The organism is Nocardia flavorosea (assembly GCF_015477805.1).
GTDB classification, from domain to species: Bacteria; Actinomycetota; Actinomycetes; order Mycobacteriales; family Mycobacteriaceae; genus Nocardia; species Nocardia flavorosea_A.
In genome coordinates, this window is the sequence record NZ_JADLQL010000001.1 from 1206719 (window position 1) to 1263182 (window position 56464).

General features: G+C 67.4%; 60 protein-coding genes and 1 pseudogene (2 of these 61 cut by a window edge). 29 read left to right on the forward strand and 32 right to left on the reverse strand.

What is annotated here, in order from left to right; genetic code table 11:
* The 4 genes from IU448_RS05350 to metH all read right to left on the reverse strand — a co-directional run.
* A protein-coding gene (locus tag IU448_RS05350; protein WP_195054334.1) for an arpA protein crosses the window boundary here: on the reverse strand, positions 1 to 51 show its 5' portion. It extends 810 nt beyond the left edge of the window; only the first 51 of its 861 coding nucleotides appear in the window; its start codon is at positions 49 to 51; its stop codon lies off the left edge, out of view.
* 725 nt (positions 52 to 776) lie between these two features.
* Positions 777 to 1481 (reverse strand): HAD family hydrolase, encoded by a 705-nt coding sequence (locus tag IU448_RS05355; RefSeq protein ID WP_416382956.1) that lies wholly within the window; start codon positions 1479 to 1481, stop codon positions 777 to 779.
* A gap of 111 nt (positions 1482 to 1592) precedes the next feature.
* Entirely contained in the window at positions 1593 to 3197 is a 1605-nt protein-coding gene (locus IU448_RS05360) for a serine/threonine-protein kinase (RefSeq protein WP_195054335.1), read from the reverse strand.
* A 319-nt stretch (positions 3198 to 3516) separates the two neighbouring features.
* Entirely contained in the window at positions 3517 to 7113 is a 3597-nt protein-coding gene (gene metH / locus IU448_RS05365; protein ID WP_195054336.1) for a methionine synthase, read from the reverse strand.
* A gap of 318 nt (positions 7114 to 7431) precedes the next feature.
* Between metH and IU448_RS05370 the strand changes: the two genes are divergently transcribed.
* A complete protein-coding gene (locus IU448_RS05370) occupies positions 7432 to 8319 on the forward strand; it encodes a PAC2 family protein (RefSeq protein WP_195054337.1) in 888 nt (295 codons plus the stop codon).
* A gap of 30 nt (positions 8320 to 8349) precedes the next feature.
* On the opposite strand, the gene IU448_RS05375 is transcribed toward IU448_RS05370, so the two are convergent.
* Positions 8350 to 8655, reverse strand: a complete 306-nt coding sequence (locus IU448_RS05375) for a hypothetical protein (protein WP_033242355.1) — start codon at positions 8653 to 8655, stop codon at positions 8350 to 8352.
* 212 nt (positions 8656 to 8867) lie between these two features.
* On the opposite strand from IU448_RS05375, the gene IU448_RS05380 reads away from it, so the two are divergent.
* Positions 8868 to 10100, forward strand: a complete 1233-nt coding sequence (locus IU448_RS05380; protein ID WP_324188512.1) for an XRE family transcriptional regulator — start codon at positions 8868 to 8870, stop codon at positions 10098 to 10100.
* Between the two features lie 267 nt (positions 10101 to 10367).
* On the opposite strand, the gene IU448_RS05385 is transcribed toward IU448_RS05380, so the two are convergent.
* The gene (locus IU448_RS05385) at positions 10368 to 10889 is read right to left on the reverse strand and encodes a M15 family metallopeptidase (RefSeq protein ID WP_195054338.1); all 522 of its coding nucleotides are present in this window, start codon (positions 10887 to 10889) and stop codon (positions 10368 to 10370) included.
* Positions 10890 to 11120: 231 nt separating this feature from the next.
* Between IU448_RS05385 and IU448_RS29680 the strand changes: the two are divergent.
* The 3 genes and pseudogenes from IU448_RS29680 to IU448_RS05395 form a co-directional block, all read left to right on the forward strand.
* Positions 11121 to 11345: pseudogene (locus IU448_RS29680) on the forward strand (Scr1 family TA system antitoxin-like transcriptional regulator); the annotation flags it as partial.
* A 29-nt stretch (positions 11346 to 11374) separates the two neighbouring features.
* Positions 11375 to 11584 carry a DUF397 domain-containing protein gene (locus IU448_RS05390; protein ID WP_195054339.1) on the forward strand — a complete coding sequence of 70 codons (210 nt, stop codon included), beginning with the start codon at positions 11375 to 11377 and terminating at the stop codon, positions 11582 to 11584.
* A 64-nt stretch (positions 11585 to 11648) separates the two neighbouring features.
* Positions 11649 to 12269, forward strand: a complete 621-nt coding sequence (locus IU448_RS05395; RefSeq protein WP_195054340.1) for a hypothetical protein — start codon at positions 11649 to 11651, stop codon at positions 12267 to 12269.
* A 114-nt stretch (positions 12270 to 12383) separates the two neighbouring features.
* Here the strand turns inward: IU448_RS05395 and IU448_RS05400 are convergent, their stop codons facing one another.
* Entirely contained in the window at positions 12384 to 13130 is a 747-nt protein-coding gene (locus IU448_RS05400; protein WP_195054341.1) for a 3-oxoacyl-ACP reductase family protein, read from the reverse strand.
* A 105-nt stretch (positions 13131 to 13235) separates the two neighbouring features.
* On the opposite strand from IU448_RS05400, the gene IU448_RS05405 reads away from it, so the two are divergent.
* The 4 genes from IU448_RS05405 to IU448_RS05420 all read left to right on the forward strand — a co-directional run bounded on the left by IU448_RS05405 (position 13236) and on the right by IU448_RS05420 (position 16664).
* On the forward strand, positions 13236 to 13829 hold the full coding sequence (locus tag IU448_RS05405) for a TetR/AcrR family transcriptional regulator (protein WP_195054342.1): 594 nt from the start codon (positions 13236 to 13238) through the stop codon (positions 13827 to 13829).
* 224 nt (positions 13830 to 14053) lie between these two features.
* Complete coding sequence (locus tag IU448_RS05410; RefSeq protein ID WP_195054343.1) at positions 14054 to 14998, forward strand: hypothetical protein; 945 nt, start codon at positions 14054 to 14056, stop codon at positions 14996 to 14998.
* A gap of 84 nt (positions 14999 to 15082) precedes the next feature.
* Complete coding sequence (locus IU448_RS05415; RefSeq protein ID WP_195054344.1) at positions 15083 to 15994, forward strand: NAD-dependent epimerase/dehydratase family protein; 912 nt, start codon at positions 15083 to 15085, stop codon at positions 15992 to 15994.
* A 292-nt stretch (positions 15995 to 16286) separates the two neighbouring features.
* The gene (locus IU448_RS05420; RefSeq protein WP_195054345.1) at positions 16287 to 16664 is read left to right on the forward strand and encodes a VOC family protein; all 378 of its coding nucleotides are present in this window, start codon (positions 16287 to 16289) and stop codon (positions 16662 to 16664) included.
* Positions 16665 to 17057: 393 nt separating this feature from the next.
* On the opposite strand, the gene IU448_RS05425 is transcribed toward IU448_RS05420, so the two are convergent.
* Entirely contained in the window at positions 17058 to 17417 is a 360-nt protein-coding gene (locus IU448_RS05425) for an Rv2640c family ArsR-like transcriptional regulator (RefSeq protein WP_195054346.1), read from the reverse strand.
* 96 nt (positions 17418 to 17513) lie between these two features.
* Here IU448_RS05425 and IU448_RS05430 point away from each other — a divergent pair, with 96 nt between their 5' ends.
* The 4 genes from IU448_RS05430 (at position 17514) to IU448_RS05445 (ending at position 19550) form a co-directional block, all read left to right on the forward strand.
* A complete protein-coding gene (locus IU448_RS05430; RefSeq protein ID WP_195055047.1) occupies positions 17514 to 18032 on the forward strand; it encodes an ArsI/CadI family heavy metal resistance metalloenzyme in 519 nt (172 codons plus the stop codon).
* 113 nt (positions 18033 to 18145) lie between these two features.
* On the forward strand, positions 18146 to 18334 hold the full coding sequence (locus tag IU448_RS05435; RefSeq protein WP_228812028.1) for a hypothetical protein: 189 nt from the start codon (positions 18146 to 18148) through the stop codon (positions 18332 to 18334).
* Positions 18331 to 19413, forward strand: a complete 1083-nt coding sequence (locus tag IU448_RS05440; protein WP_195054347.1) for a flavin-containing monooxygenase — start codon at positions 18331 to 18333, stop codon at positions 19411 to 19413. The genes IU448_RS05435 and IU448_RS05440 overlap by 4 nt, the downstream gene beginning before the upstream one ends.
* Positions 19410 to 19550, forward strand: coding sequence for a hypothetical protein (locus tag IU448_RS05445; RefSeq protein ID WP_195055145.1), 141 nt, complete (start codon positions 19410 to 19412; stop codon positions 19548 to 19550). Before IU448_RS05440 ends, IU448_RS05445 begins: the two co-directional genes overlap by 4 nt.
* A 225-nt stretch (positions 19551 to 19775) precedes the next feature.
* Here the strand turns inward: IU448_RS05445 and IU448_RS05450 are convergent, their stop codons facing one another.
* The 5 genes from IU448_RS05450 to IU448_RS05470 form a co-directional block, all read right to left on the reverse strand.
* Positions 19776 to 21032 carry a KasA/KasB family beta-ketoacyl-ACP synthase gene (locus tag IU448_RS05450; protein ID WP_195054348.1) on the reverse strand — a complete coding sequence of 419 codons (1257 nt, stop codon included), beginning with the start codon at positions 21030 to 21032 and terminating at the stop codon, positions 19776 to 19778.
* A 127-nt stretch (positions 21033 to 21159) separates the two neighbouring features.
* Positions 21160 to 21975, reverse strand: coding sequence for a MerR family transcriptional regulator (locus IU448_RS05455; protein WP_195054349.1), 816 nt, complete (start codon positions 21973 to 21975; stop codon positions 21160 to 21162).
* Entirely contained in the window at positions 21969 to 22976 is a 1008-nt protein-coding gene (locus IU448_RS05460; protein ID WP_195054350.1) for a M56 family metallopeptidase, read from the reverse strand. The genes IU448_RS05455 and IU448_RS05460 overlap by 7 nt, the downstream gene beginning before the upstream one ends.
* Positions 22973 to 23362 carry a BlaI/MecI/CopY family transcriptional regulator gene (locus tag IU448_RS05465; protein ID WP_195054351.1) on the reverse strand — a complete coding sequence of 130 codons (390 nt, stop codon included), beginning with the start codon at positions 23360 to 23362 and terminating at the stop codon, positions 22973 to 22975. Before IU448_RS05465 ends, IU448_RS05460 begins: the two co-directional genes overlap by 4 nt.
* 7 nt (positions 23363 to 23369) lie before the next feature.
* Entirely contained in the window at positions 23370 to 23915 is a 546-nt protein-coding gene (locus tag IU448_RS05470) for a hypothetical protein (protein WP_324188513.1), read from the reverse strand.
* Positions 23916 to 24001: 86 nt separating this feature from the next.
* Here IU448_RS05470 and IU448_RS05475 point away from each other — a divergent pair, with 86 nt between their 5' ends.
* The 4 genes from IU448_RS05475 to kstD all read left to right on the forward strand — a co-directional run bounded on the left by IU448_RS05475 (position 24002) and on the right by kstD (position 27966).
* Positions 24002 to 24751 carry a DsbA family protein gene (locus IU448_RS05475; protein ID WP_195054352.1) on the forward strand — a complete coding sequence of 250 codons (750 nt, stop codon included), beginning with the start codon at positions 24002 to 24004 and terminating at the stop codon, positions 24749 to 24751.
* Positions 24751 to 25575, forward strand: a complete 825-nt coding sequence (locus IU448_RS05480; protein ID WP_195054353.1) for a cytochrome c biogenesis CcdA family protein — start codon at positions 24751 to 24753, stop codon at positions 25573 to 25575. The genes IU448_RS05475 and IU448_RS05480 overlap by 1 nt, the downstream gene beginning before the upstream one ends.
* A gap of 71 nt (positions 25576 to 25646) precedes the next feature.
* Positions 25647 to 26240 (forward strand): TetR/AcrR family transcriptional regulator, encoded by a 594-nt coding sequence (locus tag IU448_RS05485; protein WP_195054354.1) that lies wholly within the window; start codon positions 25647 to 25649, stop codon positions 26238 to 26240.
* Positions 26241 to 26277: 37 nt separating this feature from the next.
* The gene (gene kstD / locus IU448_RS05490) at positions 26278 to 27966 is read left to right on the forward strand and encodes a 3-oxosteroid 1-dehydrogenase (protein ID WP_195054355.1); all 1689 of its coding nucleotides are present in this window, start codon (positions 26278 to 26280) and stop codon (positions 27964 to 27966) included.
* A 34-nt stretch (positions 27967 to 28000) separates the two neighbouring features.
* Here kstD and IU448_RS05495 read toward each other — a convergent pair whose 3' ends face one another.
* Entirely contained in the window at positions 28001 to 28882 is an 882-nt protein-coding gene (locus IU448_RS05495; protein WP_195054356.1) for an ATP-grasp domain-containing protein, read from the reverse strand.
* Between the two features lie 139 nt (positions 28883 to 29021).
* Between IU448_RS05495 and IU448_RS05500 the strand changes: the two genes are divergently transcribed.
* Positions 29022 to 29354, forward strand: coding sequence for a DUF1330 domain-containing protein (locus IU448_RS05500; protein WP_195054357.1), 333 nt, complete (start codon positions 29022 to 29024; stop codon positions 29352 to 29354).
* A 157-nt stretch (positions 29355 to 29511) separates the two neighbouring features.
* Here the strand turns inward: IU448_RS05500 and IU448_RS05505 are convergent, their stop codons facing one another.
* From IU448_RS05505 to IU448_RS05515, 3 genes are all read right to left on the reverse strand, one after another.
* Positions 29512 to 29847 (reverse strand): YnfA family protein, encoded by a 336-nt coding sequence (locus IU448_RS05505; protein WP_195054358.1) that lies wholly within the window; start codon positions 29845 to 29847, stop codon positions 29512 to 29514.
* A 161-nt stretch (positions 29848 to 30008) separates the two neighbouring features.
* Complete coding sequence (locus IU448_RS05510) at positions 30009 to 30374, reverse strand: hypothetical protein (RefSeq protein ID WP_228812030.1); 366 nt, start codon at positions 30372 to 30374, stop codon at positions 30009 to 30011.
* Between the two features lie 164 nt (positions 30375 to 30538).
* Positions 30539 to 31051 (reverse strand): nitroreductase/quinone reductase family protein, encoded by a 513-nt coding sequence (locus tag IU448_RS05515; protein ID WP_195054359.1) that lies wholly within the window; start codon positions 31049 to 31051, stop codon positions 30539 to 30541.
* Positions 31052 to 31413: 362 nt separating this feature from the next.
* Between IU448_RS05515 and IU448_RS05520 the strand changes: the two genes are divergently transcribed.
* From IU448_RS05520 to IU448_RS05530, 3 genes are all read left to right on the forward strand, one after another.
* Positions 31414 to 33573, forward strand: coding sequence for an MMPL family transporter (locus tag IU448_RS05520; protein WP_195054360.1), 2160 nt, complete (start codon positions 31414 to 31416; stop codon positions 33571 to 33573).
* Positions 33574 to 33650: 77 nt separating this feature from the next.
* Positions 33651 to 33920, forward strand: a complete 270-nt coding sequence (locus IU448_RS05525; RefSeq protein WP_195054361.1) for a metal-sensitive transcriptional regulator — start codon at positions 33651 to 33653, stop codon at positions 33918 to 33920.
* A gap of 43 nt (positions 33921 to 33963) precedes the next feature.
* A complete protein-coding gene (locus IU448_RS05530; RefSeq protein ID WP_195054362.1) occupies positions 33964 to 34365 on the forward strand; it encodes a DUF302 domain-containing protein in 402 nt (133 codons plus the stop codon).
* Between the two features lie 9 nt (positions 34366 to 34374).
* Here the strand turns inward: IU448_RS05530 and IU448_RS05535 are convergent, their stop codons facing one another.
* The 3 genes from IU448_RS05535 to IU448_RS05545 form a co-directional block, all read right to left on the reverse strand.
* Positions 34375 to 35493: a hypothetical protein gene (locus IU448_RS05535; RefSeq protein WP_195054363.1), complete on the reverse strand. Its 1119-nt coding sequence runs from the start codon at positions 35491 to 35493 to the stop codon at positions 34375 to 34377.
* Entirely contained in the window at positions 35490 to 36344 is an 855-nt protein-coding gene (locus tag IU448_RS05540; protein ID WP_195054364.1) for an SDR family oxidoreductase, read from the reverse strand. Before IU448_RS05540 ends, IU448_RS05535 begins: the two co-directional genes overlap by 4 nt.
* Before the next feature lie 104 nt (positions 36345 to 36448).
* Complete coding sequence (locus tag IU448_RS05545; protein WP_195054365.1) at positions 36449 to 37090, reverse strand: TetR/AcrR family transcriptional regulator; 642 nt, start codon at positions 37088 to 37090, stop codon at positions 36449 to 36451.
* 99 nt (positions 37091 to 37189) lie between these two features.
* On the opposite strand from IU448_RS05545, the gene IU448_RS05550 reads away from it, so the two are divergent.
* The gene (locus IU448_RS05550) at positions 37190 to 38194 is read left to right on the forward strand and encodes an alpha/beta hydrolase (protein ID WP_195054366.1); all 1005 of its coding nucleotides are present in this window, start codon (positions 37190 to 37192) and stop codon (positions 38192 to 38194) included.
* Between the two features lie 36 nt (positions 38195 to 38230).
* Here IU448_RS05550 and IU448_RS05555 read toward each other — a convergent pair whose 3' ends face one another.
* The 3 genes from IU448_RS05555 to IU448_RS05565 form a co-directional block, all read right to left on the reverse strand.
* Positions 38231 to 39271 carry a MerR family transcriptional regulator gene (locus IU448_RS05555; protein ID WP_195054367.1) on the reverse strand — a complete coding sequence of 347 codons (1041 nt, stop codon included), beginning with the start codon at positions 39269 to 39271 and terminating at the stop codon, positions 38231 to 38233.
* Entirely contained in the window at positions 39265 to 39951 is a 687-nt protein-coding gene (locus tag IU448_RS05560; RefSeq protein WP_416382957.1) for a HEAT repeat domain-containing protein, read from the reverse strand. The genes IU448_RS05555 and IU448_RS05560 overlap by 7 nt, the downstream gene beginning before the upstream one ends.
* A gap of 671 nt (positions 39952 to 40622) precedes the next feature.
* Positions 40623 to 41504, reverse strand: coding sequence for an alpha/beta fold hydrolase (locus IU448_RS05565; RefSeq protein WP_195054368.1), 882 nt, complete (start codon positions 41502 to 41504; stop codon positions 40623 to 40625).
* Positions 41505 to 41757: 253 nt separating this feature from the next.
* Here IU448_RS05565 and IU448_RS05570 point away from each other — a divergent pair, with 253 nt between their 5' ends.
* Positions 41758 to 42657 (forward strand): alpha/beta hydrolase, encoded by a 900-nt coding sequence (locus tag IU448_RS05570; RefSeq protein WP_195054369.1) that lies wholly within the window; start codon positions 41758 to 41760, stop codon positions 42655 to 42657.
* 374 nt (positions 42658 to 43031) lie between these two features.
* Here the strand turns inward: IU448_RS05570 and IU448_RS05575 are convergent, their stop codons facing one another.
* The 9 genes from IU448_RS05575 to mftE form a co-directional block, all read right to left on the reverse strand.
* On the reverse strand, positions 43032 to 44531 hold the full coding sequence (locus IU448_RS05575) for an ABC transporter ATP-binding protein (protein ID WP_195054370.1): 1500 nt from the start codon (positions 44529 to 44531) through the stop codon (positions 43032 to 43034).
* Positions 44528 to 45352, reverse strand: coding sequence for an ABC transporter permease subunit (locus IU448_RS05580; RefSeq protein ID WP_195054371.1), 825 nt, complete (start codon positions 45350 to 45352; stop codon positions 44528 to 44530). The genes IU448_RS05575 and IU448_RS05580 overlap by 4 nt, the downstream gene beginning before the upstream one ends.
* Entirely contained in the window at positions 45349 to 46278 is a 930-nt protein-coding gene (locus IU448_RS05585) for an ABC transporter permease (protein ID WP_195054372.1), read from the reverse strand. Before IU448_RS05585 ends, IU448_RS05580 begins: the two co-directional genes overlap by 4 nt.
* Positions 46275 to 47807 carry an ABC transporter substrate-binding protein gene (locus tag IU448_RS05590; RefSeq protein ID WP_195054373.1) on the reverse strand — a complete coding sequence of 511 codons (1533 nt, stop codon included), beginning with the start codon at positions 47805 to 47807 and terminating at the stop codon, positions 46275 to 46277. Before IU448_RS05590 ends, IU448_RS05585 begins: the two co-directional genes overlap by 4 nt.
* A gap of 494 nt (positions 47808 to 48301) precedes the next feature.
* Positions 48302 to 48574, reverse strand: a complete 273-nt coding sequence (locus tag IU448_RS05595; RefSeq protein WP_195054374.1) for a hypothetical protein — start codon at positions 48572 to 48574, stop codon at positions 48302 to 48304.
* A gap of 25 nt (positions 48575 to 48599) precedes the next feature.
* The gene (locus tag IU448_RS05600; RefSeq protein WP_195054375.1) at positions 48600 to 50276 is read right to left on the reverse strand and encodes a fumarate hydratase; all 1677 of its coding nucleotides are present in this window, start codon (positions 50274 to 50276) and stop codon (positions 48600 to 48602) included.
* 161 nt (positions 50277 to 50437) lie between these two features.
* Entirely contained in the window at positions 50438 to 50923 is a 486-nt protein-coding gene (locus tag IU448_RS05605; RefSeq protein ID WP_228812031.1) for an NUDIX domain-containing protein, read from the reverse strand.
* An 83-nt stretch (positions 50924 to 51006) separates the two neighbouring features.
* On the reverse strand, positions 51007 to 52224 hold the full coding sequence (mftD, locus tag IU448_RS05610; RefSeq protein WP_195054376.1) for a pre-mycofactocin synthase MftD: 1218 nt from the start codon (positions 52222 to 52224) through the stop codon (positions 51007 to 51009).
* Positions 52221 to 52922 carry a mycofactocin biosynthesis peptidyl-dipeptidase MftE gene (gene mftE / locus IU448_RS05615; RefSeq protein WP_195054377.1) on the reverse strand — a complete coding sequence of 234 codons (702 nt, stop codon included), beginning with the start codon at positions 52920 to 52922 and terminating at the stop codon, positions 52221 to 52223. Before mftE ends, mftD begins: the two co-directional genes overlap by 4 nt.
* Before the next feature lie 97 nt (positions 52923 to 53019).
* On the opposite strand from mftE, the gene mftR reads away from it, so the two are divergent.
* The 6 genes from mftR to IU448_RS05645 form a co-directional block, all read left to right on the forward strand.
* The gene (gene mftR / locus IU448_RS05620; RefSeq protein WP_280458440.1) at positions 53020 to 53637 is read left to right on the forward strand and encodes a mycofactocin system transcriptional regulator; all 618 of its coding nucleotides are present in this window, start codon (positions 53020 to 53022) and stop codon (positions 53635 to 53637) included.
* Between the two features lie 116 nt (positions 53638 to 53753).
* Complete coding sequence (locus IU448_RS05625) at positions 53754 to 54656, forward strand: STAS domain-containing protein (RefSeq protein WP_033241695.1); 903 nt, start codon at positions 53754 to 53756, stop codon at positions 54654 to 54656.
* Between the two features lie 10 nt (positions 54657 to 54666).
* On the forward strand, positions 54667 to 55059 hold the full coding sequence (locus tag IU448_RS05630) for an STAS domain-containing protein (RefSeq protein ID WP_033241694.1): 393 nt from the start codon (positions 54667 to 54669) through the stop codon (positions 55057 to 55059).
* Positions 55049 to 55462, forward strand: coding sequence for an anti-sigma regulatory factor (locus IU448_RS05635; protein ID WP_033241693.1), 414 nt, complete (start codon positions 55049 to 55051; stop codon positions 55460 to 55462). The genes IU448_RS05630 and IU448_RS05635 overlap by 11 nt, the downstream gene beginning before the upstream one ends.
* Positions 55455 to 56102, forward strand: a complete 648-nt coding sequence (locus IU448_RS05640; protein ID WP_195054379.1) for a SpoIIE family protein phosphatase — start codon at positions 55455 to 55457, stop codon at positions 56100 to 56102. The genes IU448_RS05635 and IU448_RS05640 overlap by 8 nt, the downstream gene beginning before the upstream one ends.
* 16 nt (positions 56103 to 56118) lie before the next feature.
* Positions 56119 to 56464, forward strand: the 5' end (the start) of a protein-coding gene (locus IU448_RS05645) for a SpoIIE family protein phosphatase (RefSeq protein ID WP_195054380.1). 1994 nt of this gene lie beyond the right edge of the window; only the first 346 of its 2340 coding nucleotides appear in the window; its start codon is at positions 56119 to 56121; the stop codon falls past the right edge of the window.

Below are 56464 nucleotides of genomic sequence, written 5' to 3' on the forward strand. Positions count from 1 at the left end.
CGGGTAGCGGGATGTATCGACGATCTCGTCCAAGGTCACCGTGGCGGCCATAGCGATATTGTTGCCGCCCAACGGCCGACACGCCCGGAGATTCCGGGAGATCACTGGTGAGACCGGTCACGGACCATCCGGTTTTATTGATCGGCAACAGCATTCGGCATGGAATATTGTCTCTTCACACCGTTTACCGGTGCACTGTGACGCCCCGGAGCCGACGTCGCCCGAGCCGGTCGAGTGCATCCTGAAAGGCCGGGACCGCGGCTGCGGCGTACCGGTTGCCATCCGTTCCCGCCCGCGTCCGCGCCGCGGCACACCCCGCGGTCACAACGACCCGGCCGTCCGGCCCGGGGCTCCGCGCGGCGTTAGTGAGCCCGATGCGACAAGCTGTCGCCGCATATACGGTTCCACTTCCGCGACGACCCAGCTCGCTCCGGACGTCAGCGGCATTGCCGGGGTGCTGCCGCTGCTCGTCGCACCCGGACACCGTAGCCGCCGTATCCGGCACTACTGCTCGACATCCCATCGGACGACTCGTGCGGACCGTCGGTTTCCGGTGACGAAGCGGAGTCGGCCGGGGTTACGTGCGGGTTGTGCTGCCCACCTCGGCGAGGCCTTCATCGGCAACGGTGTTTGCGGAGGTCGGCATGCATACACCGCGCGGCCGGTCGGCCTCCGGCCCGCACGAACCGGCAGCCATCGGTTCGACGCCCGAACGGCAGCCGGAGCCGAGACCGCGGATCACGGCAGTTGTCCGTGCCGGGTGTCCGGGTGCGGAATCAGCACATCCGCGATTCGGCGTACTGACGCCGGGTCCGCAAACAGAGCTCGAGATCGTCGCGGGACAACCCGATCAAGGTGTCGCGGTGCGTCCGGGCGGGGTCGGGTGGCACCGGGATCTCACAGGGCACCACTATGACCCCGCAACCGGCTGCCGTAGCGGCGGCCACACCGGTGACCGAATCCTCCACGGCCACACAGTCGCGGACATCCAGCCCGAGTAGCTGCGCCGCCCGGAGGTAGCCGGCCGGGTCGGGTTTACCGTGCGGCACCTCGTCCCCGCAGACCGAAACATCGAACCGGTGGCGGCCCAGCGTTTCCAGGGCGAGTTCGGTGAGGGACCGCTTGGTGTTGGTGACCAGCGCGCAGGGCAGACCGGCCGCCCGGACCATCTCGAGCGCCTCCACGGCGCCCGGACGCCACGGAATCGGACCGGTCATGAGTTCGGTGACCCGCTGCTCCAGGAACGCGCCCGCCGCCTCGACTGCCTCGGGATGCGGGTCGACCCCCAGTTCGGTGAACATGATCCGCAGCGCGTCGGCCCCGGACGCCCCGATGAGCGCGTGCCGGACCTCCCGGGTCATTTCCCGGCCGAGTTCCCGCGCCAGCTCACGGACACCGATATCCCACAGTTTCTCCGAATCGAGCAAGGTGCCGTCCATATCCCACAGGACGCCGGCGAGCTGGGCCATACGTGCTGACACCTTCTCTCACGGTGGTCGGGCGGTTACCGGTGCCCGGACTCGGCGGAAATCCGGAACCCCGGCCGACCGTAACCCGGGCGGGGAAAGCGCGGCAAACCCGGTTGATCCGGGTCACAGCACCTGCGAGGCGGTGATCACGAGTTGTCCCCCGTCGGGCGCCACCCGGAACGACCGGCTCTCCGACTGCACCGAGCCGTCGCGCATCGTGTAGGTGACCGTGGCGACCGCGCTGCCGTCACCGGATTGGCTGACCGACCCGATGCTGACCGCGCTGATCGTCGACCAGAAGCCCTGGTAGTCGGCGTAGCCACCAGCGGTGGCCTGGTATTCGGGTGAGAGCTGCGACCAGGCGGCGGCCGTGTTTCCGGGTAGCAGCCCGTAGTACCCCCGGACGAACTGTTCCACACGGGCGGCCGAGGGCGGGCCGGTTTCGGTGGTGGTGGTCGTGGTGGTCGCGGAAGTGCTCGTGGCCGTGGGGTCCGCGCCGGGTTCGGCCGCGGCGTGCGGTTCGCCCGTCTGCTCCGGCGTATCGATCTGGCTGCTTTCGGGTCCGCCGGCGGTGTTGTCGTCGCCGCCGGTGACATCGGCGAGGACGAGCCCCACCACGACCACCAGGATCAGCGCCGCGGCACCGGCCAGTACGGCCGCTCGGGTCCGGGGGCCGGAACCGCCCGGGGCAGGGCCGGCGGGCGGAGGTGCGGCCGGTGCCGTCGATGCTGCGGCGGGCACCGCCCCGGCGCCCCGGAAGACCGGCGGTGTGGCGGCTCCGGGAGCCGACGGGCGGTTCTCGGCGGTTCCGGGCTCCGAATCCGGCCGGTCGAGGGTGGCCGTGGCGGCGAGCGTGGGCGGGAGGACCTTCGTCGTCGCGGACGGCGCGGTATCGACCGGTTCCGGCGCGCGGCCGGCCGCCACTTCTTCCAGCATGACCCGCGCCTCGTCCATGGTGGGCCGGTTCGCGACCTCGGTCGCCAGCAACCGCATCACCACCGGGCCCAGCGCGCCCGCTCCTTCGGGTGGCTCGACCTGACCGCCCGCGACCGCGTGCAGCACCGCCAGTGGGTTGTCGCCGTCGCCGAAGGGCGGGCGTCCGGTGATCGCATGGTAGAGCGTGGATCCGAGGGCGAAGACGTCCGAGGCCGGTATCGGTTGTTCACCGCGAGCGACCTCGGGCGCGAGATAGGCCGGGGTGCCGGCGAGGAAACCGGTCGCGGTGACGGTGACATCGCCGGTGGCGCGGGAGATTCCGAAATCGGTGATCTTCACCGTGCCGTCGTCGCCCACCAGCAGATTGGCCGGTTTCACGTCCCGGTGGACGATTCCGGCGTCGTGCGCGGCGGCGAGCGCGGCCGCGGCCTGTGCCCCGAGTTCGGCGACCTTCAGCGGCGCGAGCGTTCCGTCGAGGTTCAGCCGGTTGGCCAGGCTGGGGGCGTTCATGTATTCCATGACCAACCACGGCTGGCCGTCCTCGTCGGCGACGTCGAATACCGAGATGGCATTCGGATGGTGCAGACGCGCGGCGATCCGGCCTTCGCGCAGTGCGCGTTTACGCGCCTCCGCGGTCTGCTGTTCGGTCAGGTTCGGCCCGAGCAGCACCTGTTTGACCGCGACGGTGCGCTGCAGCCGGATATCGAGCGCTCGCCACACCACACCCATGGCACCCGTGCCGATGGGATCGGTGAGCCGATAACGTCCGGCTATCAGCCGATCCTTGCTCATCTGAAGTCGTGGCCCCTTCTGCTCGCCGCCGAGTCGTCCAGCACTCCGCGGTCACAGGCGGTTGCCTACGGTTCCGCGTCGACCCGGCGCGCGTACAACGCACCCGAACGGCATTGTCCGGATTTCTGGTTCCGCGGGAACCTCGGCGGAAATTCCCGGAAATCGTACGCTGCGACGCCCCGAACCCTGCAGGCAGTACGGGATTTCGGACTCGGTCACGCACTGGTCAGCCGGTGTTTCCGCGGGCGGGACCGATAGGCGGCACAATTACGACCCACAAAAGTGACCACAATCACAGCAGTCCGGTGTTTATCCCGGCTCAGGCATTGAAGTACTTCGCCTCCGGATGCAGCAGGACGAAGGCGTCGGTGGACTGCTCGGGATGCAGCTGCAACTCCTCGGACAACGTGACGCCGAGCCGCTCGGCGTCGAGCAGATCCACCAGTTTGGCGCGGTCCTCCAACTCGGGGCAGGCGCCGTACCCGAACGAGTAGCGGGCGCCGCGGTACCCGAGTTTGAAGTACTCGGTCACCTCCGCGGGATCGGATTCGGCGATGGCGCGCCCCTCGAGGGTGAGTTCCTCGCGGATCCGGCGATGCCAGTATTCGGCGAGAGCCTCGGTCAGCTGGACGCCGATTCCGTGCACCTCCAGGTAATCCCGGTAGTTATCGGCGGCAAACAGTCCGTTCGCGAAATCGGCGATCGGCGCGCCCATGGTGACCAACTGGAACGGCAGCACATCCACCTGCCCGGTCTGCCGGGCGTGCTCGCGCGAGCGGATGAAATCGGCCACGCACAGGAACCGGTCCCGCTGCTGGCGCGGGAAGGTGAAGCGATGCCGTTGCGGCGCATCGGGTTCCGGCTCGGTCAGCACAACCACGTCGTCGCCCTCGGAGACCGCCGGGAAGTACCCGTATACCACCGCCGCATGCTGCAGGACGCCTTCGGTGCTGAGCCGCTCCAGCCACGCCCGCAGCCGCGGGCGGCCGTCGGATTCCACGAGTTCTTCGTAGCTGGGCCCGTCACCGCCGCGCTGTCCCCGCAGCCCCCACTGACCGAGGAACAGGGCCCGTTCGTCCAGCAGACCCGAATATTCCTGGACCGACAGACCTTTCACCACGCGCGTGCCCCAGAACGGCGGCACCGGCACCGGCACATCGGCAGCCACATCCGACCGCTCCGGTACCACGATCGGGGTTTCCGCGGCACGCCGCTGTTCGGCGATCCGGCGCGAACGTTCGTGGCGGGCTTTCCGTTCGGCGGCCTTGCGCCGCCGCTCCTCCGCTTCCGGGCTGTCCGGGTCGGCCGCGTCTCCGCGTTTGGCGGCCATGATCTCGTCCATCAACCGCAGGCCTTCGAAGGCATCGCGTGCATAGTGCACATCGCCCTCGTAGACATCGGTGAGATCGTTCTCCACATACGAGCGGGTGAGCGCGGCGCCGCCGAGCAGCACCGGGAACTGTTCGGCCACGCCCTTGCTGTTGAGTTCCTCGAGGTTCTCCTTCATCACCACGGTGGACTTCACCAGCAAACCGGACATTCCGATCACATCGGCCTTCTTGTCGACCGCGGCGTCGAGAATGCTGGCGATGGGCTGTTTGATGCCCAGGTTCACCACCTCGTAGCCGTTGTTCGACAGGATGATGTCGACCAGGTTCTTGCCGATATCGTGTACATCGCCCTTGACCGTGGCCAGCACCACCCGGCCCTTACCGCTGTCGTCGGTGGCCTCCATATGCGGCTCCAGATGCGCCACGGCCGCCTTCATCGTCTCGGCCGACTGCAGGACGAACGGCAGCTGCATCTGACCCGACCCGAACAGTTCGCCGACGGTCTTCATCCCCGACAGCAGCGTTTCGTTGATGATCTTCAGCGGCGGCACCTCGCGCATCGCCTCGTCGAGGTCGGCTTCCATACCGGCGCGTTCACCGTCGACGATGCGGCGTTCGAGGCGGTCGAACAGCGGCAGCGCGGCCAGTTCGTCGGCGCGCGAGGCCCGCGAATCGGCCGTCGACACGCCCTCGAAGAGCTGCATGAGCTTCTGCAGCGGGTCGTAGCCTTCACGGCGCCGGTCGTAGAGCAGATCGAGGGCGGTTTCGCGCTGCTCGTCCGGGATCCGGCTCATCGGCAGGATCTTGGAGGCGTGCACGATGGCACTGTCCAGGCCGGCCTGCACGCATTCGTGCATGAAGACCGAGTTCAGCACCTGACGCGCGGCGGGGTTGAGGCCGAAGGAGATGTTCGACAGGCCCAGCGTCGTCTGCACCCCGGGATGGCGCCGTTTGAGTTCGCGGATGGCCTCGATCGTTTCCAGGCCGTCGCGCCGCGACTCCTCCTGACCGGTGCCGAGGGTGAAGGTCAGGGTGTCGATGATGATATCGCCGATCTGCAGGCCCCAGTTGCCGGTGATATCGGCGATCAGCCGTTCGGCGATGGCGACCTTGTGCTCGGCGGTCCGCGCCTGCCCCTCCTCGTCGATGGTCAGCGCGACCACCGCGGCGCCGTGCTCGGCGACCAGGCTCATGATCTGCTGGAACCGGGAATCCGGTCCGTCGCCGTCCTCGTAGTTCACCGAGTTCACCGCGCAGCGCCCGCCGAGGTGTTCGAGCCCGGCCCGCAATACCGGCGGTTCGGTGGAGTCGAGCATGATCGGCAACGTGGAGGCGGTGGCCAGCCGGGACGCCAGTTCCGACATATCGGCGCTGCCGTCACGGCCGACGTAGTCGACGCAGAGGTCGAGCAGATGGGCGCCGTCGCGGGTCTGGTCCTTGGCGATATCGAGGCATTTACCCCAGTCCTGGGCGAGCATGGCCTCCCGGAACGCCTTCGACCCGTTCGCGTTGGTGCGTTCGCCGATCATCAGCACGCTGGCGTCCTGTTCGAACGGCACCGACGTGTACATGCTGGAAATACTCGGTTCCGGCTGCGGGGTGCGGCGCTGCCCGATCGGGGGCAGCGTGGGTTCGACCTCGCGGACCGCTTCGGCGACCTGCCGGATGTGCTCGGGGGTGGTACCGCAGCAGCCGCCGACCAGGGCCAGGCCGTAGTCGGTGACGAAGCCGCGCAGCGCCGCGGCCAGCTCCTCGGGAGTGAGCGGGTACTCGGCGCCGTTGGCTCCGAGCACCGGCAGGCCGGCGTTGGGCATCACCGAGACAGGCACCCGGGCATGCTGCGACAGGTAGCGCAGATGCTCGCTCATCTCGTCCGGACCGGTCGCGCAGTTGAGTCCGATCACATCGATACCCAGCGGCTCCAGCGCGGTGAGCGCGGCCCCGATCTCGCTGCCGACCAGCATGGTGCCGGTCGTCTCGACCGTGACGTGGGTGATGATCGGGATCCGGCGCCCGGCCTGCTCCATGGCGCGGCGGGTACCGTTCACCGCCGCCTTGACCTGCAGCAGGTCCTGGCAGGTCTCGATCAGTACCGCGTCGGCGCCACCGTCGAGCATGCCGAGCGCGGCCTCGGTGTAGGCATCGCGCAGGCTCGCGTACGGGGCGTGCCCCAGGGTGGGCAGTTTGGTGCCGGGGCCCATCGAGCCGAGGACGTACCGCGGTACGCCGTCGGCGCCGGGACCCATTTCGTCGGCGACCTCGCGGGCCAGCCGGGTCCCCTTCTCGGACAGTTCCCGGATCCGGTCGGCGATATCGTAGTCACCGAGGTTGGGCAGGTTGCAGCCGAAGGTATTGGTTTCCACGGCGTCGGCGCCGGCCTCGAAATAGGCGCGGTGGATATCGCGCAGCACCTCGGGGCGGGTGTCGTTGAGGATCTCGTTACATCCCTCGAGGCCGCGGAAATCGTCGAGTGTGAGATCCACGGCCTGCAACATGGTGCCCATCGCCCCGTCGCCGATCACGACACGGCGGCTGAGCGTGTCGAGCAGGGTGGTATCGAACTCGGCGGGGCGGGAGGCAGACATGGATTCCAGAGTAGTGGGCGCCACCGCGGCGATGTTCGCCTAGTTCACACCTGTGGGGGCGAACACAGGCAGGACAGGAGCGAGCGAACCGTGCCCGCGGGCCGCTCATCGGGCCGGGAAGCATATTCGCCCAGTGTGCGGCCCGCGGCGCACCGGCGGTGCACACTGCCCGGATCTTCACGCAAACCCTTCGCACACGCGCCCCGGCCTCTTGCACGCCCGGTTGAGCCCGGTCACCCAGCGGGCCGGCCGGCCGCGACAGGCGCGGGCGGACCGATACTGCGCGCCGCTCCCGACCCGCACCGTAGGCTGGCATGGGTGAGCTCGAGTGAATCTCCGGTGGATCGGGAACTGCCCGCGTTGCGTGACCCGGTGCTCGTTGCGGCCTTCGAAGGCTGGAACGACGCTGGTGACGCGGCCAGCGGCGCGGTCGAGCATCTGGAGTTGATCTGGGATGCGCGGCCGCTGGCCGAACTGGATTCCGAGGACTACTACGACTATCAGGTGAACCGGCCGATGGTCCGGCAGGTGGAGGGGGTCACCCGCGAGATCGTCTGGCCGGCGACGGTGCTGTCGGTGTGCTCGCCCCCCGGAAGCGACCGCGATGTGGTGTTGCTGCGCGGGATCGAACCCAATATGCGCTGGCGCCGGTTCTGTACCGACCTGCTGGAGCTCATCGATCAGCTCGGCGTGGAGACGGTGGTGATCCTGGGTGCGCTGCTGGCGGATACCCCGCACACCCGGCCGGTGCCGGTGACGGGTTCGGCCTACAGCAAGGAGGCGGCCGAACGGTTCAATCTGGAGCAGACCCGCTACGAGGGCCCGACCGGAATCACCGGGGTGCTACAGGACCAGTGCGTAAAGGCCGGAATCCCGGCGGTGTCGTTCTGGGCGGCGGTTCCGCACTATGTCTCCCAGCCGCCCAATCCGAAGGCAACGATCGCGCTGCTGCACCGGGTGGAGGATGTCCTCGATATCGAAGTGCCGTTGCGGGAACTGCCGCAGCAGGCCGAGGAATGGGAATCGACGGTGAACGAGATGACCGAAGCAGACGAGGAGATCGCCGAGTACGTGCGGTCGCTCGAGGAGCGCGGGGACGCCGCGATCGACGTGAACGAGGCGATGGCCAAAATCGACGGCGACGCCATCGCGGCCGAATTCGAGAAGTATCTGCGCCGGCGGGGGCCCGGCGGCTTCGGGCGCTGAGGGGGAACGCCGCGCCGCCGGGCCGCCGGTTCAGCTCGCCACCGACCAGATCCGGGCGGCGGCGTCGTTGGCCAGTTTCGCGATCAGCAGTTCGCGTGGAATGGTCTGGCCGGTGAGGTGATCGAGCGAGGGCACCACAACGTGGTGGGCATCCGCCCGTTGGAGTTCCCGGGTCAGTTCGGCGAATGCCGTTCCGTCACCCGCATGCGATTCGTGGAATGTCGCGGCGAAGCATAATCCGTGGGCATCGGCCAGCTCACGTAGCGCGGCCTCCATATCGTCGCCGTCGCCCGCGGCCAGATCGTCGCGTAAATACCCATATACCAACGCTTCCACCCGAACCTCCTGAATCCTTCCCCGCACGAGACGGGGAACTATTTCCTGCTCCGGGATCTCCGCCCGCGTTCGCGGGGGTGTTGCTTGAACCGGCGCGGAGCCGGTCCGATTCGAGCATGACCGACGGATAACCCGCACAGAAGAGGTCATGCGGGGGACACCTTCTTGCCCTATGGGGTCCGCGAAAAGTTTGCTGGTGCAATACTGGCGGCGTGACTGCTGCTGAAGATCGTCCGCTGTGGGCCATCCGGATGCGCTCGGAACGCGATGCGCGTGGGTGGTCACAAGCCGAGGCCGTACGGGCACTACGCGCCAAATCGTCCCAGAACCTACCGACCGACAGCACCCTCCTACGTAATTGGCGGCGTTGGGAATCGGGCGAATCCCGCCCCGACGATTTCTACGCTCCACTCATCGCCGCCGCGTTCGACACCGTCGCCGCGGCCTTCTTCCCCAAGGCACGCCCGAGCCGCGACGACGAATTGCTCACCGCCACCGGTATGGACACGCTCGAATTCATGGGTCGGCTACGGATGTCCGATGTTTCGACCGCCACCCTCGACGCCGTCCGGATCACCGCCGAACGCCTGTGCCGCGATTACGCGTCCACCGATGCCCACCAACTGCACCGTGAGGCATCGGGCTGGCTGCGGCGGATCGCCGCCCTGCTCGACAGCCGGCTCACGCTGGCCCAGCACAAGGAAGTCCTCGAGCTGGCCGGGTGGGTCGCCCTGCTGCTCGGCTGCCTCGAATACGATCTCGGCCGCCGCGGCGGCGCCGAAGCCACCCGCCGGGCCGCCCGATCTCTCGGCATGGAATCCGGCAATGTCGAAATCATCGGGTGGAGTTCGGAATTGGCGGCCTGGTTCGCGCTGACCCAGGGCAACAACCGCGGGGTCATCCAGGCGGTCGATTCGGTACCGCCGGAATGCGCCGACAGCGGCGTCGGCGTCCAACTCGCCGCCCAGCGGGCCAAAGCCTGGGCACGCCTGGGCGACCGCAGCGCGGTGGACGCGACCCTGGCGCAGGGCCGGATGCTGCTGGACCGGCTCGGCCACCCCGAGGACCTGGAGAACCATTTCGTCGTCGACCCGCAGAAGTTCGATTTCTATGCCATGGACTGCTGCCGGGTGGTCGGCGACGATGCGCGGGCCGAACGGTTCGCCCGGGCCGTCCTCGCCGATTCCACCACCCTGGACGGCACGGTCCGCAACCCGATGCGGGTCGCCGAAGCTCACCTCACCCTGGCGATGGTCGCCGCCCGCGGCCGCGACCTCGAACTGGCGGTCTCGGAGGGGCTGCAAGCGTTCGAATCCAAACGGCGGTCGCTGCCGTCGCTGTTGTGCATCGGCGGCGAAGTCGGACGGGAGTTGATGGCACACTTCCCCGACGATCCGCGAACTCAGGAGTACCTGGACGAACTTCGCGCAGTATCCGGTACCTGAACTGTTCCGTGGGCGGTCACCCGGCGCGGATTCACACCTCAGCGGTGGGCGGCGTCGGGCACTCGCGGCGGACAGGCCGTCCCCGGGCTGCATCGGCGAACACGATCGAAGAATCAACTCGACATCGGCAGACCTGCGGGCATCAACCCGCACAGACCCGCACCCTCACATCTGGTAGACGTGGCGGACACGATGCACCAGGCAGGGTTTGCAGGGCAAATGCCACCACTCATTGTCATCGTTGTCGCGTACGACAGACCCCACCGGCTACCGGTGGGCGGCATCCGGTGCCCGAGGGGGGCACGGCGTACCGGGCAGAGTCTGTAACTCAAAGTGCCACCATTCGTTGTCGAACGTGCGGCACAGCCCCCACCGGTTGCCGTTGGCTTCCAACCATGCGGCACCCTCACGCGGTGCGATATCGACGGCCCGGCCGGTGACATGCGTGGACTCCTCGGGCGGCAACACCCACCGGCGCGCTTCCTCCGGAGTGCCGTAAGTGCGCAGCCCGTCCTCCCACATCGCCTGCTGTTCGGCCGGGCTGCGATAGCCGGAATTGATCCACATCGGCACACCCGCGGCATGTGCTTCCCGCTCGGCCATGGTGTAAGCGAGCGCCAGCAGCGGGTCGAGCCCCTCGGTCCCCGCCGCGGCGGTCTCGGTCAGGGGCGGGACCGGGAACGGCGAGGCGGCGGCCTCGGCACCACCGAAAGCAAGCGCACCGGCAGCGACCGCCGATATCGCCACCGCGGCGGCACGACCGACTGTTGAGCGCAGGTGGAGGGACATGCGGATGATCTTATCGACCGCCGCTGCCCCCGACCGGCCGCGTTACCGATGAGCTGCACAGATGTGATTCCGCCCGGAACCGGGCGCCGAGATCTTTCCCGACTGGGAAGCGCCCGGTTCAGCGTCCTTGTTCGGTCCACCACAGGGCTATGGTGAGGCCGAGCAGATCGAGCGCCAACTACGCGAGCGCTCGAGTATCTCGCTGAGCTGAGCTAGCTTCCCCAGGTCTCACTCGAGGCCATCCCCTTCACCGGCACTCATGTTGGTCTGGATACGGGATTGTTCGTTCTGCTGGAGTTCCCGCAACATCGGACAACACGGCTGCCGGAACCGCCGATTGTGTACGTTCAGGGCTACACCAGCGACCAGTGCCTCGAGCGGCCCGAGGAAATCGACAGGTACCAGAGGGCAGCCGACGGCATCAGACGCGTTGCGCTCGACGAATACCAACCGTGACCTGGTGAACAAGATAGCGAAGGAGCACCATGAACAGCGCTGACCTAGTTGGAGCACAGTGGTTCGAGAGCAGCCGAAGTTCCGGCAGCAAGGAGTGCGTCGAGGCCGCACACCTGGATACCGGTTTCGTCGGCGTTCGCGACTCCAAGGATCCGGCCGGCCCGGCCTTGGTCTTCGCGCCCGCCGAATGGGACACCTTCCTGGCCGGCACCAAGTCCGGCGAGTCCGGCCGGCCCTGACGCTCTGCAGACGATGAAAAGCCTCCGGCAGGAGGGGTTTCATCGCATATAGGAGGCCCACCGAATGACGGGACGTCCGTTGTCGGAGGAGGAATGCGACCGGCTCTGGCGAGCGTGGTCGCCCGCCGAAGCCGCCGAACGACTGTCGAGTGCCCCGCCGTGCTGGTACGTCGCAGCCGGGTGGGCGCTGGATCTGTTCGTCGGCGGGCTCGGACGTGAGCACTCCGATCTCGAAATCGGGGTCCCCCGCGCTCGTTTCGCCGAGATCGCCGAAGCACTCCCCGGCTACGAATGGGACGTCGTCGGCGACGGGTGCGCTTGGCCGTTTCCCGAGGAAGCCGGCAATCAGCACCAGACCTGGCTGCGCGATCCGGCGACCGGGCGCTATCACCTCGATGTGTTCCGCGAACCGCACCGTGACGATCGCTGGGTGTGCCGGCGCGATCCCTCGATCACCTTGCCCTACGACGAACTGATCCTCCACACAGCCGACGACATCCCTTATGTGATCCCCGAGGCCGTCCTCCTGTTCAAGGCGAAAGCCTGTCGCCCGAAAGACGAGTCGGATTTCCGGCACGCCCTCCCCGCACTGGACCGTTCACGGCGGTCCCGGCTGGCCGGCTGGCTTGCCCGCGTACACCCTGGGCATCCCTGGCTGGAAACACTTTCGACTTTCGATCCGTAACAGGGACACCTCGACGGGGGCTACCCAGCCGGGCCGGAATCGCAGTGTCCTCGGCCCCGTTCGCCCACTGCCGCAACGTCGCGATCCCGACGGGCGAACCGCCTACATCCGGAGCTACGCTCCGAATCCGCCGTCGATGTCCAGGCTCGCGCCGGTGATATAGGCGGCGTCGGGTCCGGCGAGATACGACACGAAGGCGCCGACTTCGGCCGAGGTGCCGAACCGGTCCGTGGCCATGACTCCGAGCAGATTCGACGCGTTGGGTCCGTCGGCCGGATTGGCGTCGGTATCGACCGGACCGGGCTGGACGTTGTTGACGGTGATTCCACGCGGGGCCAATTCGCGCGCGAGCCCACGGGTCAGGCTCGCCAGGGCACCTTTGGTCGCGGCGTACACCGATTGACCGGGGAACGGTGTGCGGTCGGCGTTGATGCTGCCGATATTGATGATTCGCCCGCCGTCGTTCATATGGATCAGCGCTTCGCGGATGGCGATTATCGCCGAGCGGACGTTGATCGTCAGCATGGCGTCGATATCGTCCATCTTCAGATCCGTGATCGGGCCGAAGGCGCCGATACCGGCATTGTTGACGAGAATGTCCAGGCCACCGAACCGGTCGACGGTCTGCGCGACGGCGGCCTCGATGTCGTGCTCGTGCCGACTGTCGGCATGAAGAGGGTGCGCGGTACCACCTGCGGCGACGGCAGCGGCCGCGACGTCTTCCGCCTGCTCACCGGAGTTGGCGTAGGTGAACGCCACGTTCGCACCGTCGGCTGCCAGCCGGGCCACTATGCCGGCACCGACACCCCTGGATCCTCCCGTTACCAGCGCGGTCTTGCCTTCCAGCGGTCCTGTGGTCATGTGCCCGTCCTTCGATCATGTTATGGAGTGACCACTCAATAATTCGCGCCGCCAGGCCCGGTTGTCAAATTTGAGGGATCACTCAATAATCGGTAGAGTCGAGATATGCCCAGGCCACGGAAGTTCGATGAGCAGGCCGTGCTCACCGCCGCGAGGGCCCGCTTCTGGCGCGACGGCTACGCGGCCACCTCGATCCAGGACCTCACGGAGGCAACCGGTCTCGGCACACAGAGCCTGTACGGAGCATTCGGCAACAAACACAAGCTGTTCCTGCGAATCCTGGACGAGTACGGCACCCGCCAGGCCACCGGGCTGGAAGCGGCGATCACCGCCGACCCCAGCCCCTGGCACGGGCTGCTGGCCGCCGTCACATTCGAAGAGGGCGGCCGCTTGGACCTACCACCCCAGGGCTGCCTGATGGCCAACAGCGCCTCGGCCCTCAGCGCCCAGGACGAGCAGGTCCGGGACCGCTCGTGCCGGGCCTACTCCCGGACGCTCGCACTGTTCACCCGGCAGGTCACGCGGGCCCAGGAAGCGGGCGAGATCGACCACGGCATCGATCCGGAGGCAACCGCACGAACTCTGTTCACCGTCATGCAAGGGATCGAATTCCTGCACAAGGCGGGCATCGGCGACGAGGAGCTGCGACGCGCCAAAACCGCAGCAGTGGAGATGATCGAGCGCTCCGTCGGACACTGACGCAACCCCCCTACAGTTTCCGGCCTGCGGCACACTGTCCACCGGACCGGGGGACAGCCACAGCAATCGCAGCGGACCCCACCTCGAGGTACCTATCCGGCGGCGAGGTCCGTCACCAGCGCGGGCAACACCCGGCCCAACGACGACGCGCCCAAGGAACGAACACGCCGGAATTCGAACACACTTTCTACTGTTACCCGAGGTACCTCCGATAGCTTGCCTGCATGGTCGGCTCCGCACACGAGGCAATGCACCGCCTCGTCCAAGACAACCCCGGGGTATTCGCCCGAGCTTTCCGAGCCCTCGGGCTCCCCTTCGACGATCCCGCCGAAGTCGCAGTCCTCACCAACGATCTCACCGAGATCCGCCCGCTCGAGCGCAGGGTCGACACGTTGCTGCGCATCACCACCGTGCGGGAAGGACCGTTCTTGCTGCTGGTCGAAGCCCAGAACAAACCAGATTCGGACAAACCGAGCGCGTGGGCCTACTACCTAGCGCATCTGCACGAGAAGTACCGGCTGCCCGTTGTGCTGCTCGTCGTCTGCCGCGATACCAGGACAGCCGACTGGGCCATCCAACCGATCACCATCGGTCTCCCGCAGTGGACCAGTATCATCGTGCGCCCACTCGTCCTCGGTCCGCACAACGTCCCCGTCGTGACCGATCCCGACGCTGCGGCGGCCGACATCCCCCTGGCTGTGCTGTCGGCGATCACCCACGCCAAGGACCGCAGTATTGATGCGATACTGAAAACACTCGCCGATGCCCTGCACGAACTCGAAGACGAGGAAGATTTCCACGTCTTCGCCGAACTCACCGAACTCGGCCTCGGCGCGACCCGAGCCGCGAAAACCTGGAGCAAACTGATGAGCGTGGATCTGTCGTTCTACCGTTCGCGTACATCCCAGCGCCTGCGCGCAGAAGGGCGCGCCGAGGGCCGGGTCGAAGGACGCGCCGAGGGCCGATTCGAAGGACGCGTCGAAGGCAGAGTCGAGGGCCGTGTCGAGGAGGTGATCGGCAAAACCTTGCGACTGTTGGAGGCCCGCGGGATCGATGTTCCCGAATCGGCCCGGGAGCATATGCAGACCTGTACGGACCTCGACGTTCTCGACCGCTGGTTCGACCGTGCCATCACTGCCGCCGATATCGACGAAGTCCTCGCCGAGTAGCGGCGCGGCGACAACCGCGGCACCACCGATCGGCAAGCATTCTTTTACTCCGCAATCCGCCGAGTCGAGAGGAGCGACCGAGCGATGAAGGTTTTCGTCACCGGCGCCACCGGCGCGCTGGGTTACCACGCCGTTCCGGCGTTGATCGGTGCCGGCCATACGGTGACAGGGCTCGCCCGCAATGCAGCGAAAGCGGCAGCACTCCGCGCGCAGGGAGCCGAGCCGGTCATCGTATCGCTGTTCGACCGTGACCGGTTGGAGGAAGTATTCGCCGGGCACGACGCGGTGGCCAATCTCGCCACCGCGCTGCCGCCCTCGTCGAAGTTCCTCGACAACCGCGCGTGGGCGGAGAACGCGCGGGTACGTACGGAAGGGTCGGCAGCAGTTGCGGAAGCCGCCCGCGCCACGGGTGTCGGCCGGCTGATCCAGGAGTCGGTGTGCATGATCTACCGCGACAGAGCAGACCAGTGGATCGACGAGCAGTGGCCCACCGACGATTTCCCGCTGGCGCGCACCAACCATGCCGCGGAAGCGAATGCGCAGCGTTTCGTAGACGGGGGTGGAACCGGCGTCGTTCTACGGTTCGGGTTGTTCTACGGTCCCGAATCAGTGCACAGCAGAGAATTCCTGACCATGGCCCGCCGCGGTATCGCCCCGATGTTCGGGCGCGGCGACAGCTTCGTATCCTCCCTCCACCTCGCCGACGCGGGCGCGGCCGTCGCGGCCGCCGTCGAGGTTCCGGCCGGTGTCTACAACGTGGTCGACGATCACCCGATCACCAAGTACCAGTACGCCGACGCGATCGCGCACGCCGCCGGCCGCACCCACTATCTCCGAGCGCCCGGCCGCCTCGCGGCCGTCCTCGGCGCCCGCACCACCTCGTTGACCCGGTCGTTACGCGTCAGCAACGCGCGATTCCGTGAGGCAACCCGGTGGTCCCCCTCGTTCCCGAGTGCCACCGACGGCTGGGCATCCTTCGCAACGCACAGCCGGTAGCGCAGGCCCACTGGTCAGGAGCGGCGAAGGCACCGGCACGCCTCAGCCAGCGGAATCCGAACGCTGCCGTGGTCTGCAGGCGAGCGGTGAGCCAGGACGGACTCGCTGCGTGCGCCGGTGCACCCTCACTGCCGGGTGAGGCATGACGAACCAGTGGTAATGACCCACACCGGTCGCGAAAGCCATATCCGAATTACCGACCGCCCCGCTCAGGCCGACAGTCGGCTCCGACTGTGGTAACGATGACAGGTACGTGCCCGGCGCATGGCTGGGGCAATGAATACGGGGTGCCATGACCGCGATAGCCAGATTCGGTGCAATTTCGCTCGATAGCCGGGATCCGCACCATTTAGGGCAGTTCTATCGAGCACTGCTGGGTTTCGAAGTCCGGTACGAATCCGACGAACTGGTCGTTCTCCGGGGCGAGGGGGGCATGGTGACGATCCAGCTCGTGGAAAACCACCAACCGCCGGACTGGCCCGGCGACCAGGTGCCCAAGCAGATGCATCTCGATCTCTTCGTCGATGATCTCGATATCGCGGAGCGAGCGGCAATCGAGTGCGGCGCAGTCAAGGCCGGCTATCAGCCTGCACCCGATCGCTGGCGGGTTCTGATCGACCCCTCAGGACACCCGTTCTGCCTCACAGTCCCACCCGGTTCTGTCGAGTGAGGCAACCCGCAGCGATTCTCGCGCCGACCCCTTCACCCATATGGTGAATACTGTGGAACGGGTTGTGCAGTCCGGCTGCGGATTTCGGGTCGAATGGGGCCGGGTCGGCGCCCAAGCGTCGGGCCCGCACAACGCGGCACTGGCGATAGTCGACCACATGCCCGGGAGACGCGGCGGGACCTCGAGTTCGGCCACTACACCGTAGTGGCCACTCGCTTGCCCCCGTCCACGCCCGCAACACCGGCATGATCGACGCCGCCGGAGAACTCCCACCGATGATCATGAGCGACCCGATCGGCGTTGCCCCCGGCACCGCCCAGAAATGGGCCCTACGCCCGAGCCGGTTGGGCAGACCACCGCGCCTGCGTACACCCTCGAGGCGGCTGCTGCCGGCTATCGGCAGCAGTTGGGGTCGAGGACTACGCAGAGTGCGGCCAGGGCGTCGCGGTGGACGCGGTGGATCACGTTCATGCCCTGGCGTTCGGAGTTCACGAGCCCGGCTTTGCGGAGTTGACCGAGGTGGTGGCTGACTGTCGATTCGGAGAGTCCGACCGTCTCGGCGAGTTCGCCGCCGTTTCGGCCGGCGTCCGGACTGGCCAGCAGCAGGGACATGAGCTTCACCCGCACCGGGTCGGCCAAGGCTTTCAATCGCAGTGCGACATGGAGAGCGGCCTCGTCGTCGACCGGGCCCGCGGCCACGGGTGGGCAGCACAGGGGTGTGGTCATGTCGATGACAGGCAGCGCTTTGGGCATGAAATCCATCATACCAACCATATTGACTTATGTCGAAAAGGTGGCACACTGGGCGCCGTAAGTACTTCGATATATGTCACACAGGTGGTGGTCATGATGTCACGTATTCAGCTCGCACTCAACGTCGACGATCTGGAACAGGCCGTCGAGTTCTACTCGACCCTGTTCGGCGTGGAGCCGGCCAAGCGCAAACCCGGCTATGCGAACTTCGCCGTCGAGCAGCCGCCGCTGAAGCTGGTGCTTATCGAGAACCCGGGCCAGGGCGGCAGCGTGAATCACCTCGGGGTCGAGGTGGAGTCTTCGGAGAAGGTGCACGCCGAGATCGCACGCCTGTCGGAGGCCGGTCTTTTCACCGAGGAGCAGATCGCGACGACGTGTTGCTTCGCGACCCAGGACAAAGTGTGGGTGACCGGCCCGAACGCCGAGCGGTGGGAGGTATACACCGTGCTGGCGGATACCGAGCATTTCGGCACCGAACCGCAGTTCGCCGGGAAGGACGACGGTGAGGCGGTGCAGGCGTGCTGCGGCACCGCCGGTAACGGCGAGGCCGCACCCGAGGAAGCCGGGACGGAGTCGACGGTGGCGTGCTGCGCGCCGGCCGCTGCCGCCCGGTAAAGCCCGGATCTCGGCGTGACCGATGTGGAGACCGCGCCCGCGGTAATGGGCGGGTTGCCGCGGGCCGGGCGCCGCCGCGTGTTGGCGGTGCTGTGCCTGACTCAGATATCCAGTTGCCGGTTGAACGGCCGGCTGTCCGCGCCGGTGGTGATCCCGCGCTGGACCCGTGGGCGGGCACCGTGGTGTCGGCGTGGACCGGCAGCTACGCCCACACCTACCTGATCCTCGGCGCCGGCGCCGCCCTCGCTGCGGTGATCGCGCCACTCACCGGTATCCGTGTTTCGAAGAAAGAGATGTTGTGACAAGCGAATACGACTACGACGCGGTGGTCGTCGGCGGCGGCCAATCCGGTCTCGCCGCCGCACACCACCTCACCACCGGGGGCTTCAACACTGCGATTCTGGAAGCCTCGCCGGAGGCGACCGGGTCGTGGCCGCGGTACTACGACAGCCTGACCCTGTTCTCCCCGGCCCGCTACAGCGCCCTCCCCGGACGCCGCTTTCCTGGTGATCCGGACCGGTATCCCCACCGCGACGAAGTGGTCGACTACCTTCGCTCCTACGCCGACGGCCTAAACGTCGACATCCACACCAGCACTGGCGTCGAATCCGTCGCCGCCACCGGCGGTGCGGGCTTCGCGGTCACCACCGGATCGGGTGCGGTGTTCACCGCGCCGCGGGTGATCGCGGCGACCGGGTCGTTCGGTTCTCCCTTCCTGCCCGCCGTTCCCGGCCGGGACGAGTTCGGAGGCCGGGTCCTGCACGCCAGCGAATACCGAGTCCCGGCCGAGTTCGCCGACCAGCAGGTGGTCGTGGTGGGCGCGGGGAACTCCGCGGTGCAGATCGCAGTCGAGCTCGCCGGACACGCGCAGGTGGTGCTGGCCAGTAGGGCGCCGGTGAAGTTCGTGCCGCAGCGGCCGCTGGGCCGGGATGTGCATTTCTGGTTCACCCTCACCGGATTCGACGCCGCCCCGCTGGGCCGGCTCGTCGAGCAGGCGCCGACGCAGCCGGTGCTCGACGAAGGCCGCTACCGTGCCGCGCTGGCCGGCGGGCGACCGGAGCAGCGGGAGATGTTCACGCGGTTCACGCCCGAGGCCGTGGTGTGGCCCGACAGCTCTCGGACCTCGGCGGATGCGGTCATCTTCGCCACCGGCTACCGCCCGCACCTGCCCTATCTCGCCGGAACAGGGGCGCTGACCGATAGCGGGGTACCACGGCAGCGCCGAGGCCTGTCGATCACCCACCCAGGGCTGGGGTTCCTCGGGCTGGAGTGGCAGCGGACTCCGTCGTCGAACTCGCTGCGCGGGGTCGGCAGGGACGCGGCGTATCTGGTGCGGCGGCTCCGGCCGGCGACGGCACAGCAGCGCGAGCACGCCCGGTGACCACCGCACCCCGGCCGGGCACCGCCTCGCAGACGTCGGTCCGCGGCGGTCGCGTGCTGTCGGCCGATGGCACCCCGATCACCTATCCGGTCCGGGGATCCGGGCCCGTGCTGCTGGCGGTGCACGGCGGCCTGTGAGCAAAACCGTGGCCGTGCTCGGCGCCGGCAACGAACACACCTGCGGCGCGGTGCGGGTGGACGCGTTCACCCCGGCCCCCTGCCGATGCCGGTCGCCGGCCCTGAGGTCGAGAATGCGCTGGTGGAGTTGATCCAACACGTCAGCGCTCGCTGCGTCGGCAGCGCGCCGGGGGATGCCGAGAGCAGTTGATCACGCGAGCACGTGCGAGCGGGCGTACGGGACTTTCATCCCCGGCCGAAGGCGAGGGCGACGTTGTGCCCCCCGAATCCGAAGGAGTTGTTGATCGCGTAGTCGATTCGGCCGCGGCGGGGCGCGCCGGTGACGATATCGAGGTCGATAGCGGGGTCCTGGTTCTCCAGGTTCAGGGTCGGCGGGATGACCTCATCGCGGAGACTGAGGACAGTCAATACCGATTCCAGCGCGCCGGCGGCCCCGATCGAATGGCCCAGCGCCGATTTCGGCGCATAGACGGCGGCGTGCGTGCCGATCGCCTGATTGATCGCCGCGGCTTCGGCGGTATCGCCGATCGGTGTCGCGGTGGCGTGGGCGTTCACATGGGTGATGTCACGCTCGGTCAGGCCCGCGGTGTGTATGGCGCGGGTGATCGCGCGCGCGGCACCGGTGCCTTCGGGATCGGGTGCGACGAGATGGAAACCGTCGGAGGTGATTCCGGCACCGAGCAACCGGGCGAGAACGGTGGCGCCGCGGGCACGGGCGTGTTCCTCGGTTTCGAGGATCAGCAGGGCGCCCGCCTCGCCGAACACGAAACCGTCCCGGTCGCAGTCGAAGGGACGCGAGGCCCCTTTGGGGTCGTCGTTGCGGGTGCTCATCGCCCGCATCATCGTGAACGCCGCGATCGGCACGGGATCGATATAACCTTCGACACCGCCGGCGACCACCATATCGGCGTCGCCCATCGCGATCATCTGCCAGGCCCGCGCGATCGCTTCGGAACCGGACGAGCACGCCGACACCGGGGTCACCACACCGGCGCGGGCCTGGAGTTCGAGGCCGACCACCGCCGCCGGGCCGTTGGGCATCATCATCTGGACCGCGAGCGGCGAAATTCGCCGGTAGCCACCATTTTCGAGAGCGTCGCGCGATTCCACGACCGCATCGCCACCGCCCTGCCCGGTGCCGATCGCCACCGCGAGCCGCTCCCGGTCGACATCCGGGCTCCCCGCGTTCCGCCAGAGCTCCCGCCCGAGCACCGTGGCCAGGCGTTCCACATAGGCCAGACGCCGCAGTTCCACCCGGGTCAAACAGGTTTCCGGCCGGACCTTCAGCGGACCGCCGATCCGCACCGGCAGCTCGTGTTCCTGGACCCAGCTCTGCGGCAAGCGGTCGATACCGGACGCCCCGGCCAGCAGACCGGCCCAGGTCGAGTCGATATCCCCGGCGAGGGATGTCGAGGCCGCCACCGCGGTGACGACGATATCGGGAAATCTCCCGTCGACCGCGAACGGATTACGAACCTGCACTACGCGCCTCCCTGTTCAGTCCCGGATTCGGCTTTCGATGATCTGGTTTTCGCCCCTCGACTACCGGAGCATTCCATCGAAACGACCGGCGCGGATGAGGAATGCGCAGATACGCGATAGGTTGCGGCTACTGCCAGGTCGCGGTGTCGGGGTCGATGCCGTGGGCGCGGGCGCCGGCGTCGATGGCTCGGCGGAACCAGGTGGCGAGGCCGGGGCGGATACCGTCGTAGTGGGCGGCGAACCCCGGCTCGGTCTCGTAGATGCGGCCCACGCAGACCTGCATCTGTCTGCTGAGGGTGAAGTACGCGGAGCTGAAGACCTCGCGGTGCCGCTCGACGAGCTGATTCGCTTCCGGGCTGCCGGGTTCTGTACCTGCGTCCATCGCCTCGGCGAAAGCCTGTTCGAGGGCGGCAACGGTATCGGCGACGGCCTGCCACTCCGCCGGGCTGCGGGCGGCCGAGCGTTCGGCGTATTGCTGCCATTGCGCCGTATCGCCGTACCGTTCCCGGGCAAGCACCGGCCAGTCGGGGTTCCAGCGGGGTCCGAAGACCTCCGCCTGCTGCGCGGCGGTGAGGAGCAGTCCGCGTTCGTGGGCTTCGATCATCCGGTCGAGCCCGGCGCCGAGCTGCTGGAGGCGGTCGATACGTTCGGCGACCTGGGCTCGCTGCGTATGCAGGGCTTCGGCCACGTCCGCGGTCGGGTCGTCCAGGATGGCGTGGATCCGGTTCAGGCCGAGACCCAGTTCGCGGTAGACGACGATGCGGTGCAGGCGTTCCAGGTCACCGGCGGTGTAGAGCCGGTATCCGGCGGCGGTACGCAACGAGGGCCGCGCCAGGCCGAGATCGTCCCAGTGGTGCAGTGCCCGGACCGTCACACCCAGGCGTGTCGCGACCTGACCGACGGTCAGGCCATCGCTGTGGGTGGTTTCGGGCGGGCTCACCACGGTGGAGTTCCCGTGATGCACCCGGACAGCACGACATACAGGTAAGGCCCGTGGACTGCGGCCACCACCACGGCGAAAGCTATGAGCTGCAGGCCCAGGGTGGACGCCGGGAGCACTGCCGAGCGGGCTCGGGCGGGCGATACGAGATGGCCGATCCGGTCGGGTCCCGCCGCATGGAGCAGCAGCCCGGAAAGCGGTTCACCAGGGGTTGCGGTGGGGTGGTTTCCGGGCGCGCCGAGTTTGAGCAGCGCGCTCGCCAAGGCCGGTGTGCCGGCGTGGCCGCGCGCGGCGTTGTCCGCCGCGATCTCGAGGTAGTGCGGGATCGCATCGGCGATGGCCGCCACCAGCGGCACCCGGCGCAAGGGACAGGTCAGTCCGCCGAGAATCGAAAGGAGTACGTGGTGGTGCTGGCGTAGATGGGCGTGTTCGTGTTCGAGGACCGCCGCGAGTTCGTCGGATTCCAGCGCCGCGTCGAGTCCGTCGGATACGACGATCCCGCCGTACCGCCGCGGCAGGGAGAACGCCACCGGTCGTGGGTCGTCGATCACCAGCACGCGATACCCGCCGACGCACGCGATCCGGGCTCGTTCCGCCAGGGCCTGCGCGGCCGACCGGGTGGCGCGGTGGCGGCGCAGCCACCGGGGTACTCCCAGTCCGAGCAGGGCGAACAACCCGAACGCCGGTAGCAACAGCAGCAGTACCACAGGAATCCCCGTGTCCACTGTGGTCGGCGCAAACGGGCTGGCGGCGTCCAGGCATTGCCTGCAGGTTTCGGCGAACGGCGCGGGAAGCACATCCGGCCCGGTCACCATCCACGCCGCCATGAGGCTCAGCGACGCCACCGCGAGCATCCACAACAACAGGCTGCCGGTGAGGACGAGTACGGCGGTGCGGGGCACCCGCGTCAGTGCCGGGGCGGCGGCACGGACGAGCGCCGGCCCGGCTATCGAGGACGCGGCCAGTACGACCGCGAGTGCGGCCGGGATGACCAGTGCGCTCATCCCCTGCGCCCGCTCTTGTCGAGGTAGTCGCGCAGCAGTTGCACGTCACGCTGATCGATTTCGTCGATGAAATGCAGGATCGACGCCATCGGGTCGTTACTGGTGGACAGCGCCTGCTTCATGAGCTGGGCGGCGTGTTTCTCCCGGGTGTGGCGCGGCACATAGCGCACGGACCGCCCCTCCCGCTGAGGGGCGACGAGTGCCTTGCGTTCGAGGTTGGCCAGCACGGTGGCGATCGTGGTGTAGGCGAGATCGCCGCCGAGCCGGGTGATCACCTGCCGGATCGTGGCGGCTCCGTGATCCCACAGCACGTCCATCACCTGCTGTTCGAGAGCCCCCAGCCGCACCGGCTCGGACTGCTGATCTCGCCTTTTCCCGGTCACCATGACCTTCCTACCGTACGGCAGGGACCGGGCAGGAAACCTGCCCCCGGAGTCGCCCGACGACCGCGACCGCGGACAGCACCAGCGCGATCACGGCCAGAACCGGCTGGGCAGGTGCGAACCAGGTGAGCGCCCCGGAGTAGCCGAGCGCGAGCAACGCGATCTTGTTGCAGACCGGGCAACCGACCGCGAACCAGGCCAGCACCGCGGCGAATCCGCCGAGCCGGGCGCTGCGCCGGTCCGAACCGTCGCCGGCTTCGACCGGTTCGCCGGACCGGGGAGTCGCCGCGGCACCCGGGCGAACATACGTGGCGAACAGGACGCCGGTGAGAACGGAAGTGCCGACCCACACCGGGTAGTTCCACGGCTCCGGCGGTATCTCCCGCCCGAAGACCGGGTTCGGAATCAACACGGTGACGAGCCCGACCAGCACACCGACCACCACGGCCGCCGTGGCAGCGAGGCCCAGCTGCCGGGGACCCCACGCAGCCAACGCCCGCGCCGCGAGCTCCAGCGACGTTTTCCGGCGGCTCATCCACTGTCCGATCCGATGCACAGTTCTACTATGCCGGATAGTCGACTATCTTGCATAGTCGACTATCCCGCATAGTCGATGCGCTCGCACCCCCGCACCGCGCTCGGGTGCCGGCGTCATTCCCGCGACCAGTCAGGAGCACGACAATTTCCACACCGGACACTCCCACCCGCTCACTGCCATGGAAGGCCATCGCCCTCGGCGCGATAGCCGTCGCCCTCCTGGCACTCGGGGCCGCGATCAGCACAAGCACCCAGAACGATCTGCCTCGCGCCGCACCGGCGGGAACCGAAGAGGACAGCGGCCTGCCGGATCTGGCGCGCCGCGACGACAACGACCCGTTCGCCATCGGCGCCGTCGACGCTCCGGTCGTCGTCATCGAATACGCCGACTTCACCTGCCCGTACTGCAGCGCCTTCGCCGCCGACACCCTCCCGGCACTGCTCGACGAGTACGTCGAGCCCGGTCACGTCCGTATCGAATGGCGCGACACCCCCATCCTCACCGACCACTCCGTCGAGACGGCGATCGCCGGGCGAGCAGCGGCGGAACAGGACCTGTTCTGGGAGTTCTCGCGAGAGATGTTCGCCCACACCTACTCCGGCTCCAAGGACTACGGGCGCGAAACCCTGATCGAGATCGCGAGCCGAGTCGAGGGCCTCGACACCGCGGCTTTCACTGCCGCGTTGGACGATCCGGAGCTGGCGGCGGCCGTGGACCGGGAGGGCAACGAGTCCCGGACGCTCGGCGTCACCGGGACCCCCACCTTCATCGTGGGCGACCGAGTGCTCCAGGGCGCACAACCCGTCGACACCTTCCGGCAGGTCATCGACGCGCAACTGGAGCAGGCCCGCTGATGGATATCGGTTACCTCGGCGCCTTCCTCGGGGGCCTGCTCAGCCTGCTTTCACCGTGCTCGGTCATGCTGCTGCCCGCGTTCTTCGCCTACGCGTTCGCCGACCCCGCCACACTCGCCGCCCGCACCGGCGTGTTCTACCTCGGACTGATCACGACACTCGTTCCACTGGGAGTCTTCGCCGCCACGATCGGCGCGTTTCTCAACCAGAACCGCGGCCTGCTGCTCACCCTCGTCGCCGGCGTGGTGATCCTGTTCGGTGTCGTCCAACTGGCGGGGATACCGATTCCGGGTTTGTCCCGCACGTCGCAGGCGAGCGACGCCGGTCGCACCTGGACCGTCTACGTCCTCGGTACGGCATACGGAGTCGCGGGCGTCTGCACCGGCCCGATCCTGGGGTCCGTCCTGATGATCGCGGCGGTCGGCGCGAACCCCGTCTACGGGGCAATCCTGCTCGCGATCTACGCGGCGGGAATGGCCTTACCCCTGCTGATCCTCGCCCTCGCCTGGAAGCGATGGTCGGCCGGGCTCCGCGCCGCGCTGACCCCACGGGAACTCACCCTCGGCCGCTGGACGAACAGCTGGCACGCGATCATCTCCGGCGGACTGTCGATCGCCCTCGGCGTTCTCCTGTTGTTCCTGGCCCGCGACCCCGAAGCCGGCGGAATCCTGTCCATCGCAGATCAGTACCGCGTCGAGACGGGCGTCGCCGAATTCGGCGGGCAGGTGTCGAACATCGCCGTCCTGATCCTGTGCGTTCTGGCCGCAACGGCGGTGTGGTGGTTCCGGCGTCGCGCGTCCCGCAGACAGAATCTACCCACTTGACAGACTCTGTCATTTAGATAGATACTCTCGATGACGGTTCCACACAGGAGCCGATCGACCAGGAGGTCCGAGTGTCTTTGCGAGAGCGGCAGCGGCGACAGGTTCGCGACGAGATCCAGAGCGCGGCGTTCACATTGTTCGCACGTTCCGGGTTCGACGCGGTGACCACGGACCAGATCGCAGCGGCGGCGGGAGTGTCACCCAGTACGTACTTCCGGCACGTACGCAGCAAAGAGGATCTTCTTCTCGACCCGGTGCGCGAGGGCGGCGCGGGAATCGCGGCGCTGTTCGAGAGCCGGCCCGCGGACGAGCCCGCCGATATCGCACTGGCACAGTCCCTGCTCGCCCGCTCCGCCGCCCTCGGCACCGACGAGCTCGCGCAATGGCGGGCAGCGTTCGCCACCGCCCCACACCTACTCGACCGAGTCGCTCTGGTACCGGCAGACCATCGAAAGCGCCTGGTGGAATTGGCAGCCCAGCGAATGGGTACCGATCCAGCGACCGATAACAGCCCCGGCCTGCTGGTCCACCTCATGCTCGCGGCGGCCGAATTCGGTTACCTACAGTGGCTGCGCAACACCGGAAATCGATCGGCCTCTCTTCCCGCCTGTGTCGAAGCGGCCGTGGCCGCGGTCCTCGACGACCGGTGGCGCAGCCACCGTTGACGATCACTACCCACATTTCGAGCCAGAGAAGGCTTCCATGAAGGAACATACGATTCCGGATTCGGTCGACGTCGTGATCGTCGGATCGGGGGCGGCGGGGATGACCGCGGCGATCACCGCGGCACGGCACGGTCTTTCCGCGGTGGTGGTGGAAAAGGCGAGCCACTGGGGTGGTTCGACCGCCCGCTCCGGCGGCGGCGTCTGGATTCCCGGCAACCCGGTACTGCGCCGGGAGGCACCCGCAGACGATATCGACGCCGCCCGCGCCTATCTGACCGAGATCATCGGTGACGGGGTCGCACCGGAGATGATCGACACCTACCTCGACCGCGGTGCCGAGGCATACGAATTCCTCGCCCGCCACACTCCTCTGTCCATGCACTGGGTGCCCGGATACAGCGACTACTACCCCGAAGCGCCCGGCGGCCGGGCACACGGCCGATCGGTCGAACCGAAACCCTTCGATGCCCGCGTGCTCGGCGCCGAACTCGCCACGATGGAACCCGACTACTCGAAGGCACCCCGCAACTTCGTGCTGACTCAGGCCGATTTCCGGCAGATCCACCTGGGGCTGCGCAATCCGCGGGCCCCTTTCCGAGCGGTCCGGATCGGGGCCCGCTGGGTCGCGGGCCGCCTGCGCGGACAGCACCTGCTCGCCCGCGGACAGGCCCTGAGCGCCATGCTCCGCGTCGGTATGCGCGACGCCGGTGTTCCACTCCTGCTGAACACCGCCCTGATGGAACTCCGGACGACCGGCGATCGGGTCACCGGGGTAGTCCTCCGACACGAGGGCACCGACCACACGGTCACCGCGCGACACGGAGTGATCCTGGCCTGCGGTGGGTTCGAGCACAACGATGCCATGCGCAAACAGCACCAGCGCGAACCGATCGGCACCGACTGGACGGTCGGCGCAGCAGCCAATACTGGGGACGGTATCCGCGCGGGCCTGGCCGTCGGCGCGGCCACCGCGTTCATGGAAGACGCCTGGTGGGGCCCCTCGATCCCGCTGCCCCGCATGCCCTGGTTCTGCCTGGCCGAAAGAAACCTGCCCGGCAGCCTCATCGTCAACGACCGCGGTATGCGATTCATGAACGAATCCCTGCCCTATGTCGAAGCCACCCATCGCATGTATGGCGGCGAATACGGGCAGGGCAACGGACCGGGCGCCAATATCCCGGCCTGGCTGATCTTCGATCAGCGCTACCGCAACCGCTATCTCTTCGCCGGTCTGCCGCCCCGGCAACCACTACCGCGACGCTGGTTCGACACCGGAGTACTCTCCCGCGCCGGCACCATCGGCGAACTCGCCGGCAAGATCGCAGTGCCGGCGGATCACCTCGCTGCTACGGTCGCCCGGTTCAATACCTTCGCCCACACCGGGACGGACGAGGACTTCGGCCGCGGCACCAGCGCCTACGACCGCTACTACGGCGACCCCCGGCAGCGCCCGAATCCGAACCTGGGCGCGCTGGAAACCGGCCCCTTCTACGCTGCGCGCCTGGTCCCCGGAGACCTCGGCACCAAGGGCGGATTGGTCACCGATGTCAATGCCCGTGTGCAACGGGACGACGGCACCGCCATCCCGGGCCTTTACGCCGCCGGCAACACCAGTGCACCGGTCATGGGCCACACCTACGCCGGTCCCGGAGCCACCATCGGACCCGCTGTCGTCTTCGGCTATCTGGCCGCACTGCACGCTGCCGCCGGAGAGACACCTCGGTGACAGTCGCGACCTGGATGAGCTCCGGTCGCGCCGATCACCGAGCCGGAGCATCGAGGAGGGCCGCGAGGATCGGGGTCGGGTCGATACCCGCCGGCAGGTCCGATACCTGTCCGTCGCCGACTTCCACGACCCGCCAGGCACCGTCCGCGCGAAGCGCGAGATCCGTCGTGAGGAAACGGGCGTCCGAGTGCGCGACGCATGCGGCGACCCGGTCCAGTACTGGCTCCGGGCACTCATCCGGCGTGTCCGGATGCGGACCCACCAGCAACGGCTCACCGTCCAGCCACCACACCCGCGCCTCCGCGGGCCGGCGATCGCCGACGGTAAAGGATTCGAAAGCCCGGAGCACGATGCCGCCCGAGAGATAGTCGCCCTGCTCGGCGACGAACGCGGCCACGACTCGGTGCAGCCGGTCGATATCTGTCAGGTCAGGGATGTAGCAGGCGGTGTCCCAGGCATGTTTGGCCGATTTGACGTAATCCTTGACGATCCCCGGACCGGCACCGAGCGGAGCGGCCGAGGCGGCCAGCGTTGCCCGGTCCGGTACTCGGCCCGGCGGGCTGGGCAGCCATCGGGTTGTCGCGGTGACCGGCGCGAAATTCGGGTACCAGCCGGGTAGTTCATGCGCTGATCGATAGGCTGCGGTATCGGTCAGCAATTGTGTTCCGCGGGCGGCCAGGGCTTCGGACAACGCCGAATATGCGGGCGAGGGGATCATCCAGCCGCGATACCAGGCCGGGCCGCTGTCGCGGGGAATGCTGCGAACCGCCGCCACGGCATCGCCGGCAGCCAGCAGATCATGGTCGATCAGCCCGACGCCGGCACCGAGTTGCCGAGCCTTCGCGGTCTCGGCGGCGAAATGGGGATCGGTACGTCGCGGATTCAGTGGATCGGCGCACGACAGCAGCATCGGCATCGGTAAATGATCTCCGACCGGGCCGGACAGGTAAATCGAATTCTCGTGCGCCGTGCCGCCTACGTTCCTGCATTTGCCGGTCGCGCCATTACCTCAGCGGTAATTGCTGTCCGGCACACCACGAACCTACCGTCGAAACATGTCCGCTTACGGCTTCGCCCATTTGCGCAATCGCAAACCGCACCCCGACATCATCGAGTATCTGGAACGTATCCAGGTCACGCTGGATCCGTTCGGTGGCCGATTCGTCATCCACGGTCCGCCGACCGAGGTGCTGGAAGGCGACTGGCCGGGAAGTATGGTGCTGATCGAGTTCCCGGATATGGACAAGGCACGGGACTGGTACCACTCACCCGCATACCAGGAGATCCTGCCTCTGCGCGCCGATCACATCGATGGCGACCTGCTGCTGATCGAGGGCGTAGGCCCCGATTACGACCCCCGCGAACGCGCCACGAAACTACGTGCCTGAGCATTCGGACGCGTCTCAATTCGATGGGCCACACGCGGCGAAGCCGATGTGGTGCGGCGGGAGAGGCGAACGCGTCGCTTCCGCGCTCGACAGCGGCGACTGCTGGTGGTTTCCGCGGTGGCGGGGCCAGACACCTCCACACCGGGAGTGAAGGTGTTCAGGCCGGCCGGGGTGCGTACATGATGACGGCAACTCCGAGGAGGCAGATGGTGGCGCCGGCGACGTCCCAGCGGTCGGGACGGAACCCGTCGAGGGCCATACCCCACAGCAGTGATCCGGCGACGAATACGCCACCGTAGGCGGCGAGGATGCGCCCGAAGTGGGCGTCGGGCTGCAGTGTCGCGACGAAACCGTAGAGGCCGAGTGCGATGACACCGGCGCCGATCCAGGCCCAGCCGCGATGTTCGCGCACGCCCTGCCAGACCAGCCACGCCCCGCCGATTTCCGCGACGGCGGCCAGAACGAACAGCAGGATGGAACGCAGGACGGTCATGAGCGGAGCCTAGACATCGGGTCCGCCCGGGCAACGCCCACGGCCGGGCACATCCGGCACTCGCACCGACGCGGTGGCAACCCTCGGCGGTGTCGTGCTCAGCTGACGTGCGCCGGAAAGGCCGCCCGATCCGGTCGCGTCCGCGGACCGGACGGGACGGCTCAGTCCCGGTAGATCGCTACGTAGGCGTTCGTGGCGGTTCCGATGCTCATCGGCCCAAGGCACGAGGCCGTGCCGTGTCCGGACGGGCCGAAGGAACCACTCCACGATCCCTGGTACGGGCCGATGGCCATGAGCGGAAAGGCGTTCGGCACGCCGTGCAGGCCGAAACATTCGACGATCAGCGCGTACTCCCGTCCGGCGGGGCCCTCGTCGTGGCAGGTCGCCGCGGCACCGGTCAGATCCCGCGTGACCGTACAGTCCTGCGGCGCGGCCTGGGCCGTGCCGGCTCCGAAGGCCGTCGCGAAACCGGAAACCGCGACGGCGGCCACGACAGCGCGCACCGCGATCATTACGTTCCGCCGCATAGGAAACTCCTTGTCGCAACCGGTTTCACTGTCGGTTGATCATCGATGACCGGGTCCTTGTCGTTACCGGGGAAACAACGCAGCAGCAGGGGCTCCGGCGGGCCGGCTCGTGGCCGCCGGCCCGCTCGGCGAGTGTGGAGCGATAGACAATATTCCCGAAGTGCTCAGACCTCGCCCTCGAGGGTCAGCACGACCAGCGGCATGGGGCGGTCGATCTTGGACTGGAAGTCCGCCAGCAGGGGGTTGTTGGCGAGCACCCAGGCCGCGAACTCGTCGTAGTCCGCGTCTTCGAGTACCTTGCCGGTCGCCTGGTAGGTCTTGTCCCGGAGTTCGATGGTGACCTGGGGATTCGCTTTGATGTTGTACCACCAGGCCGGGTACTTGTCCTCGATGAACGAGCTCACGTACATGGTGTCGTCCCGATACAGCGGCCCCAGCGGAGTGGTGTGCCGTTTACCGCTCTTGGCTCCCGTGGTGGTGAGCAGGATGAGATCACCACCCGCGTACGCACCACCCACCTTGCCCGAGTTCTCCCGGAACTCGTTGATCACGTCATCATTCCAGTTGGCGATTCCGCCCTCTTGGTCCCAGGACTGATTCCACGGCGCGTCCGGATCGTTGTAGTCGGTGATATCGGCCTGTTCCGGCCGGCCCGCGGTCGTTTCGATTTCGCTCATGATTCGAGTGTGCCGCCAATTCCGGCCACTTCCTGTCCTCAATTGAAAAGGGAACCGCGCTGCCGGTAGCACGCGGCGGTACTCCTTCGAACGGATTGCTCCTGAAGATCTCGGCGTCGAGCCGCTGAACGTGGTCCGCTCGCGGCACTGGACATGGTGTCCTGTCCGGTATTTCCGGCGTTACCACGCCTGTCGCCGGGAAGACCGCCAGCACTCCGGTCTCCGCCGGACGCTCCCGCCGGCATGGTCCGGCCCCCAGGATCGGCCGGTGTGCCCGGCGACACCTTTCCCGTTGATACCCCCGGGGGTATCGTTCGATAGCGAGCCGTAATACCCCCGGGGGTATATTCGAGGAGGAGAAGATGGTCAGTTCAGCCGTGCGTCCACCGGGACCGGACGCCGCGCATACGGGCAGGCACGGCGGCGTACTCGGCAGGTTCGGCGCACTGATGGCGGGACATGCACGCATCGTGTTCGGCGTATGGCTACTCGTGTCGGTAGCGCTGGGCGCCGCCGCCCCGAGTGTGTTCACCGCACTGGCCGGAGCCGGCTGGCAGGCCGACGGCTCGGAGTCGGTGCAGGTGCGCGAGCTGGCCCAGCAGCATTTCGGCGGAAACTCCTCGGCCGCGGTGCAGGTCGTAGTCCATTCGGCGGACCGGCCGGTGGAAAGCCGGCCGGTTCAGGCGGTACTCGGCGAGATCACCGCGGTCTTCGCGGGTGACGACCGGTTCGGGACGGTGGTGCCGCCACAACCGGGTCGATCGATCAGCCCGGACGGGCATACCGGCATCCTCATCGCGGGCGCGAACGCCTCCACCGACGAGATGGTCCGGGCCGTCGACGAACACAAGGATGCGCTGACCGCCCTGTCGGGCGACGGCGTGCAGGTGTACCCCACCGGCGTTTCGGCATTGTGGAGCGATTTCAACGAGGCCAATCACACGGCGATGATCAAGGCCGAAATGTTCTCGTGGCCGGTCACTCTGGCGATCATGGTGCTGGCGTTCGGATCACTGGTCGCCGCAGGGTTGCCGCTACTGCTGACCATGGTCGGCCTGGTTGCTTCGGCCGGCGGCCTGGTGCTGCTGAACGAGGTCACGCCCATCTCGGTGTGGGCGATGAACTTCGCGATGATGTTCGCGCTGGCCCTGGGGATCGACTACGCCCTGTTCCTGGTCGCACGTTTTCGTGACGCCCTCCGGGGAGCCGCCGACGCGCGGGCGGCGGTTGCCGAGACCATGGACACGGCGGGCAAAGCGGTACTCCTGTCCGGGCTCACCGTGCTGGTCAGCCTGTCGGCAGTGCTGATCGTGCCGGCACCGGCGGTGCGGACCATGGCGGTCGGCATCATGTTCGCCGTGGTCTTCGTCCTGGCGGCCACGATGACGCTGCTACCGGCGGCGCTGGGCGCCCTGGGCCGCCGGATCGATGCCGGTTCCCTCGCCTACGCCAGACGGCAACAGCACCGCTCACCGCGATTCGCCGCCTGGGGCCGGATCCTGCACGCTCACCCGTGGCCGTTCGCGGTCGGCGCGGCCGCGGTACTCGTCGCGCTGTCGGTCCCGGTGCTCGGGTTGAAGGTCGCCATGCCCTCGATCGGCGTCGTCCCCGCCGACGCACCTGTCCGGCAAGGGTATGAACTGGTCCAGGCCCAGATGGGCGACGGCGCGCCGGGCATGCTGCAGATTGTCGCCCCGGCCGGGGACGCCGAACAGGTCGCCCGGGTCGCGCGGGGCGTGGACGGGATCGCCATGGTCACTCCACCACAGACGGCCGGAGACGGCAGTGAATCGGTGTTGCTGCAGGCCGTACCCGAGATCGACCCGTCCGACCCGCGCATGGGCGATATCCTGTCCGGCCTGCGCGGTGCACTGCCGGACGCGGCGCTGGTCGGTGGCGCGCCCGCGGAGAATCTCGATCTGCAGCAGGCGTTGAACGACTACTTCCCGGTCGTTGTCGGGGTGATCCTGGTGCTCGGCTTCGCACTGCTGCTGGTAGCACTGCGGGCACCGCTGATCGCCGCGCTCGGCACCCTCGTCAGCCTGCTGTCGACCGCTGCCGCGTTCGGGGTGGCGAAACTGATCTTCCAGGACGGGCACGGCGCCGGTCTGCTCGGTTTCACCCCGCAGGGATTCCTGGACGGCTGGGGTCCGGTGTTCTTCTTCGCCATGATCTTCGCCATCGCGATGGATTACACCGTGTTCCTGCTGGCCACCACCAAGGAACAGTACGAGCGGTCCGGCGATCCGGCGACGGCGCAGATCGACGGGCTCGCGAATTCAGGGCGGGTGATCTTCGCCGCGGCCGCGGTGATGGTGGCCGTGTTCTTCACCTTCGCGCTCGCCGAACCACTGCCGCCCAAGGAGATGGGCATCATTCTCGGTGTCGCGGTGCTGCTCGACGCGGTGCTGGTGCGCTTGGTGCTGCTGCCGGCGCTGCTGCGGCTGACCGGGCATGCCGCCTGGTGGTCGCCGGCGTGGCTGCGCAAGGCATTGCCGGCAATCAGCTTCGCTCACCGGTGATGTGCCACAGCAGACATCCCGACTGATACCCCCAGGGGTATCGTCGGTGGTGGTGAGTTCCAAGAAAGGACAACGCGATGGTCGGTAACGAAGAGACGATTGCCCAGGTGCTCAACCGGCTGCGCCGGGCACACGGGCAGCTCGCCGGGGTGATCTCGATGATCGAACAGGGTCGCGACTGCAAGGACGTCGTCACGCAGCTCGCGGCGGTCTCCCGGGCGTTGGACCGCGCCGGGTTCAAGATCATCGCTACCGGCCTGCGTGAATGCATGACCGAGGAGACGGACAACGGCTCCGAGCCGATGACCGAGGCCGAACTGGAGAAGCTCTTCCTCGCCCTCGCCTGAACGGTGCGCCCCCTCGCCCGGAAACGAACCGAAAGGACATACCGTGAACATCGCATTGTCGACAACTTTGAAAGCCGGCTTCGACGAGGCCGTCGAAAGAACCCGCACCGCACTGTCCGCACAGGGCTTCGGCGTGCTGACCGAGATCGATATGCAGGCCACCCTGAAGGCGAAACTCGGCGAGGATATGGAGGAGTACCTGATCCTCGGCGCCTGCAATCCGCCGCTGGCACATCGAGCCGTGGGCGTGGACCGGCAGATCGGGCTGCTGTTGCCGTGCAATGTGGTGGTCCGCCGCGACCCCACCGCCGCCGATACCGTCATCGTCGAGGCGATGAACCCCGACATCATGGTCGAGGTCACCGGTGAACCCGCACTGAATCCGGTCGCCGCCGAGGCCGCGGCGAAACTGCGTGCCGCCATCGATTCCCTGGCGGCGAACTGAATCCGCGGATTACGCAGACGTCCGCTCCGGGGTGACGATGGTGCCGTAGTCGAGCCCACCGTGACTGTAGGTGGGCACGACCGGCCATTGACGTTTCCACGGAGCGCATTCCGAGGACGGAATGATCTGCAGCCAGCGCGGATCGCGGGGCGAAGGCGAGGCCAGGGTTTTCTCCTTGACCATGGAGTCGTACTGGTCGAGCGAGTCTTCCAGGGTGTTGCCGTTGAGGACGACCTCGCGGCCGTAGAACGCCGCCTGCTGTTTCACGCCGGGGATGGCGGACAGTTCGGGTTGCCAGCTGTCCGCGGCCATTCCGTTCTCCGAGGAGACCCAGACACCGTCGGGCGTGTTGAGCACCAGCGAGTGGTTGCCGTCGGTATGGCCCGGTGTCCACAGCAGGCTCACCCCGACCCCGAGTTCGACATCGCCGTCGAAGGTCAGCAGCCGGTCGCGGGGCACGCCGTTCATACCGCCGTCGACGTACCAGGCCCATTGCATCGGGTGCATGGATTCGAAGGTGCCGAGTTCTTTGCGGTGCACGAGCAGTTCGGCATTCGGGAACAGCGGTTGCCGGGGTGCGGTTTCGCCTTCGATCACCTCGGTGCTGCCCATGATCATGCGGACGTCCTGGACGTGGAGGTGGTCGAAACTGAGGTAGTCGACGTCGTCGTTGCGCAGGCCGAGCCGCGGCAGCACCGTATCGGGGTCGTTGTAGTACTTGACGAAGAATTTGTCGGCGCCGAAACGCTGGGAGAACCGCTGCAACTTGGCGTAGAACGGCGCCTCCGCCGAACCGGCCGCCACCGTGGGCTCCCAGACGAGGGTTTTCCGGGCGCCGTCGAAGCCTTCGAACTGGATCACGAACATCCGGTTGATGATCGAGATCATCGGGTTCAGGTTCAGCGAATAGCCCTGGAAGGCGAAGCGGGCGGGGTAGGGCGCCGCGGCGATATCGAAGCTTTTGACGACCCGCACCTGTCCCTGGGTGAGAAATCGGGCACGGTAGCGGGTGGCGGCTTCGCGGATTGCGGCGAGGCGTTCGCCACGGGGCCAGATATCGTGTACACCTTCGAATTCGGGAATCGGGCGCATGAGATCGGTTCCGCGGTCTTCGGTTCCGGTGGTCATCGTTCATCTCCTGGGGTGTCGTTACGGGTGAGTGCGCTTTCGTATTTCGTGCGGGCGGAACGGTCGGCGCCCAGCGCCGCGACCTGATTCGGGACCATCCGCCGCATCACCGCCGAACGCAACGCATCGGGCAGGATGCCCACAGCGCGGACCAGCGGGCCCACATAGCGTGGAACGGTGACCTCGAAGCGGGGGCGGGCGATGACATCGGCCACCGCCCGGGCGACATCGTGCGGCGTGAGCATCGCGACCGGCCCCGGCGAGGTACCTGCCGCCAGTTCGGTATCGACCACGGTGGGCATCACCACCGAGAGTTCGACTCCGCTGCCACGGAGTTCGGTGCGGACCGCGCTCAGATAGCCGTACACACCGTGCTTGGTCGCCGCATAGGTCGCTTCCCCGGCGGGCGCGAGCTTGGAGGCCGCGGAGGCAACGGTGACGATATGCCCGTGGCCGCGGGCGCGCATCCGGGGCGCGGCCAGGCGGACACCGCGGATGACGCCGTGCAGGTTGACCTCGAGCTGCCGCCGGGTCGCGCGCTCGGGTTCTTCGTCGAACCGGCCCGCCCACATCACGCCCGCGTTGTTGACCAGCACGTCGATTCGCTGCCAGCGTCGTTCTACCGCGTCGAGGAAGTGCGTGAAGGACGCTTCGTTCCCGACGTCGAGCGCGAACCCGGCCGCTTGGCCGGACAGTTGGGCGGCGGCGGCATCGGCGTGTTCCCCGTCCAGATCGCCGATCGCGACGCGCGCGCCCGCCGCGGCGAGTTCGGCGGCGATGGCCAGGCCGATACCCCGGGCGGCGCCGGTCACCGCGACGACTCGCCCCTTCAGCTCATTCGTCGAGCGCATAAGCAGCTCCTCTCCGGTGATTTGACATGTATTCATGTCAGATGAAGTGTGCAGTATGACACAGCGGGGTGGCAAGGAATCGCTCGCCGAGCCGGGATGCCGAGCTAGCGCTTCAGGCCGTCCAGGGCCGCGAGGAACAGCGTTGTACAGACGTCGACGAGCGTTTCGGGCGATTGCCGCATACCCGTCATCATCCAGTCCACGAGCAGATTGTTGACCGCACCCGACAACGCGATCGCCGTCAGGCGCGACCGCTCGTCGGACCGATCGATGCCCTCATCCGCCGACCACACGGAGGCGATCAGGCCGGCGAAACCGCGCAGTACTCCGTGGCGTAGTTCCTCGATTTCGGGCGAAACGCCCACAACCTCGATGAGGATGATCCGGGCGCGGCGCGGATCCGCCGTGAGATAACCGACGAAAGCGGCCAGCCCATCATGAGCGGCGGCACCGATATCGCCGTCCGCCGCGGTGATCGCGGCCTCGGTGGCGGCGCGGAGTTCGGCGACGAGTTCGCCGTACACACCGGCCAGGGCGGCGTGGCGGTCGCGGAAGGATTCGTAGAAGTAGCGTTCGGTCAGACCGGCCGTGCCGCAGATCTGCTTCACCGAGGTCGCCGCGAAACCGGCCGTGCCGAACAGCTCCAGTACCGCTTCCAGGATCGCGGCCCGCCGGGCCCGCGTCCGTTCGGCGGCGTCCATACCGGAATAGCGGCGGCCCGCTCCCCGCTCTCGTGCGGCGGCCATCGTCGCTCCTTCCGGTTCACGGTGTCGTCGTGCCATACTGGCCGACAACATCTGACAAGTCTACATGTCAGATACCGTCGTCTAGTCGAGGGACACGTCGTGATCAGAGAAACCGCACCCGCCGCTCCCCCATCGCACACCCCGGAGCCCGCGCTGCACCAGCACGACGAGGCCGGCCTGGGCACACGGGTGACGTATGTGCTGGCGCGCCTGATCGCCAAGCAGGGCTACCGGATCTGGCCACTGAACGATCCCGGGATCCGCGCGCTCGCACTCCTCGACGCCGCGGTGGGCCGGCTACCGCGACTACCCGGCATCGAATGCACGGTCACCGAACTGGGTGCGGTGCCCGTCGAGGAGTACCGGCCCGGCACAGCTGCACAGGACGGCTTGACCGGAGCGACCGTGCTGTACCTGCACGGCGGCGGTTTCACCTTCTGCGGCGCCGGTACGCATCGGCGCGTGGCGAGCAGAATGGCGCAGACCTTGGGCCTCCCCGTGTACTCGGTGCTCTACCGGCAACTGCCCCACGGCGGGGTCGGCTCGGCGGTGCACGACGCCAACACCGCCTACCGAGCCCTGCTCGAGCGCTGCTCCGACCCCCGCAAAGTGGTCCTCGCGGGTGATTCGTCGGGCGGTTTTCTCGCCGCCAAGACCTGCGAACTCGCCGCCGCCGACGGACTACCCGCACCCGCCGCCCTGATCGGATACTCCCCGCATATCGACCTCGATGCCGACCGGCGCGATCACGATGTCATCGGCCACGATGCCCTGATGCCGGTCTCGGCCTACCGGCGCGCGAAACGGAAATGGACCCGCGGCCCGGTGGCCCCGCGCGGTGCGCGCTCGATGCTGGAGGTCGATCCCGCGGTGTTTCCCCCGACGTTCCTCACCGCGGCACGGCGGGAAATGTTCGAAGCCGACATCCTGGATTTCACCCGGCTGCTGGCCGGCGCCGGACGCACCGTCGAAACACATATCTGGCGCGGCCAGGTACACGCTTTCCCCGTACTCGACAGGTTGCTGCCCGAAAGTCGCGAGTCGATGCGGTTGACCGGCGAATTCCTGCGCAACACCGTATACGGGGCCGAAAGCGCTTCGTGACGAACTCCGCGCGGCCACGATCCGCTGGTCGGCTGGTTACGTCTGTTCGCCGGTAGGTCGCGACCGGGGATCTGCGGCGGACCGCTCCTCGACCGCGCGCACGAGCGCCGAAGCGAGCAGGGCGACAGCCTGTTCATCGTCGTGGGCAAGTTCCCGTAGGAGGTCCAGAGCGAGAGTTCCCGGCATCTCGGCGAGCGCTTGGGTCAGTCTAATCCGCACTTCGGGATCACCCGGGTGGGCGGCGAATTCGGCGGCGAGCGCGGCCATGATCCGGTCGGCCCATACCGCGTCTCCGGCCAGACTGCCCAGCAGTTCGGCCGCCTCTACATCGCTCGGGCCGTCGACGACAGTGCGGACGAGTTCCGGCACGGCCGCGGCCACACCCCGCGCACCCAGCGCGAGCGCCGCATACCGGCGGACGGTCGGATCCCGATCCCCGAGCGCTGCGGTCAGGACCTCGGTGGCGCCGGGTAACTCGGCGAGCGCACGGGTCGCACGCCGGCGGATATCGGCATCGCCGGAACGCAGCCCCGGCGCGAGACCGGCCACCGCGTCGCCCTCGGCCCGCGCGAGGGCCCAGCGCAGCGATCCCGCGACGTTCGGATCGGATTCGGCGAGAACAGCGGCAGCCAGCAGTTCGGCGGGCGGCGGCACACCCTCGACCGGCCCCAGGATCGTCTGCTGGCGTCGCGCGGCATACGGCGAACCGAGGCCGTGCAGCAGCTCGACGATCCGCAGCACGTCCTGCCAGCCGGACGGCCCGGCGGCATCGACGGTTCGGAGCCGGTCGAGCAACTCCTGTTCCCGGTTCAGCCGTTCGCCGGTCTTCCGGATAAGGTCGCCGACCAGTGCGGACGGAGTGAAATCGGGATCGTCGAGAGCCTGCCCGATCTGACGCAGCGACAACCCCAGCGACCGCAGGCCCTCGACATGGAAGATCCGCCGGATATCGGCGGGCGAGTATTCGCGGTAGCCGCCCACCGTGCGGCCGGTGGGCCGCACGAGCCCGAGCGAGTCGTAATGCCGGAGCATCCGGGTGCTCACCCCCGAGCGGCGCGCGACCTCACCGATCAGCATTCGGCGGCCTCTGCACCGTCCGGTCCGAGCGCCACCGCCCGCCGGGCCGCGTCGACAGCGAGGTCGAAACCGGCGTCCGGGTCGTGCAGGAGCCGCTGGGTGGCATTCGCATGCGCCCGCACCACCGGGTCATTGTCCACTGCCGCGGCCTCGAGTACCGGCTCGGCCACCTCGCCGAGATCGACGAAGGCCCGGCTGAGACTCAGCTGGACTTCCCGATCGCCTCGACCCAACTGCGTAACCAATTCCGCGGCCAGTGCGCTTTTCTCCGCGTCCGGCGCCAGTACGACGGCGGCGCGCCAGGCGCTGCGCGCGACCTCGTCGTCGGGGTCCCGCAGCAAGGACCGGGTGATCGCGGGCCAGGCGGCGCGGTCACCGATCTTCGACAGCGTATGCAGCGCCTGACTGCGCGCCTGTGCACCGTCGGAAACGAGTTCCGCGACGAGTCTCGGCAGCGTTTTCTGCGTCGGAAGCCGGGTGAGCGCCCAGGTGAGCATGTCGCGGACGAAAAAGTCCGGTTCTATCGCGCACCGCTGCACCAGCGCGTCGACCAGCTCCGGCGTGGGATGCGTGCCCGCGGCCAACGCCGCCCGCAGCCGCGTCGACGAATCCCGGGCGGCCAATGCGCCCACCACTTGCGTGTGCCGAGAGTTCCTGTGTGCCGTATTGATGGGAACCACCTCCGACAGCCAGTGAAGACCTTGTCACAGTGACAAGGTCAAGTACAGGACAATCGGAGGTCCTGCAGTACGGCACGGCGCCACCGCGGTGCCGAGGCCGGGGCCGCGGTGTCGCCGTGTCTGCACGCGGTCCGCGCGAGGCGGCCGGCGTGCGCGCGCTACGCCCGTCGAGCACCACGCACCCGAGCGAGCGCATCGCTGTTTCCTGGAACAAGGACTGAGAGCGAACAAGGACTGAGAGCGTTCGAGCGGTGGTGACCCGGCGCCCACCGCGGTTGCCGCTCTCGCAGGTGCAGCTCTCCCGCACGGGACAGCCGCCGGCGGCGTAACCATGGGCTCGTATCAGCTGATGCCGAAGTCGAGCCCGAACATCACGGACAGCCACCTGAGGAACAGGTCGATACCCACATCGACGCCGAGGCCGAAGGAACCCATCGTTCCCACCTCCTTCCCGCGGATCGATCGTGTGCATATTTCCCGACCCATCTCCTGTATCGCTGACGGGCGCCCGGATGTATCGCCCGAATCGGCGTCCGAAACCCGCATCGGCTCGACCCGGCCGGTATCCGGTCCAGCGAACCGGGAGGTGATCCCGGGACGGGGGTCCCGAGAACGCCATGGCGGTGGTCTGCGGTGGCCGACCGTGGACCGAGCCACCACCTACGGGACCGTCACTTCCCGATCCGATCGTGCTTGTCGGCGAATTCCAGGAAGCGAGGAATAACCTCGTCCTGGTTCGCCCACAGCAGGTCGTGCCCGACACCCGGGTATATCTGCACGTCGACCGACGGAATGTGTTCGCGGGCACGGGCGGCGCCCCGTTCGGGATCGCTGACAACGGTATGGGCGCCGAACAGCACCAGAGTCGGTGCGGTGACCGCTGCCAGCTCGTCGTCGGTCAGCACCCGGTCCCACGGCATGCCGGACCGAAATTTCACCGCCGCCATCACCATCGCGAACTCCTCGTCGGTGAGCTGAGCGCGGGGTGTCAGCCAAGCGTTGAGCTTGCGCATCCGTTCGGGGGTCGGGCGCAGGCCGGCGGCCAGGAATTTGAGTAACAGGCTCCATTCCGGTTTGGTGAAGGTCGCCCCGCCGGGTTCGAACATCGTAAGACTGGCCAGACGGTCGGAGTGATGGACGCCGGCCATGACGGCCATCCAGGCGCCCAGTGAATTCCCGGCCAGATGGACTCGGCTCACACCGAGCCCATCGAGTGTTTCGACCACCCATTTCGCCACATCGGAGCCGTCTCGGACGGGCGCGGTCTGCACGCAACGTCCGGGCCACCCGATGACGTCCGGCGTGTACACCACGCGCTCGCTCGCGAAATCCGCAATGAACCGCTGCCACACCAAGCCGTTGCCCGAAGTCCCCGGCAGCAGCAGGATCGGGCTTCCTTTGCCGCTGCCGGACTTACGCACATGCGTCGTTCCGAATGACGTTTCGACGTCGACGACGGTCGACGGGACCGGCCACCTTTGCGCCCACGCGTCGTAGATACGCAGGAAGTCGGACTTTGCCTTGTCACTGGTGAATCGACCGATCTTCGGCATGATCACCCCTTCTCAGTCAACGAATAACTTATGTAGTTTGTAGTACTCATACTACAAACAAGAGTAGTTCGACGCTATAGAAATGCAGGCCCCCCGGCCGTGCGCTGCGCGGTAACCGGACCGACAGGTCTTCCACGCGACGAAGCCGGGCGCGGGCGCCCTCGGTGCAGGCGCCGCAAAACATGAGGGTTGACCGATACCCGATGCGGGTAAGAAAACCGGTGTCCGCTACTTCGCGCCCCCTGGGGGATACGTGCCCGAAATCGCGCAGCAAACCGAAACCAGTGCCACTGCACCGACTTTCGTTTTCGTGCACGGCCTGACCTGCAACAGCTTCTACTGGACTCCGGTGGTCCGTGAACTGGCCCTGCTCGGTCACCGGAGCCTGGCGATCGACCTACCCGGCCACGGTTTGGACGCACCGTTCCCGCTGTCGTACCAGGCACCGCAGGACCTCGCCGCGTTCACCGCCGCGGATTCGCCACTGGCCGAAATAACAGTGGAGGACAACGTCGACCATGTCGTCGATACGGTGCAGCGGGTACAACAGCACGGCCCGGTCGTCCTGATCGGGCACAGCCTCGGCGGCGTCACGATCGGCATGGTCGCCAACAAGATCCCCGAGGCCATCCACCGGCTGGTCTACCTCTCCGCGTTCTGCCCTTCCACGGCCGAGGCCCCCAGCGCCATGGCATTGGCACAAACCCCCGAAGCAGCCGAGGGAATCCCGGCCGCGAACCCGGACCATTCGCTGTTTCTCGGACTGGAGGCGGTTCCCCCGGGCATCATCCGGTTCAACATGCGTTCCGCCGATATCGAAGCCCTCGAAGATTTCCGGATGCTGAATATGCCCGAGGCCACCCTGGAACAGACACTGGCGGTCATGAATTTCGGTATGCAGCACGAGGACGGCGCCCGCACCCAGTTCGCCGACACCCGAGTCCAGCCCGAAACCTGGGGCCGCGTACCCCGCAGCTACATCCGCCTCGACCGCGACAACGTCCTCTCCCCCGCCCTGGCCTCCAAGATGATCGCCGACGCCGACCGCCTCACTCCCGACAACCCGTTCGACGTGCACACCTTGGACGCCGGCCACGGTGGTGTGGTGCTCCGGGCCCGCGAACTCGCCTCCCTCCTGGACCGCCTCGCATGAAGCGATGATGTTCTCCATCGTCGCCTGCGATCCGAAGACCGGCGGCTGGGATGTGGGAATGGCCTCGAAATACCTCGCTATCTGATCGATGCTGCCGACTGCCCGAGCGGACCGCCGGGCCCAGGTGTGGCCGGAGCTCTACCGGGCCTGGAGTTCTTCACCGAAGCGACCTGGCCACCGGCCGTAGCCGGGCCAGGACAGGGCAGGACACTGCGAGCCCGGTCACGTTCGTCCGCTTTCCCGGCTCCGCGGGTGTCCCGAATTCCCGAACAAGCCGAGGCACGCACTGCCCTGGACGGCACGCACCGATCCGCACCGCGACGCGCGAGTAGGCGATGGCATGGAACCGTCTCCGGGCCTCCGACATTGCAGGGTCAAGCGAGCAGGGCTCTCGTCTGCGGAGTAGTGGGTTCGCCGAGAACAGCGGCAGTCTTTCCGGATTCCACCACCCGGCCGTCGGCGAGGACGAATACGCGGTGACAGTGCCCGGCCACGACAGACATATCGTGGCTGATCACGAGAACACCGATCCCGCGGTCTTCGCGGGTACGGTCGATCACCTTCATGATCGCGGCGGCGGTATCGGCGTCGAGGGCGGAGGTGATCTCGTCGCAGATCAGTACCTCGGGCTCGGCGGCCAGGGCCCGGGCGATCGCCACCCGTTGCCGCTGTCCGCCCGACAGCTCGTCCGGGTAGCGGTACAGCATCGTGGGGTCCAGTTCGACCTTGTGCAGCAGTGCTGCGGCGCGGTCGGCCACCTCGCGCGACCGCACACCGGTCAGTCGCAGCGGGCGGGACAGAGTCTGCAGCACCGTATGTTTCGGGTTGAGTGTGGACAGAGGGTTCTGCGGGATCAACTGGATGCGCCGCCGGTCGCGGCGGGACCTGCGCGCGTGCCCCACGCCGAGACTGCGGCCGTTGACCTGGAGAGTTCCCGAAGCCTGCGGATGCAGCCCCGCGAGCACCCGGGCCACGGTGGTTTTGCCTGCACCGGAGGGCCCGACAAGGGCAACCGATTCACCTGCCCCTACCGAGAGGTCGATGGACGCCACCAGTGTGCGGGTCCCCGCCCGCGCCGTTATCTCCTTCGCGCGCAGGGCGATCTCGGCTCCGACGCCGTGGTCGAGTACCGGCCGGCTGTCCCGGAACCCCTTCGCGAGTGGTGCGATACGTCCCGGGACAGAACTGGCGGAGGAAGCCCGCAACGATGCCGCCCGTGGCTCACCCAGCGAGACCACAGCGTCGGCCAGTCCGTGCAAGGTCGCGGTATCGTGACCGGATACCAGCACGGCGACCTTGTCATCGGCGGCCACGGACCGCAGCAGCTCGGCGATCTCGTTGCGTAGTTGCCCATGAAGCCCGGCGAGTGGTTCGTCGACGACGAGCACGCCGGCGCCGCGGACCAGCGCCGATGCGAGCGCCACGCGGCGCTGTTCACCGCCGGACAACTCCCCGGGCCGGCTGCGCAGCATATGTTCGGGCAACCCGACCCGGCGCAGCGCCGCACCCCGTTCGGCCCGAACCGACCGCGGCGCTGCCTCGGCCAAGAGTGCGCCGACCCGCATGACCGGGTTCAGCGCGGCGCCGGGATCCTGGCCGACGTAGGCCAGGTTCTCGCGGCGGAACGTCTGCAACGCCGCACGATCCAGCCCGAAGACATCCTGTCCGTCGATGTGGATCGAACCGCTCACGCGTATGGCGCCGACGGCCAGATGTCCGAGTACCGCCCGCATCAGTGTCGTTTTACCGGCGCCGGAGGGTCCGGTGATCGCCGTGATAGTGCCCGGCGGCACCTGGAACGACGTACGGGCCAGGAGTTCGGCACCCGTGCGTGAGCGAATCGAGAGGTCCTCGACCGCAACTCCGGTGGTCATATGCCGCGCCTCCCCCGGCCGAACGCCGCTACGGCACGGTTCACACTCACCGCCAGCACACCGATGGCCAGGCTCGGGGCCAGGACAGCGGCCGGGTTGAGCAGGATTCCGCCGGCGTTCTCGCGGACCATGATCGCCCAGTTCGCGTCGCCCAGTGTGGTCGGCAGTTGCAGGAAAGCCGCGGTGCTCACCAGATACATCGCCTCCACGAACCGCAGACCCAGCTGGGTGAGCAGCGTTTCCCGCAGATTCGGCAGCAGTTCCCGGACCACGAGATAGGCCGGACCCTCCCCCCGCCCCCGAGCCGCCTCGATGAAGCCGGAAGCGGCCACCCCGGCGGCCGCCGCCGCGAAAACGCGCGCGGTGTACGGCGTTCCGGCGACCACGCAGACGATGACGAGTCCTACGGCACCCGACTCCGGCCAGGACAGCATGAACAGCAGCATCGCCAGCACCGGCGGCAGCAGTATGCCCAGGTCCGCGGCCCGTTCGAGCCACGCACCCACGCGCGGGTACAGCGCGGCCACCGAACCCAGCACCGCGGCGCATCCGGTCACCAGTAGCGCGATGATCACGGCGATCAGCAACAATCCCCACCCGCCGTGCAGTAACCGGCTCACTACGTCGTGGCCGAGCCGATCACCACCCAGCCAGGCATCCCCGCTCGGGTCCGCGAAGGTGATTCCGACCGGGTGGTCGACGGTATGGGGCGCGAGCCAAGGCCCGAGTATCGCGACCACCACCACTACGACAGCGGGCAGCGCAGGCAACCAGAACCGGAAAAAGACGGTGGCGGGCCGGCGAACGGAGGAGACGGTCACGGCCGGCCCCGATTCGACCAGGCCCGAACCGCGTCGGCCACCAGCAGAATGCCCATGATCGTCGCCCCGGTGACGGCGACGACGGCGGCGACCAGAGCAGTATCCCGATCGGATACCGACCCGGCGATGATGGCGCCCATCCCCGGATAGTTGAATATCGTCTCCACGACGAGCGCACCGCCGAACAGGGTCCCGACGGAGGTGGCGAACGACATCGCGATGGTCGGCAGTGCGAACGGCAGGATATGTCGCAGCAGAACCGTGCGTTCCGGAAGACCGTTCAGGACCGCGTTTTCCACATGCGGCGCGGCGGCCGCATCGGTCACCGCACCCCGGACGACCCGGACGTTCCAGCCGACCTGCGGTATGGCCAGGGCCAGAACCGGCAGGATCAGCATCTCCGCACCGGCCGGGTAGCCGGACCGGCCGGTGAACGTCACCGCGGGCAACCACCCCAGTCCGAGGGAGAAGACGAGAACGAGCAGGGTCGCGATAACGAATTCGGGGACCGCGATCACGAAGGCCGAACCGGGCTGGAATACCCGCGCGGCGCGACCGGTGGGCCTGGCCGCCCACCACAGGCCCAGCAGCAGCGCGACCGTCACCGTGACGATCAGGGCGATCGAAGCCAGCAGGAGTGTTTGCGGGAACTTGTCCGCCAGCAGCTCGTTCACCGACTGCCCCCGCGCGGTGGTCCCGAAATCACCCGTGACCGCGCCACTGAACCAGTCCCAGAAGCGGGCGGGTAGTGGCCGGTCCAAGCCGAGTTCGTGTTCCTTGACCGCCACCCGTTCCGCGCTCGCATCCCGGCCCAGCACAGCTCCGGCCGCATTACCGGGCAGCAGGTCGACGACCACGAATACCACGGCGAGCAGGGCGATCAGCAGTCCGAGGCGGCGCGCGACCGTCGCGGCGAATCCGATCAATGCGATATCCAGGCCCGCTCGAGTTGCACGCGACCGTATCCGCCCAGCGTAGGCAGGCCGTGCACGGACCGGGCGGCGATATCGATACCGTCGGCCATCCCCCACACGATGTATCCGCCGTGATCGTGCTGGATCCGCTGGATCTCCCGGCAGGCCGCGCTGTAATCCGCGCCGGGCGGCGCGGCGAGGGCCTCGGTGTACGCCTTGTCGAACGCGGCGTCACGGAAACCGGTCTCGTTCCATTTCGTCCGCGAATACATGACCTTGCTGGCGAAGAAAACCACCGAATCGTTGGTGCCCCAGTTCACCGTGTACAGCGGCGCCGTCAACCAGGTCTCGTCGTAGAAGGCATTCGCCTCCTGCACCACGACCTCGATCTTCAGCCCGACCTCGGCGGCCTGGCTCGCGAAAACCTTCGCCGATTCGACCTCGCCCACCGCTTCCTGCTTCGTCAGCAGTCGATACGTCTTCGCCGTATCGAATTTCGCGTCGGCGAGCAGTTGCCGGGCCCGATCGAGGTCGCGTTCGCGCTGCGGAATCGACGTATCGTATTCGGGGTCGCCGGTGCCGAGGATATCGTTGGCGACCGTGCCGTATCCCGACAACACCTGCGCCACCATCGCTTCCCGGTCCACCGCGAGCCGGAACGCTTCGCGCACCCGCGGGTCGGCGAACGGACCGTCGGAGGTACGCATCGCGATCGCCACCGCCACATCGTCGGGCCGCCGGATCACCTCCAGTTCGTCCCGCGTTTCCGCGGTCCGGCCGGCCACGGCGCCCACGCTCGACGCGAGATCGATCTGCCCGGCCATGATCGCGTTGGCCATCGATTCGGGACTTTCGAACAGCGTCACCTCGATGGCATCCAGCAACGGGGCTTCCCGGTACCAGTTCTCGTTGCGCACCAGGCGCGCGTTGCCGTTGTCGTAGGACTCGAGCCGGAACGGTCCGGTACCCACCGCCGCGGTGAAATCGGTGGTCCCCGCGGGCACCACGAACGTCATCATCCGCAGCAGCAGCGGCAACTGACTGTTCGGCGCCGCGCAGGTCAGCACCACCGCATTCGCACCGGCGGGTTGGATATCGTCACCGGACGGCACGGGGACCTTGGTTTCGCCCGCGATTTCCCGCAGCCGGCGCAGCGACCAGACGACATCGTCCGAAGTCACCGGACGGCCGTCATGGAACCGCGCCCCCTCGGCAATCGTGAAGGTCCACTTCCGCTGCTGCGCATCGGCTTCCCATTCCGCCGCCAAGCGCGGAGCCACATTCGGATCGGTCCCCGGAACGGTCAGGGCGTCGTAGACGAGCGAGGCGATGAGGAAATCGCTCTCGTTGCTCAATGTCCGATGCGGATCCCGCTCGATCTTCGACGATTTCCCGAGCGCACCGACCCGAAGCGTTCCGCCCCGCTGCGGCGGCCCCTCGCCCCTTTCACCCGACGATGAACCATCACCGCAGCCGGCAACCAGCAGTAGCGCACCCAATCCCAGGCCGGCCTTGAAAATATGACGCCTGTTCAACTCCACAGCCCGACCTCACCCAGCCCGATCAAAGGTTAGCCTCTACTAACTCGGGTTGAGAGTACCGCAACAGTGACCTGCACAGCAGCGCTTCGGGCGTGCTCCGCCGCCCGAAGTCGATCGCACGTTGGATATAGCAGCCAGACGACAAACCATGCTCGATCGAAAAGACTCCTGGCCGGCGCCCCGTATCTGGAACGGGAAACGGAGGTCAGCCGGTATTCCCACGAAGCCGAAAGGATCCGCGAGGTAGCGCTGTCCAGATCAGCGTCGCGGGATTCGATGCTGCCCCCGGCCAGTGGGACGCATTCCTCCACGCCGCGAAATCCGGCCGTTTCGACCGGCCGTAACCAGCGGCGGCGACACCCTCACCGAGGACCGATCGCTCGGTCGCCCAAACCCCTCCAGCCGAGACATCACGGCGGCCGAGACAACCGTCAGTGGCTGCTGAGATCGATACCGAGGATGTTCACGACAGCGCACCGGGCAGTGGATCGCGGTCAGGCATCGTCGCTCAGTTGCGGAGCGTCCACCTCGAGGAAATCGGGCTCCTCGACAGCCCCGGCGTGCACGGCACGGCGCACCGGATCACGCATTACCGCCGCGGTCGTCTCCCACGCATGCAGCACTTCGCGTAACGGACCCGAATCCCCGGATGCCAGCGTCGATGCCGCAGCATTGCGGATCTCGGTCAACGCCTCGGCCTGGTCATCGCTGTCGAATTCCGATAGCCACGCCAAATCACCCAGGTCCACCGGGTTGCGGGCGGGCATGGCTTCGGCGACGAACCGTCAGGCTTCAGACACGTTCTTTCGACCGCGTCCGCACGCGCAGGGCGATCGGTTTCTGGGTTTCGGCGAAGAAATCGTTGCCCTTGTCGTCGACCACGATGAACGCCGGGAAATCCTCGACCTCGATTTTCCAGACCGCTTCCATACCCAGTTCGGGGTATTCGAGGACCTCCACCGATTTGATGCAGTCCAGGGCGAGGCGGGCGGCGGGGCCGCCGATGGAGCCGAGGTAGAAACCGCCGTGTTCCTTGCATGCCTTGGTGACCTGCGCGGAGCGGTTGCCCTTGGCGAGCATCACGAAGGAACCGCCGGCGGCCTGGAATTGGTCGACGTAGGAGTCCATGCGGCCCGCGGTGGTGGGGCCGAAGGAACCGGAGGCGTAACCGTCGGGGGTTTTGGCGGGGCCGGCGTAGTAGACGGCCATATCCCGCAGGTACTGCGGCATCTCCTCGCCCGCGTCCAGCCGTTCCTTGATCTTGGCGTGCGCGATATCGCGGGCCACCACCAGCGGGCCGGACAGCGAAAGCCGGGTTTTCACCGGGTATTTCGACAGTTCCGCGCGGATTTCGTCCATCGGCCGGTTCAGGTCGACTTCGACGACATCGCCACCGAGGATCTCGTCGGTCTGTTCCGGCAGGTATTGCGCGGGTTCGCGTTCGAGCTGTTCCAGGAAAACACCCTCGGGCGTGATCTTGGCCAGCGCCTGCCGGTCGGCGGAACAGGAGACTGCCAGGGCGACCGGGCAGCTCGCGCCGTGCCGGGGCAACCGGACCACGCGCACATCGTGGCAGAAGTATTTACCGCCGAACTGGGCGCCGATACCGAACGACTGGGTCAGTTTGAACACTTCCTGCTCGAGTTCGAGATCACGGAAGGCGTGCCCGGTCATCGAACCCTCTGTGGGCAGGTTGTCCAGATAGTGCGCAGAAGCGTATTTGGCTGTTTTCAGCGCGAATTCGGCGCTGGTGCCGCCGATGACCACGGCGAGGTGGTACGGCGGGCAGGCCGCGGTGCCCAGCGAGCGGATCTTCTCGTCCAGGAATTCCAGCATCCGGGTGGGATTCAGGATGGCCTTGGTCTCCTGGTAAAGGAACGACTTGTTCGCCGACCCGCCCCCCTTGGCCATGTACAGGAATTTGTAGGACGGCTGCGCGGGATCGCCCGGCGCGGAGTACAGCTCGACCTGCGCGGGCAGATTCGAGCCGGTGTTCTTCTCGTCCCACATGGTCAGCGGCGCGAGCTGCGAATACCGCAGGTTCAGTTTCGTATAGGCGTCGAATACGCCGCGGCTGATCCATTCGGCGTCGTCCACGCCGGTGAGCACGCCCTCGGATTTCTTACCCATCACGATGGCGGTGCCGGTGTCCTGGCACATGGGCAGGATGCCGCCGGCCGAGATATTGACGTTCTTCAGCAGGTCGAGCGCGACGAATCGGTCGTTACCGCTGGCCTCGGGATCGTCGATGATGCGGCGCAACTGCGCGAGATGCGCAGGCCGCAGGTAGTGGCTGATGTCGTGCATCGCCTCGGCGGTGAGCATGCGCAGCACCTCGGGGTCGACCTGCAGGAAGGTCCGGCCGCCGGATTCGAAGGTGCGGACGCCTTCGGTGGTGAGCAGCCGGTACGGGGTGTCGTCGGCGCCGATCGGGAGCAGGTCTGAATAGCGGAACTCGGGAGCGGTCACCGATCGCACTCCTTCGGAAGTGGGCTGCGGGTGGAACAGGTACAGCCACGGTGAACGCCGCTGTACCGGGGGTCGAGCACAGCGAGCTTAGCGAGCGACCCCCGCACAGCTAGAAGTAAGGCAATCCTAAATCGTAACCTCCGCAGGGCTTCCGCGGGGTCTTACTGCACACGAAGTTTCAGCAACAGGTAGGCAGCCAGCGACGGGCCGTCGGCGATCACCCCGTCCCGCAGCATGTCCTCCACATCGATCCGCGAGAACCACTGCTGGCGCATGTCCTGCTCGGTGTGCTCGCGATCCGGCTCGCCGGGCGCCAGATCGGTGGCGAGGAAAACATGGCAGCCCTCCCCGGTCATCGCATTCGCGACCTGGACCCGGCCGAGCCGTTCCAGCCGGCCGGCCGTGAAACCGGTTTCCTCGGCGAGCTCGGCCGCGGCCAATTCCGCCGGACTGCCCGTCACCCCGGCCGGAAACGCACCGGACGGGAACTCCCAGGTCCGGGCGCGTATCGGGTACCGGTATTGCTCCACAAGATGGAAGCCGTCGTTGTCCATGGGGATGACGAGCGCGAAGTCGGGTTTTTCGATCACGGAATACAGGCCGGGCGACCCGTCCCCACGTTCGATCCGATCCTCGCGCACGGTCAACCACGGATTTTCGTACACGACCCTGGATGACACGGTTCTGATACTCACGCGTCCAGTGTCGTGCCGCGACGACCCGCCGCCGGTTATACGGCTTCGGTGGCCGAGTCCGGGACCCGAAGCTGTTCCGGGGCATCGATGCCGAGGCGGCGCTCGAAACCCTCCGGGATCACGATATCGGACCGTTCCAGGTCGGTGACCTTGGTCTTGCGCAGTCCCAGCAGCGCGGAATCGATACCGCCGCGCAGCAGGTCCAGCACGTTCTCGACGCCGGCCTGCCCGTTGGCCGCCAGACCCCACAGGTAGGCGCGGCCGATCATCACCGCCCGCGCACCGAGCGCGACAGCTTTCACGACATCGCTGCCGCGCCGGATTCCGCCGTCGAGCAGGATCTCCACCTCGTGCCCCACCGCATCGGCCACCACCGGCAGCGCGCGGATGGACGCCGGGGTGCCGTCCAGGTTGTTGCCGCCGTGGTTGGACACCGAAATGGCCGCGACACCGGCATCGACGGCGCGCCGGGCATCGTCCACGCGCATCACGCCCTTGAGCATCACCGGCCCGTCCCACTGTTCACAGACCCAGGCCACATCGGACCAGTCGGGCGCGGTGGTGCCCATCCATTCGCCGTAGGCGCCGAAGAAACCGGGGGCGGGCGCGTCGCCGAGCGCCATATTGGGGGCGGTGAGGTCGGGCAGGCTGCCCGAACGCAGGTAGGTGGTCAGCCAGCGCGGTTTGACGATCACCTGCGGCGCGAAACTCGCCATGGTGCGCAGATCCAGTTTTTCCGGGATGACCGGCGAACCCCAGTCGCGGCCCATCGAGAACGACCAGTCGAGCGTGAGGATCAGCCCCACCGCGCCCGCGGCCTTCGCCCGTGCCATCCGCGCGGAGATATCGTCCTTGCTACCGCACCAGTAGAGCTGGAAGAAGGTCATCGGGTTCGCGGCGACGACCTCCTCCACGGGTTTGCTCGCGAACGACGACAACCCCATGGCGGTCCCCCGGGCGGCGGCGGCGCGCGCCACGGCGACCTCACCGTCGGGATGGACGGCCTGCACACCGGTCGGCGAGATCATGACCGGCATCGAGATCTGCTGCCCCATCACCGTCGTCGACTGGTCCCGTTCGCCGATCGGGCCGGCGACATGCGGCGCGAAACCCAGTTCGGTGAACGCGGCCTGGTTGTCGTCGATGGTCTGGCCGCGCTCCGAACCGGCGACCAGGGCGCCGTACACGGATTTCGGCAGCCGTTTCTTCGCCCGGCGGTGGGCCTCGGCGACGGTTTCGAACCACGGGTTCATGGTCGGATCCTTTCCACTGGTTCCGGCCACCATTGCCGGACCTGATCGAACAATTGGGTGATGAGATCGGCGAGCAACCGCTCCCCCTCGGCGGCAGTGGCGCCGGTGGGATCGCCGAGGACCCCGTTGGCGCTGACGGCGCGCACGCCGCCGGCCCGTAACTGCGGCAGCACCTCGGACAGCGGGCGGGTGTCGCCGGGCCGGGCACGCTCGGCGCGCACGCGGTCGGGTGAAAGACCGAGTTGCAGTGAGGTTTCGGTGCGTCCGGCGTGGGCGTCACCGGAGTAACGCGGCAGGAACAGCCGAATATCGCGGGATTCGCTACGCAACAGCGTCACCGCCCGGCGCAGCGGTTCCACATTTCCGCCGTGTCCGTTGACCAGCACGATCCGTTCGAAGGTATCGGTGGCCGACCGGCACAGTTCGACGACCAGCAGTTCCAGCGCCGTCTGCCCGATGGACAGCGTGCCGGGGAAACCGCTGTGCTCACCGCTGGCGCCGTACGCGACGGCGGGGGCCACCGCCACACCCGGGCACCGGCCGGCCAGGCCCGTGCACAGCGCGACGGCCAGATCGGTATCGGTGGATACCGGCAGATGGGGGCCGTGCTGCTCGGTGGACCCCACGGGCACCGCGAGCAGCGCACCACTGTTGCCGAGTTCACCTGCCTCGGGCCATGTGAGGTCCGCCACCATCATGGGGCCGACGTTAACGTCAGCCACTGACAAAATCAACCGGGACGTGTTCCCGGCATATCGTGGCCCGGCCGCGCGGCGCATCGTTCAGAATCGTCCTGTGACGGCACAGCATCCACGGGGCCGCCCCCGGGGTACCACCAAACGCGCACTCGAACTGATCGCCATGCGACTGTTCAGCGAACAGGGCTTCGACGAGACGACGGTCGAGCAGATCGCGGCAGCGGCCGGGATCAGTGGGCGCACCTTCTTCCGTTACTTCCCCGGCAAGGCCGAAGTGCTGTGGTACTCGTTCGACGACGAGGTCGCCGGGTTACGCGCCGCCTTCGCGACCGTGACACCGGACGAACCGATGATGGCCGCCGTCCGGCGAGTGGTCGTCAACGCCAACCGCTACCGCGCCGAGGATGTCGCGGAACTGCGGACCCGGATGAAACTGGTGGCCGACGTCCCCGCCTTGACCGCCACCGCCGGCGCCCACTACGACGCGTGGGAACGCGCGGTCGGCGAATTCGCCGCCACCCGGCTCGGCGAACCGGCGGATTCGCTGATCCCGATGGCAGTGGGCCGCACGACCCTCGCCGCCGCCCGCGCCGCCTTCGATGCATGGCTGGCCCGCGCCGACACGGATCTGACCGTTTATCTCGATCGCGCGCTGGCCGCTTTGGAACACGGTTTCGCCGGATCGGACGCGTTCCAGGTCACAACCGGCGACTAAACCGGACCAGCAGGTTTCACCGGCATAGGAGCACGGGTATGACTAGGCTCGGTATCGGCAAGACCGCCGAAGTCATTACGATGTACCGGACCGCCGTCGAAAGGGGCACAAGTTACATGTCCGAGGTGTCCATGGGCCTTTCGGCGGACTCATTGGCCGAGGTTTCCGTCGACAAACTGCTGCCGCAGTTGGTCGAACATCTGCGCCAGAACCGCACCGCACTGCGCGAGGAATGGGCGCGGCGTATCACCGAGGCGCGACTGCTCACCGCCATGACGCCCGACGAGGTCTTCTCCGAGGCGACGTCGGTGTACGACAATTACGTCGAGGTGCTGGAAACCGGTAGCGTCGAAGCACTGCAGGCGTACGCGCGCGATCTGTCCGAGCGCATCATCCCGAGAGGAGTCGAAACCGACGAAGTCCTCGGTATGGTGCTGCTGCTGCGCGATGTCCTCGCCCGCTCCCTGTTCGAGAAGTACCAATCCAACTTCGATCTGCTCAACGCCGTCCTGGACGCCTACGAACCGGCCGCGAATCGAATCGCGAACACCGTGGCCATCTCGTTCGTCCAGGAACGCGAGCGCGTGATCCGGCAACAGCAAGAAGCCATCCGCGAACTGTCCACCCCGGTGCTACAGGTCCGCGAACAGCTGCTGATCCTGCCGATAATCGGCGTGCTGGACAGTCAGCGCGCCCGCCAGCTCACCGAACAGCTGCTGCGCGCGATCCGGGACAACCGAGCCAAGGTGGTCGTCATCGACATCACCGGTGTGCCCGATATCGACTCCACCGTGGCCAACCACCTGGTGCAGACCGTCGACGCCTCCGGGCTCATGGGCGCGAGCGTCATCATGACCGGTCTGTCCTCGGAGATCGCGTTGACCCTGGTGACCATCGGACTGGATCTGTCGAAGATGAACGCGGTCGGCGACCTGCAGGGCGGTATCGAAGAAGCGGAACGGTTACTGGGCTACGAAGTGTCCAGAGTGACCGAACGCAGCGAACGCGATTCGCGCTGACGGAACCGATATGCCAGTACCTATCCTCAAACAGGGCACATATCTGATCGCATCCGTCCAGTCCGCACTGACCGATGCCGATACCGAGCGCCTACAGGACGACCTGATGAAACAGGTCAGCAAGTACCGCGCCCAGGGCATCATCGTCGACGTCACGGCGATCGACGTGATGGATTCCTTCGCCGCCCGGTCACTGCGCACCATCGCGCATATGACGCAGTTACGCGGCGCCGAGACCGTGATCGTCGGTCTCCAGCCCGAGGTCGCCTTCGCCATGGTGCAACTCGGCCTCACCTTCGAGGATATGCACACCGCGCTGGACCTCGAGGAGGGCTTGGCTTGGCTGAACCGGAAATCCTCGGCCCGGCACCAGCATCGAGATGGTCGTGACAGTGGCCGCTGATCGGGTGGTAATCGCGGTGAAGATGTCGAACGACATCGTGACCGCACGTCAGGCCGGGCGTGAGCTGGCCGAGGAACTCGGCTTCACCCTCACCGACCGGACCATGATCTCCACGGCGATCTCCGAGGTCGCCCGGAATATCACCAGTTACGCCGGCAGCGGTGAGATCCGACTGCAGGTGGCCGAGCGCGACGGACGTCGCGCTCTCGTGGTCCAGGCCAAGGACCAGGGCCCGGGCATCATCGATATCCCCCGCGCTATGGAAGACGGGTACTCCACCGGCCGGGGCCTCGGTTTGGGTCTACCCGGCGCCAAACGACTGATGGACGGGATGTCCATCGAATCCGCACCCAATCAGGGCACGTTGGTGGAGATGTGGAAGTGGGTACCCCAGGGTGCATGAGGACGGTTTCATCGGCCGGATCGAATGGGCCGTGGCCGGCCGCGCTCTCCCCGGACAGGATGTTTCCGGGGATCGCTGCGTGGTGTTGGACACCGGTACCGGCTCCGTGCTGTTCGCGGTACTCGACGGCCTCGGTCACGGCGCCGCCGCGGCGGCCGCGGTCGATCGTGCGTCGCGGGTCCTCGGCGACAACCGGGCCGAACCGCTGGATGTGCTGATGGTGCTGTGTCATCGGGCGATGTCGGATACCCGCGGCGCCGCGGTGACGCTGGCGTTGTTCGGTGCGCAGGAAGCGCAATGGCTCGGGGTCGGCAATGTGGACTCCCAGGTGGTGACCGCCGGACCCACCGGGCCGCAGATCAGTGCCACGGTTTTACAGAGCGGCGGGATCGTCGGCTACCGGCTGCCGCCGAACCTGCAGCCGCAGACGGTGCCGGTGCGCCCGGGTGACCTGCTGCTCATGTCCACCGACGGGGTGGTGTTCGAACCGGGCGCGGGCATCGACCTGGCCGCGTCCACAGCGGAGATCGCCCGCGAACTCGTGGACCGGTATGCCAAGGACACCGACGATGCGCTGGTGCTGGCCGCCCGGGTCCGCGGTGTCGCCCAGGGCGCCGTACCCGGACAAGAAGCGTCATGACCCACCGGGGCAGGATATGAGCGAGATCCTGACGGCATTCCTCGACACTTACGCCGACGCACTGCGCCGTCACCTCGCCGTGCCCGAAGGCGACGGGCTGGCCGAAGCACACGAACTCGGTCGCCGCGCGCTCGTGGAGGGGATCAGCCTGCTCGACCTCACCGAACACCACTTCCGGGTGGCGAAACAGGTGCAGCTCGAAGCGGACGAGCCGGAGACCGCCGCCACCGGGGCCGCCCGCGCCGACAGCCCGCTGGCCGAGAACGCACTGGAATTCCTGCTGCAGACCTTGATCACCCTCGATGTGGCCACCCGTGGCTACCTCGACGGCACCCGGCGCTACGAGCAGCAGCGTTCCCGCG

What these genes read in the sequence shown, in the direction of transcription:
- IU448_RS05360 (WP_195054335.1), bottom strand. Translation starts at nt 3,197, where the DNA reads ATGAGCAAGGATCGGCTGATAGCCGGACGTTATCGGCTCACCGATCCC.
- metH (WP_195054336.1), bottom strand. Translation starts at nt 7,113, where the DNA reads ATGTCTGCCTCCCGCCCCGCCGAGTTCGATACCACCCTGCTCGACACG.
- IU448_RS05385 (WP_195054338.1), bottom strand. Translation starts at nt 10,889, where the DNA reads ATGTCCCTCCACCTGCGCTCAACAGTCGGTCGTGCCGCCGCGGTGGCG.
- IU448_RS05390 (WP_195054339.1), top strand. Translation starts at nt 11,375, where the DNA reads ATGAACAGCGCTGACCTAGTTGGAGCACAGTGGTTCGAGAGCAGCCGA.
- IU448_RS05395 (WP_195054340.1), top strand. Translation starts at nt 11,649, where the DNA reads ATGACGGGACGTCCGTTGTCGGAGGAGGAATGCGACCGGCTCTGGCGA.
- IU448_RS05400 (WP_195054341.1), bottom strand. Translation starts at nt 13,130, where the DNA reads ATGACCACAGGACCGCTGGAAGGCAAGACCGCGCTGGTAACGGGAGGA.
- IU448_RS05405 (WP_195054342.1), top strand. Translation starts at nt 13,236, where the DNA reads ATGCCCAGGCCACGGAAGTTCGATGAGCAGGCCGTGCTCACCGCCGCG.
- IU448_RS05410 (WP_195054343.1), top strand. Translation starts at nt 14,054, where the DNA reads ATGGTCGGCTCCGCACACGAGGCAATGCACCGCCTCGTCCAAGACAAC.
- IU448_RS05415 (WP_195054344.1), top strand. Translation starts at nt 15,083, where the DNA reads ATGAAGGTTTTCGTCACCGGCGCCACCGGCGCGCTGGGTTACCACGCC.
- IU448_RS05420 (WP_195054345.1), top strand. Translation starts at nt 16,287, where the DNA reads ATGACCGCGATAGCCAGATTCGGTGCAATTTCGCTCGATAGCCGGGAT.
- IU448_RS05425 (WP_195054346.1), bottom strand. Translation starts at nt 17,417, where the DNA reads ATGCCCAAAGCGCTGCCTGTCATCGACATGACCACACCCCTGTGCTGC.
- IU448_RS05430 (WP_195055047.1), top strand. Translation starts at nt 17,514, where the DNA reads ATGTCACGTATTCAGCTCGCACTCAACGTCGACGATCTGGAACAGGCC.
- IU448_RS05460 (WP_195054350.1), bottom strand. Translation starts at nt 22,976, where the DNA reads ATGAGCGCACTGGTCATCCCGGCCGCACTCGCGGTCGTACTGGCCGCG.
- IU448_RS05465 (WP_195054351.1), bottom strand. Translation starts at nt 23,362, where the DNA reads ATGGTGACCGGGAAAAGGCGAGATCAGCAGTCCGAGCCGGTGCGGCTG.
- IU448_RS05480 (WP_195054353.1), top strand. Translation starts at nt 24,751, where the DNA reads ATGGATATCGGTTACCTCGGCGCCTTCCTCGGGGGCCTGCTCAGCCTG.
- kstD (WP_195054355.1), top strand. Translation starts at nt 26,278, where the DNA reads ATGAAGGAACATACGATTCCGGATTCGGTCGACGTCGTGATCGTCGGA.
- IU448_RS05495 (WP_195054356.1), bottom strand. Translation starts at nt 28,882, where the DNA reads ATGCCGATGCTGCTGTCGTGCGCCGATCCACTGAATCCGCGACGTACC.
- IU448_RS05500 (WP_195054357.1), top strand. Translation starts at nt 29,022, where the DNA reads ATGTCCGCTTACGGCTTCGCCCATTTGCGCAATCGCAAACCGCACCCC.
- IU448_RS05505 (WP_195054358.1), bottom strand. Translation starts at nt 29,847, where the DNA reads ATGACCGTCCTGCGTTCCATCCTGCTGTTCGTTCTGGCCGCCGTCGCG.
- IU448_RS05510 (WP_228812030.1), bottom strand. Translation starts at nt 30,374, where the DNA reads ATGCGGCGGAACGTAATGATCGCGGTGCGCGCTGTCGTGGCCGCCGTC.
- IU448_RS05515 (WP_195054359.1), bottom strand. Translation starts at nt 31,051, where the DNA reads ATGAGCGAAATCGAAACGACCGCGGGCCGGCCGGAACAGGCCGATATC.
- IU448_RS05520 (WP_195054360.1), top strand. Translation starts at nt 31,414, where the DNA reads ATGGTCAGTTCAGCCGTGCGTCCACCGGGACCGGACGCCGCGCATACG.
- IU448_RS05525 (WP_195054361.1), top strand. Translation starts at nt 33,651, where the DNA reads ATGGTCGGTAACGAAGAGACGATTGCCCAGGTGCTCAACCGGCTGCGC.
- IU448_RS05535 (WP_195054363.1), bottom strand. Translation starts at nt 35,493, where the DNA reads ATGACCACCGGAACCGAAGACCGCGGAACCGATCTCATGCGCCCGATT.
- IU448_RS05540 (WP_195054364.1), bottom strand. Translation starts at nt 36,344, where the DNA reads ATGCGCTCGACGAATGAGCTGAAGGGGCGAGTCGTCGCGGTGACCGGC.
- IU448_RS05545 (WP_195054365.1), bottom strand. Translation starts at nt 37,090, where the DNA reads ATGGCCGCCGCACGAGAGCGGGGAGCGGGCCGCCGCTATTCCGGTATG.
- IU448_RS05555 (WP_195054367.1), bottom strand. Translation starts at nt 39,271, where the DNA reads ATGCTGATCGGTGAGGTCGCGCGCCGCTCGGGGGTGAGCACCCGGATG.
- IU448_RS05565 (WP_195054368.1), bottom strand. Translation starts at nt 41,504, where the DNA reads ATGCCGAAGATCGGTCGATTCACCAGTGACAAGGCAAAGTCCGACTTC.
- IU448_RS05575 (WP_195054370.1), bottom strand. Translation starts at nt 44,531, where the DNA reads ATGACCACCGGAGTTGCGGTCGAGGACCTCTCGATTCGCTCACGCACG.
- IU448_RS05595 (WP_195054374.1), bottom strand. Translation starts at nt 48,574, where the DNA reads ATGCCCGCCCGCAACCCGGTGGACCTGGGTGATTTGGCGTGGCTATCG.
- mftD (WP_195054376.1), bottom strand. Translation starts at nt 52,224, where the DNA reads ATGAACCCGTGGTTCGAAACCGTCGCCGAGGCCCACCGCCGGGCGAAG.
- mftE (WP_195054377.1), bottom strand. Translation starts at nt 52,922, where the DNA reads ATGATGGTGGCGGACCTCACATGGCCCGAGGCAGGTGAACTCGGCAAC.
- IU448_RS05625 (WP_033241695.1), top strand. Translation starts at nt 53,754, where the DNA reads ATGTCCGAGGTGTCCATGGGCCTTTCGGCGGACTCATTGGCCGAGGTT.
- IU448_RS05630 (WP_033241694.1), top strand. Translation starts at nt 54,667, where the DNA reads ATGCCAGTACCTATCCTCAAACAGGGCACATATCTGATCGCATCCGTC.